The sequence below is a fragment of the Cupriavidus sp. FW305-46 genome, assembly GCF_058787075.1.
This window is the reverse complement of sequence record NZ_JBYSZI010000035.1, coordinates 7,838-63,966: the sequence shown is the minus strand read 5'-3', so window position 1 is coordinate 63,966 and position 56,129 is coordinate 7,838. Positions and strand designations below refer to the sequence as shown.

Genomic DNA, 56,129 nt, shown 5'->3' with positions numbered 1-56,129 from the left:
GCTGCTGGTCGACGCAGACCTGCGCCGCGGCCGCGTGGCGGACTGGTTCGACCTGCCTGCCGAGCCCGGGCTGGCAGAAGTGCTTGCTGGCCGCAGCGCAATCGCAGACGCGGTCAAGCCGAGCGTGGTCAACGGCCTGTTCCTGCTTAGTCGCGGCGCGGTGCCGGCCAATCCGTCCGAGCTGCTGATGCTGCCCGCGCTGGCGGAATCCCTGCGGCTGTGCGCGGGCCGCTTCGACCTGGTGCTGGTGGACACGCCGCCAGTGCTGGCGGTGGCCGATGCCACGCTGGTGGCCAACCTGGCCGGTTCCACGCTGGTGGTGGTGCGCGCCGATGTCACGGCGACGGCGCAGGTTGATGAAGCCCTCAAGCGCCTGGCGCACGCCAATGCCAGGCTGGCCGGTGGCATCCTCAACGGTGTCATGCCCCGGCGCAGCAACCGGGCGGACTTCAATACCATCAATCCTTATCTGGGGATGCCGTTGCCCCGAGCGGTAGCGAAGCCTCCCGCATTGGCCGGTCAAGCCGATCGGGTAGGGAAAGACTGACGCACGCCAAAGCACGCCAGAAACCGCACCGCCATTTGTGTGGGCGTACCCGTTTCTGCGAGCGTTTGGCGGACGTTCTGAGCACGCGCATTGGTGTGAAAACGCACTGATGCGCGTGCGACGTTCAGGCCCAATAGGTCACCAAGGCGTTGTACCTCAACCTGGAGCCCGGCATGCGAGCAGCGATACGCACCATACTTTTAGAAGTGGCCCGACTTGACGTACCAGTTGAATCGCTGGACGACCAGGCCGATCTATACGAAGCGGGACTGTCATCACTGGCAACGGTGCAAGTCATGCTCGCGATCGAGAATACCTTCGGCATCGAGATACCTGACCGCATGCTGACCCGCCAGCTGTTCCGCAGCATCAGCACACTGGCTGCGGCGACCGAGCAGATCAAACAAGAGCAGGAGGCGGCATGAGCCCGGTCCTCGCCAGCGTCGAGCAGGCCTTTCCGCGCGCAGAGACTGCTGACGCCGCACACTTGCTGGCCGGAGCGCGCCTGGCTGCGGCAGAAGCAGCCAGGCATGCAGACCAGGTCGACGCCGATGCGTGTTTTCCGCACCAGGCGTTTGCAGTCTTGCGTGAGCAGCGGTTGCTGGGCGCCATGGTGCCGCCAGCCTGTGGCGGTGATGGCGCGTCGCTGGAAACGATCGCAGCGGTCTGCCGCGTGCTGGGCGGTGCCTGTGCCTCGACGGGAATGATCTACGCCATGCACCAGATACAGGTGGCATGCCTGGTCAATCATGCGAGCACCAGCTCGTGGCACGCACAGCTATTGCAGCGCCTGGCCAGCGACCAATTGCTGCTGGCTTCGGCCACGTCCGAAGAGGCGATTGGCGGTGCCCTGCGCAGCAGCGGCTGCGCGGTTAACGCCGATGGCGGCAACCTGCACTTGCTCAAGATGGCTCCGACCATTTCCTATGGCGCCCACGCCGACGGGATCCTCGTCACGGCACGCCGCCATCCCGATGCCTCGCCATCGGACCAGGTCATGGTAAGCGTGCTCAAGCCAGACTACGTACTGGAAAGTCTCTCCACCTGGGATACCCTGGGCATGCGCGGCACCTGCAGCAATGGATTCCGGCTGGAAGCCCGCGGGCATACCGATCAGATCCTGCCCGTGTCGTTCGGCGAGATTGCCGACGTCACCATGACCCCCGTGTCGCACATCTTGTGGTCTGCCCTGTGGACCGGCATCGCCGCGGATGCGGTTCAGCGCGCCAAGGTGCTGTTCCAGGGCCAGGCGCGCGCCCGGCCTGGCACGCTTCCGCCCTCGGCTACGCGCGTGGCCGAAGCGGTTGCCATTATCCAGATGCTGGAGGGGAGGCTGGAACTGGCGTTGGCTCACCAACGCCAGCGTCATGCAAGCCAGAGTGTGTCGGCAATTTTCAACCTGGCGGCGGAAATGAACGGGCTCAAGACCAGCGTGTCGTCGCTGGCGCTCGAAGCGGTGCAAATCGCGATGCTGGTCTGCGGCATGGCGGGCTACAAGCATGGCACGCCGTTCAGCCTGGGACGCCACCTGCGGGATCTGTGGTCCGCCCCCTTGATGATCAACAACGATCGCATTCTGACCAATACCGCCAATCTGCTACTGGCGGACCGGTCTGCCTGAGGAGCCGTCCATGGACGATACCAGCAACGCTTACGTGCCAAGCGACGACTCATCCGTTGCCCCGGGTGACCATCATGCCGTGGCCACGCCGGCGCAGGATCCTGACACGGGCCGCCGGGCTTACCGGCAGGCGCTGATTGACGCCCGGGTGCTCTTCCCCACCACGGTCGACGGCATTTATGGTCGTAGCGGACTGTTCGAGAGTATTGCCGACGGCTTGAACTACGCGATCAGCAAACTGGGCGCCGACCAGGACGCGGAGGTGATGCGATTTCCTCCTGCCATGCCGCGCAAGGACTTTGAAGCGAGTGAATATCTCAAGAGCTTTCCCCAGCTGGCTGGGACGGTGCATTGCTTCTGTGGTGGCGATCGCGAGCATCACCGTCTGCTGGCGCGCCTGGAGCACGGTGAGGAATGGGCCGATCAGCAGCAGCCCACCGATGTGGTGCTGGCCCCTGCGGCGTGCTATCCCGTCTACCCGGTGCTGGCCAGCCGCGGTCTGATGCCTCGGGAGGGGCTGGTGGTTGACGTGTTGACGTATTGCTTCCGCCATGAGCCTTCGATCGACCCTGCACGCATGCAGATGTTCCGCCAGCGCGAATATGTCCGGCTCGGCACGGCCGGGCAGATCGTGGAATTCCGTCAACGATGGATGGAACGTGGTACGCAACTGGCCAGCCTGCTTGGCTTGCCGCACGAGGTTGACGTGGCGAACGATCCGTTCTTTGGCCGTGGCGGCAAGATCGTGGCCGACAGCCAGCGCGAGCTCAAGCTGAAGTTCGAGTTGCTGGTGCCGATCAATGATGGCGCGCCACCCACGGCTTGCATGAGTTTCAACTACCACATGGACCATTTCGCGCACGCGTGGCCGTTGCGTACCGCGGACGGCGCGCCGGCGCACACCGGCTGCGTGGGCTTTGGCATCGAGCGCCTGACGCTGGCACTGCTGCGTCATCACGGCTTCAAGCTGGCGAACTGGCCCCAGCGGGTGCGTGATGTGCTCGGAGGCATCTAGTACGTGCCAGCACGGCGCGACTGGACGACTTTACGTGCCGCATCCGTTCGGCCAATGAGGTGCCGTGACGGCGGATGCGGCCGGGGCCTCGCCCGGCGCGGCCGTCCCGTGCTGTCACGCGTGCTCCGCCATGCTGGCGTTCCGGTCCTGTCAGGTTTTCTCAGGGAAGGCAGTCCATGAAGGCGCAAACTAACGCGGACACGGGCACTTCGGCGTCCGCTCGGCAGGCATCGCCCGGCAGCCGTCCCGGCGTCGCCATCGGCAGTGCCGCGTTCGGCGGCGAGTGGGCCTGGGTGCAAACGCCCGCCGGCGCCGCCGATAGCCCCGCCGCACTGGATCCCGCCGCAGCCTGGTTGCCAGCACCCGTGCCCGGCACGGTGGCCAGCGCCCTGCGCGCTGCCGGGCGCTGGGACGACTCGGCGCCACCGCCACTGCACCTGCATGATTATTGGTATCGCGTCAGCTTTGCCGGCCGTGGCCGCCGCGTGCTGCGCTTTAACGGGCTCGCCACGGTGGCCGAAGCCTGGCTTAACGGAAAGCTCGTGCTGAGCGCGCAGCATATGTTCGTCGCGCATGAGGTCGAGGCCGACCTGGATGGCGACAACCTGCTGTACCTTTGCTTTCGCGCGCTCTATCCATGGTTGCGCAAGCAGCGCGGCCCCGTGCGCTGGAAGCCGCGAATGATCGTGCCGCCGACGCTGCGCACCGTCCGCACGACGCTGCTTGGCCACATGCCGGGGTGGTGCCCGCCGGTGCATGCGGTGGGTCCCTGGCGCTCGGTGGAATTGCTCGACCCGGCCAGCGACGACATCCTGCATGGGGTGCGCTCTGACCTGTGGGGACAGGTGCAGGGCGATCTCGGTGTCATCACGCTGCGCCTGCATTTTCCGGCCTCCGCGCCGGCTTCGGGATCGATCGAAGCCAGGGACGCGGAGGGTTGCGGCTATCCCGGCTCGCTGTCGCGCGTTGACGATCACACCCTGGTGGGCACGGTGCGCGTGGAACGCCCCAGGCTGTGGTGGCCGCATACGCATGGCGAACCTTGCCTCTACGGCGTCGATGCGAACATCGAGGGGCGCGCCATCGACTGCGGCCGGGTGGGCTTTCGCACGGTATCGTCGGATCGTGCTGGCGAGTCCGGGCACTTCGCACTGTGCATCAACGGCGAGCGGGTGTTTTGCCGCGGGGCCTGCATCTCAAGCCATGACCTGCCCGGCCTGGCAGACACCGATGAAGCATCCAGGCGTTGGTTGACGCTGGCGCGCCAGGGCGGCATGAACATGGTGCGAATCAGCGGCGTCACCTGCTATCCGGGCGAAGCGTTTTACCGGATCTGTGACGAACTTGGCTTGCTGGTCTGGCACGATTTCATGTTCGCCAATTTTGACTATGGCGGCATCGGGCCTGGCATTGGCCTTACCGATGACATCACGCGCGAAGTCAGCGAGTGGCTGACATCAACCCGGGCGCATCCGAGTCTCGCGGTGCTGTGTGGCGGTAGCGAGGCAGAGCAGCAGGCCGCGATGCTGGGCGCGTCGCGCAGCAACTGGAAGCAACCGCTGTTCGATGAACTGATTCCGGGCCTGGTTGCCGCCCATCGGCCGGACGTGGTGTATGTCAGCAATTCGCCGACCGGCGGCAGCTGGCCGTTCCAGCCTGACACGGGCATCAGCCACTACTACGGCGTCGGGGCCTACCAGCGACCGTTGGCCGACGCACGCCTGGCGCAAGTGCGCTTCGCTTCCGAATGCCTGGCTTTTGCCAATGTTCCCGGTGACCGCACGTTGACGGAGCACGGCTTGTCTGCGCCGCTGCACGCGCCGCGCTGGAAGGCCACGGTGCCGCGCGATGCCGGCGCTCCGTGGGACTTCGAGGATGTGCGCGAGCACTACTTGCGCGTGCTGTATGACGTGGATCCGCCGCGCCTGCGGTACGAACAGCCCCGGCGCTACCTGATGCTGTCGCGCGCCGTGGTCGCGGACGTCATGACCGAAGTCTTCAGCGAATGGCGGCGTGTCGGGTCGAGTTGCTCGGGTGGTCTGGTCTGGCAATTGCAGGATCTGATGCCTGGCGCCGGCTGGGGTATCGTCGACGCGTGTGGCCGTCCCAAATCGGCCTGGCATGCCTTGAGGCAAGTCTGGCAGCCGCTGCAGGTACTGATTACCGATGAAGGCCTCAACGGACTGCACTTGCACATGCTCAACGAAACGCCGCAGCCACGTGCATTGCGGCTGGAGCTGGATTGCCTGCGCGATGGCGAGGCGGTCGTGGCGCAGGCTCGGCACAGCCTGTGCCTGCCGGCCCGCAGTGCGCAGCGCGTGGAGGCTGCTGCGTTGCTTGACCGCTTCGTCGACCTGACTTATGCCTACCGCTTCGGCCCGCTGACGCATGATGTCGTGGTGGCGACATTGCTTGCTGCCGACAGTGGCGAGCCACTGAGTCAGGCCGTCTATTTGCCCGACCGCCGTGCCGCGGCGCTCAAGGCGCCAGGCTTGCGGGCACAGCTTGAGCAAGCGGCAGGTGAGTGGTGGCTGACCGTGTCAACCCAGCGCTTCGCTCGCTGGGTGCACATCGAGGATCATGCCTACCATGCCGCCGAGAACTGGTTCCACCTTGCGCCGGGCAGCAGCCGGCGTGTCCGCCTCGTGCATGAGGGCAAGGTGGGGGCGCATGCTGTTCCGCCGCCTTCCGGCGAGATTTACGCTGTCAACGTGGAACATTCGCTTGGCTATGATGGTTGACTTTGGCCGATCGGATCATTGTCGACGCCACCGAAGGCAGCGATCAGTCCTTCCATGGTCCTGTCATGGCAGGTTTCCAGTGTGTCGAGGCAGTCCGTGCAGGGATCGGCGCGGCGGCGTGCCACCGCACGCGCCAGGCGGAACTGCAATACCTTGCTTTCTGTCGCGATGGTCCGTGCGGCGTTGATAGCGGCCATTGGCACCTCGCGTCCCTGCTCGCGCAGCCAGCACAGCCAGTGGTGCAGCATCTCGAAATTGGCGCCGAGCTGACGCGGGAAATTGAAGGTGTACAAGTGGAAGTAAGCCTCATCACGTGCCAGCAGCGCGTCCATATGCTTGCCGAAAACTTGTCGCCAGCGTCCCACCGGGTTGGCCGCAGGGCGCCGGGCCAGGTGGTAGTCCATCAACGCGACCGAGGCGTCGACCAGCGCGGACGACTCGAGCGATGGCCGCACGCGCTTCGCGCATTCGGCATAAGGGAACAGGATATTGCCATTGCCGCTGAGTTCAGGCAAAAGCCGCAGCAGGCCGCGATAGTCTTCATCCTGCGCGCTGTGATAGCCGAGACTGTGGTAGTACCAGAGGCGCTGGGCCTGGCTGTCGATACGGTCGATGGCCACGGTGGTCTTGACGTGCTCGCGCCGGTACGCGGTGGCGTGCGTGTCGGGCAGGTAATAGCTGTCGACCTCAAGCAGTACGGTGTGACCGCGTTCGACCTGGGCCAGGACGTGCGCCTGGAGCGTGTCGTAGACCGCCATTTCCTGCACGACGGTTCCGTACAGCGTCTCCAGATCCATCTGCGGGTACTTGAAGAAGGTGAAGTGATCCCCTTCAAAGTCCTGGGCAACCGTGAACGGAAGTCCCGCGCGCGGATCGAGCCCCCAGCCATGCAGCAGTTCCACCCAGAGGTCGATATAGCAATTGGTTTCCTGCCAGATGGCATCGGCGCCATGCAGCAGGTGGCGATGCGCGATCGCCGCGGGGCTAGCGTCGACTCCGCCGCCACCCTCGCCGCATGCTGTGGTTGCTTTCATTTCGGTTCTCCGGACCTGTCTCGCCCCAAGGCATTGCCTGCTTGCCTGCGCGTCGACGTTCACTCTAGCGGGAGGGCTCCCATCTCTCGGTGCGCTCCCCAACAGAATCGGAGGCTTGCCCCGTACGCCAGTGTATGGTGGCGAGGCGCCAGTGCAACGTGACCGGGGCCTGTAGCACAGGCCACTTGCACCGGCAATTTGCGTTCCGTGCCCGCCATCACATAGCCGCGCAACGCATGCTTGTCACCTTGACTATATTGAGCCAGTGGAGGCGTGCAGTCAGCGCTCGCGTGCGTGGCCGAAAACCAGGCCAAGGCGCAGGCGCAGGCGCAGGCGCGGGATGCGGCCTCTGCCTGCAATGTTCACACCTTCCCCGGGCATTCCTCCATGCGGCGACGCGGTGCCCACCTCCATCGCCTGAGGCCGGATTTCAACGGCAGGATGAACCATCATGAAGCGCATCTTTGACGTCTGCCTGGCCTCGCTGGGTCTCCTGGTGCTTGCCGTTCCGCTGCTGCTCCTGGCTTGCGCGATCCGGCTGAAGCTGGGCAAGCCGGTCTTCTTCCGGCAAGTGCGGCCAGGGCTTCACGGCGAGCCATTCGAGCTCCTCAAGTTCCGCACCATGACTGACGCCCGCGGCGAGGATGGCGAGCTGCTGTCTGATCCCGAACGGCTGACGAAATTCGGCGCATTCCTGCGCGCCACGAGCCTTGACGAGCTGCCGGAGCTCTGGAACGTCCTCAAGGGCGACATGAGCCTGGTGGGCCCGCGTCCGCTGTTGGTGGAATACCTGCCGCTCTACTCGGCCGAGCAGGCGCGCCGGCATGACGTTCGTCCTGGCATCACGGGGCTGGCGCAGATCAGCGGACGCAACGCCATCAGCTGGGAGGAGAAATTCAGGCTGGACGTATGGTACGTCGACCACGTATCGGTGTGGCTGGACGTGGTGATCCTGTGGAAGACGGTCATCAAAGTGCTGGCACGCGACGGTATCAGCGCCGCGGGAGAATTCTCCGCCCCCCGGTTCCGGGGCAGCAAGCGCAGCATGCCGGATGTCGATGTCGCCTGACATCGCGGTAACGGGGGCGACATGCCTGGAGGCGCAAGAGAGATCGGCGATTCCATGAGCAGGGCCGACGGTGCATAAGCCCTGGTGCAAATGCTGCTTGCCTGCTGGCCTACCGCAGCTTACCGGAGCTTACCGGGACTCTTCCGAGCGTCCCTGCGTCAAGTCCCGGTAATCTTATATCACTGGTCGCGAATGCGGCGTGAGGTAATCTGGTGAGTCCCGGTAGTGATGAACTGCCGGTCTTTGGCGTTGGCCGAAACGCCGGTGTGTGAGTCCACCACGCATTCCGCACCGATTCTTATGCCGGGGTAGAGCGTCGCACGTGTGCCGAGGAAGCACCCCGGTCCGACCGCGGTGTTGCCATTGAGCACGGCGTGCGGCGAAAGCACCGAGCACGCGCCCACGCAAGCACCGTGGCCAATCCCCGAGAAGACATTGGCAACCACGCCGTCTTCCACCACCGCGCCCCGGCTGACGACGGTGAAAGGAAAGATCAGGGCCCCGATGCCCAAACGGGAGGAAGGCGAGATCAGGGCTTTGTCATGCACGTACAGCGGGACCGTGATCCCGTTCTGCAAGAGCCACGACAGTACCTCCTGACGCGCTTGCGGGGAGCCGATCGCGACCAGCACTGCCTGTCCCGGTGCGGGGCGGAACTGGCGAACTGACCCCAGATTGGGCGCATCGACCCCATCGGGAACCTTGCCTGGCGTGTCGTCAAGGAAGCCAGCCACGGTTGGCCCGCCGCGCAATGCCTCTTCGTACAGATAATCATAGAGCTCTATCCCAAGGCCGCCGGCGCCGGCGATCACTACGGAAGAGACGGCAGGCGCATTAAGAAGTGGCATGGCTGGTTGAACGCCGAAGAAACGAAACTGAGGCCGACGGTGGCTGAAAGGCAACGGTGGCGCCCGTACCGGCCGCCACCGTTTATCTAAGCCTGCTTGGTCGGTGCATTGCCGTACTCGGCGAGATAGCGATACTTGCCGAAGTAATTGTGGGCCCGATACCAGCGTCCCTCGATCACGAGCCCGTTGAACAGCACGCCCTTGACCTCTGCGCCAGCCTGGCGGATGGTTCGCTGCGCCGCGACCAGCTCGCCGGCGGTGGTCTTCTCGGCGCGCGCCACGAGGAATACGGCGCCTGCCTTGCCGGCCAGGATGCCGGCGTCAGCGGCCGCGAGCACTGGCGGCGTATCGATCAGCACGAGGTCATAGCGCGATTTGAGTTGCGCCAGCAGAGAATCCATGCCCGGGCTCAGCAGCAGATCCGCCGTGTGCGGAGGCTTGGTGCCGGTCGAGATGAAATCCAGGCCGGGCGCCACCTGCCGCTGTATGACGTGCTCCAGCGGCGCACCCATCAGCAGCTCAGTCAGGCCGGGACCCCGCTTGGCCTCGAAGAGGCCATGCAAGCCGCCGCGGCGCAGGTCGGCATCGATGAGCACCACACGGTGCCCGGCTGCGGCAATCGCGGCGAAGTTGGCGCAGATGAAGGACTTGCCGACGCCTGGCGCGGGGCCGCTGATCACCACCGTCCGGCTGTTGTTGCCTGCAAGGGCGAACCGCAACGCGGTGCGGAAGCTGCGCAGACTCTCCATGGCGGGGTCGTCCGGCTTTTGGAGCGCCAGTAGCCCGCCTCCGGATGGTAGCAGCGACTGCTGCCTGCTGAAGGGGATGGTCGAGTAGACGGTCATGCCTGTCTGCCGCTCGATTTCATCCGCATCGGCGATGCCGCCATCGAGAGCGTGGCGCACAAAGATCACCAGAAGGCCGGCAAACAAGCCCATGGCCAATGACATTCCGGCAATCATCACCCGGTTAGGGCGCACTGGCTTGAGCGGTACATCTGCCGGGTCGACCATCCGCGCGGTGCCCACCTTGCTCGCCTTGATTAGCCTGAGCTGTTGGGCATCGTTTAGCAGCGACTGGAGCGACTCGGTGCTGACCTTGACGTCGCGCATCAGGCGCAGCACGTTCTGCTCTACATCCGGCAGCTTCTGGATGCGCCCGGATACGCCATTCAACTGAGCGTTCAGGCCGGCAATCTGATTATCGATCAGTGCAATGGCCGGGTGGTTTGCAGTAAAGCGCGCAGCCAGTTCCTGCCGCCTCTGCTGCAATTCCTGCAGCCTGGTCTGGATTTGCACCGATTGTCCCAGGATCAGCTTGGACTCTTCGCTGAGATCGATCGTGCCGCGCTGATTGCGCATCGCGTTGTAACGGGTCTCGGCCGCGTCGACCTGCTGCCTGAGCACCGGTAGCTGTTGCTCGAGAAAGGCCAGCGACTTTTCCGCTTCCGCAGCTTTGCGGCGGATGTTCTGGTCGACATAGGCGTTGCCGATCTCGTTGAGGACCGCTGCCGTCATGCTCGCCGAGATGCCTTCCAGCGACACGCCAAGCACGCCGCTTTGCTTGCCACGCTCGCCGATCATCAGCCGCTCCTGCAGCCGCGTGATGGCCGCGCTGCGAGGCAGTCGACGGAGCACGAACTGGCTGCCGGGGCGCCCATCGAGCTGGCTGACCAGCATGGTGACCGTGCCGGTGGCGGTGGTGATTGCCAACGGCGTTCCAACTGTGCCCGTAGCCTCGGCATTGTCGCTGGCGAACCGCACCCGATACTGGTTGTCACCCAGCGCTGTCAGCATGATCTTGCGCTCCTCCATCGGCGCAGGCACGTCGAGCTGGGGCACGGTGATCGACTCATGTCCCCAGGCAAAGCCGCCCCATCCAAACAGCCCCGGGCGCGACAGCTCCGGGTTGAAATTGGAGATGGCCGGACCAATCAGGGGGAAATAGCGCGGCGCGGCCTCGATATACAGGCGCAGGTTGTCGACCGCCTTGCCGACCACCATTCGTGAACGCAGGAGTTCGATCTCGGCAGAAGCGGCGGGCTTGACGTCAAACACCGGCGAGACGCCGGCCGCGAGCCTGTTGGAGGCATTGCCGCTCAATTCCTCCACCTGCACCGTCATGTCGGCGCGGTAGATCGGCTTGGCAACAAGGGCATAGACAAGGCCTACGCCGATGACCAGCCCGGCTACGGACAGGAAGGTCCGGCGATAGCGAACCAGCAAATCGAGATAGGCGGTCAGATCCACTGCTGTGCCGCAATCGTCCGCACCAGCGGGGACATTGTCCCGCGTACTGACCGTTTTCATGATGCCTCTCCTTGACCATCGGCCGGTACGACTTCCTCCAGCCGCATAGACCATGATGCGATGCCCTGCTTGATCAGTTCCAGCACGATAACGAACATGCCCGGCGAACATCCGTATGGATATGGCCTGCCACCGCCACGAGCGCTTCATCGGCAGCGCAGGCGCGATGACCGGCGAGATCGTATCCCTCGCTCGCACGCAACCTGACAGCGCTCGGGTCGGCGGGTGCACCAACTGGCGGGGCGAGCCCGGCAGAAACCACATCGCATGCGGGCAGGACACGGCTCAGCAGGCAAGCCGCCATCGGGCTGCGGCAGACGTTGCCGACGCAAATGACCAGGATTGAGCGAACCATCTCTCGCGTCCCGTTATCGCAGTGCGCTTGTGGCACTGAACACCGGCTGCGTACTCGGTATCAGCTGGTTGATCACGCGACTCCAGCGGACGACCTGGCGTGCGTCCACATACACCACGTCCTTCGGTTCCAACTCGAAACCCTCGGCGATGGCCAGCGCTGCTGGCGAATTGCCGTCCAGGTGGAATATATTGGGTTCGCCATCGGCCGCCTTGCGGATCACGTAGATCTGCTCCGCATTGGCCGAACTCGGATTGACCCCACCGGCATCGCCAAGCGCCTCGTTCAGTGTCATCCGCCCATTGCGCATCAGCAGGGAGGCCGGGCGCACCACTTCGCCGGTGACGAAGATCTTGTTGTCCTCGCGCTGTTCCACGCGGACAATATCGCCGGAGCGCAGCATGATGCGGGCCGGATCGACACCCTTGGCCAACAGCGCGGGGATGTTGACATACCAACTGCGCTCGCCGCGGGTAACACGAATGCGGCTGTTGTCACCGGTCAGGTTCAGCACACCGCCGGCGCGGTTGAGCGCTTCCACCAGCGTCATCGGCGCATCGTCGATGGCCTGCATGCCAGGCGTCTTGACCTCGCCGTCGACATAGACGCGCTGGCTGCGGAAGCCGAGCACGCGAACCGTCATCTGCGGATCCCTGACCACTCGCGACAGCACGCGCGCCATCTGGTTGCGAACATCGTTTGCCGTTCTGCCGGCCACCTTCATGACGCCGGCGTAGGGGAACTGAATATCGCCCTGCGCGCTGACCACATAGCCAGGCACGTTGGAGCCACCGGTCGACGTGGGGGGCTCAAAGGCGGCTCCGATGCTGTAGGTCTGGGTGGGAAAGACCAGTTCCGGATGGTCCCACACCACGACCGAGATGATGTCGCCAGGGCCGATCCGATAAGGCTGCGGAGTCGCGAACAGTTCCTCGACCCGCTCGTTGTCCGTACGAGCCTTACTGCGTTGAGCTTTCACCAGATCGAGGGTGATCGGTGTCACCTTGGGTACGACATCGGGCCCGATTGCACTCACTACCGCCTTGTTGTCGAAGTACATGCCCGGCGACGCGGCGCAAGCCGCGAGCAGACCTGTAGCAATAACTATCGCCAGACTGGAAAGGACATTATGGCGATCGGTAGCGAAGGTCCGGGAATGAATGCGCCAATTGACTGGTCTCACGGCGATCTCCTTGCTGATAGCAGTGGACATCGCACCGTATATGCCATGCCCCCCGACGATTGCATCGTAGGAGGGGCTGCTCCCCGATTCGGTGCGTTGTCGCACACTGAATGCGACGTCTGCGAAGCCCGCTGCTAGATGGTCGCAAGCACATCATGCCTGCGCGCGCTGCGGCTTTTTTGGCTATTACGCAGGCCGAAGTCTCCGGTGACCTTCCAGATGCCGGGGCACGGGGGATGCAAAGCTGCCGCAGCATCAAGATAGGCGGTCAGGCCAATCGGCTTGGCATAGGCACCCTGACCGTTGGACACGGCTTCGCGTGTACCGGCTGTCTTCATGATGCGTCTCCATCGGTGTGTGCGGATGTTGCAGCCTCAATCTGTGCCGACCACGTCTCGATGCCTTGCTTGATCAGCCCCAGTACGATGTTGAACATACTGAGGGAGCCGCCGTACGGATCCGGCACATCCGCAGGCACAAATTCGCAAAGGCGGTATGTCTTTCCCCGGGCTTGCGGAAAGAGCAACTCCAGTTCCGTGCGCTGTTCGTTGTCCATCACCAGGACCAGCTCGGCAGCTGCCACCATGATCGCGTCGACGGCGCGCGCGCGATGGCTGGCGAGATCACAGCCCTCATCTGCCAGCAGCCTGATCGCACGCGGATCGGCATTCGCGCCAATCGGAGGCGCGAGTCCTGCCGAGGCGATCTCGCAGCCCGGCAAGGCGCGCCGGAGCAGGCACGCTGCCATCGGGCTGCGGCAAACGTTGCCGACGCAGATGACAAGGATGGACCTGATCATGCTGTCGCGCCTGTCAGACAACACTGATGGTACTGAACATGGGCTGGGTGACGGGGAGCGGCAGGTTGATCATGTGGCCCCACCGTACCATGTCAGTCACGTCTGGCACAGCGTCGGGTCCGATTGCCGCAACTTTTGTCTTCAACCCGGAATACGTGCCTGGCGACGCGGCGCGTGCGGCCAGCACCAATACAGAGCCAAGCAAGACGAAGCATGATGTGATGGCATGGCAGAGCCATCCTAGTCCCACCCCACCTGAGTCCTTCCCGGCCGGGATCGGTCTCATAGCAGTCTCCTTTATGGATACGAGCGGACATGGTGCCCCATGCATGTCTCAGCTATTGCATCGTAGGGAGGCACAAGCAATTACTCGGTGCGCTCTCGCACACTGGTCGGGTTCGCCGCCATGGGTGGAAAGCGGGCAGGCTGCATTTGGGCGTCTGATCGGAGGACTCATCCCTGAGGATGAGAGCGCAGTGGGCGAGGCACCGTCCATGCGCTTTTCCTCGGGCGCGCAGCATCGCATTCAGCCTTTAGAACGACAGCCATAGCGCGGCGTCGTTGCCAGACCCCAGCGGTCGGCTGCGGCCGAGTTTGGCAGCTTCGTCTCAAGTTGTGCTGCCGGCCAATTGTCCTTGCTGCCCGGCCCGGGAATGTGCGGGCGGCAACGGTGCTGAAGAAGAACCCTGGGCCAGTATTTCCCCAATCCACTGAAACAGCCCGAGCTGCGCAATGTATCCACAGATTTCCGATTCGCCCGGTCCGATTGAAGGCGCGGCGCGCCCGCTATCCATCCGGTCTTCTGTACGCCAAGGCACGAAGCCCCGCGCACAGAGCGCTGCCCGCCCCGGATAATCCTTCAAAAGTCCGCTCTTCCATGCCGGCCCCGTCAGGCTCACTCACCCAGGAGATCACGGCCATGGACCTCAGTAATGCACAAATCGCCATCATAGGCCTGGGTTACGTCGGCCTGCCGCTCGCGGTGGAGTTCGGCAAGCAGCGGCCCGTCGTGGGCTTCGACATCAATGCCGCGCGCATCGATGAGCTGCGCAGCGGCCGGGATGCCACGCTGGAGGTCAGCCCGGATGACCTGCGCAGCGCACGCCACCTGAGTTACAGCAGCGACCCCGCGGCCCTGAGGGACTGCAAGGTCTTTGTCGTTACCGTACCCACGCCGGTGGACAAGGCCAAGCGTCCGGACCTGACACCGCTGATCCTGGCGAGCGAGACAGTGGGCCGCGCAATGGCGCCAGGCGCCGTAGTGATCTACGAATCGACCGTCTACCCAGGCGCCACCGAGGAGATCTGCGTGCCGGTGCTGGAACGGCATAGCGGCCTGAAATTCAACGCGGACTTCTTCTGCGGATACAGCCCGGAACGCATCAACCCGGGCGACAGGGAGCACCGGCTGCCGGATATCCGTAAGGTTACCAGCGGCAGTACGTCCGAGGTCAGCGAGGCCATCGACGAGCTCTACCGGAAGATCATTGTGGCCGGCACGCACCGCGCGAGCAGCATTCGTGTGGCCGAGGCCGCGAAGGTCATCGAGAACACCCAGCGGGACGTGAACATTGCGCTGATGAACGAACTCAGCCTGCTCTTCCATAAATTGGGAATCGACACGCTCGAAGTGCTGAGGGCTGCCGGCACGAAGTGGAACTTCCTGCCATTCCGCCCGGGCCTGGTTGGCGGGCACTGCATCGGCGTCGATCCCTACTATCTCACGCATAAGGCGCAGGAGGTCGGCTATCACCCGCAGGTGATCCTGGCCGGAAGGCGCATCAACGACAAGATGGCCTTCCACGTTGCCGACGAGGTGGTGAAGCTCATGTTGCGTCGGGGTATTCCCGTGCTCGGCAGCCGCATCCTCGTGCTTGGCCTGACCTTCAAGGAGAACTGTCCGGACGTGCGCAATACCAAGGCCGTGGACATCGTGACGACGCTGCGGGGCTACAACGCCGAGATCGACGTCTATGACCCCTGGATCAACGTCGAGGAAGCCGAGGAGGAATATGGCCTGGCGTGCCTGCGCGAGCCTCCGCGGTGCGATCAGTACGACGCGATCGTGCTGGCCGTGCCCCATCACCAGTTCGTCACCATGGGCGTGAGAGCAATCAAGGCCTTCGGCAAGCCCCATGCGGTGCTGTTCGACGTGAAAGGAATCTTGCCGAGGAGCGAAGTTGACGCACGCCTGTAGGAATGCCCGGAAAGCAGCCGGAACCGGCACGGCACAAGAGCAAGCCATGGAAGCCAACAGCTACGCGCCTCTCAAGGTCCGCCTGGCCGCTACGCCATGCACGTGGCTTGTCACCGGCGTCGCCGGATTCATCGGCAGCAATCTGCTGGAAACATTGTTGCGGCTAGACCAGCGCGTTGTAGGCCTGGACAACTTCTCCACTGGCCATCGCCGCAATCTCTGCGAGGTCGAGGCGCTGGTGTCGCCCAGGCAGTGGGCCAATTTCCAGTTCATCGAAGGGGATATCCGCAACTTCGAGCATTGCCGCAGCGCCATGGTATTTCGCGAGCCCCAGGCCAAGGGAGCCGCCGCCGACGTGTATCCGGTGGATTTCGTGCTGCATCAGGCGGCTCTCGGCTCCGTGCCCCGCAGCCTGGAAGACCCCATCTCGACTCACAGTGTCAACATCAGCGGCTTCCTGAACATGCTGGTCGCCGCCCGCGACGCCCAGGTCAAAACCTTCGTCTATGCGGCAAGCAGCAGCACCTACGGCGACCACCCGGGCCTGCCGAAGGTGGAAGAAAACATTGGCAAGCCCTTGAGCCCATATGCGGTCACCAAGTACGCGAACGAGCTGTACGCAGACGTCTTCGCCCGCTGCTACGGCGTGCATGCCGTCGGACTGCGCTACTTCAATGTGTTCGGACCGCGCCAGGACCCCAACGGCGCCTATGCGGCCGTGATCCCGAGATGGATCGCGGCGCTGTTGCGACGTGAAACTGTCTACATCAATGGCGACGGGGAAACGAGCCGCGACTTCTGCTACGTCGCGAACGCCGTGCAGGCCAACCTGCTGGCCGCCGCCAGCGAAAGCCAGGAGGGCGACAGCCAGGTCTACAACATCGCCGTCGGCGACCGCACCACGCTGAGCACGCTGTTCCAGCTTCTTCGCGATGGGCTCGGCCCCTACGGCATCGCCGCCGACACCGAACCGGTCCATCGCGCCTTCCGGGCGGGCGATGTGCGCCACAGCCAGGCGGACATCGGCAAGGCGAAACGGCTGCTGGGATACCGGCCCACTCACCGCATTCGCGACGGCTTGGCCGAGGCGATGCATTGGTATGTGCAGATGCATCAGGCGCTGGACGTCTGATCGTAACCGGAAGATAGGGGAAGACAACGATGTGCGGATTCGCAGGATTTCTTGGCGGCTTGCCTGCCGCTCCGCCCGACCGTGCGGCCATGCTGTCCGAGATGGCACGCCGGATCCGCCACCGTGGGCCGGACCACGGCGATCTCTGGTGCGATCCGCACGCGCCGTTCGGCTTCGCGCACCGGCGCCTGGCGATTGTCGATCTCACCCCCGCCGGCCAGCAGCCGATGATGGCGGCCAGTGGCCGATACGTCATTGTGTTCAACGGCGAGATCTACAACCATCTCGAAATCCGCGCCGAGCTCGAAGGCGTCGGCGCCGCGCCTCAGTGGCGAGGGCATTCGGACACGGAGACGCTGCTCGCCAGTATCGATGCCTGGGGCGCCGATGCCACCGTCCGGCGCGCCATAGGGATGTTCGCCTTTGCATTGTGGGACCGGCAGACGCGCACGCTGACGCTGGCGCGCGACCGGATCGGAGAAAAGCCGCTCTACTACGGCTGGCAAGGGGCAGGCAGAGGCCGTACCTTTCTCTTCGGGTCGGAACTCAAGGCACTGCGCCCGCATCCGGCATTCGAGGGCCGCATCGACCGCGACGCGTTGAGCCTGTACATGCGCTACAACAACGTGAGCGGTGCCCATTCTATCTACCACGGCATTGCCAAACTGCCACCGGCGCACCTGTTGACCGTCTCCATGCAGGCGCCCGATCCTGTGCCGCGCGCCTACTGGTCTGGCGCCGCGGCGGCGCTGAATGGCAAGCAAGACCCCTTCTCAGGTGACCCCGAACAAGCGGTGGACAGGCTGGAGGCGCTGTTGCGCGAGGCGGTGCGCCGCCAGATGATGTCGGACGTGCCACTGGGCGCCTTTCTTTCCGGCGGCGTCGACTCCTCGACCGTAGTGGCGCTGATGCAGTCCCAGTCGTCCCAGCCGATCCGCACATTCTCCATCGGCTTCCATGACTCGGACTACAACGAAGCCGCGCACGCGAAGGCCGTCGCCCGGCATCTGGGCACGAGCCATACCGAGCTGTACGTCACGCCGGAGCATGCGATGGCGGTCATCCCGGAGCTGCCCGAAATCTACGACGAGCCGTTCTCCGACTCCTCGCAGATCCCGACGCTGCTTGTCAGCGAACTGGCCAGGCAGCACGTTAAGGTGTCGCTCTCGGGCGACGCGGGCGATGAGTTGTTCGGCGGGTATAACCGCTACCAGATCACGGCCGAACTGTGGCATCGACTTGCTCACATTCCCCGCCCAGTGCGCGCCGCAGCGGCATGGGGGCTGACCCGCCTCTCTCCGCGCCGGATCAATCAGATCGCAGCATCGCTTCCCATGGCTTCGCGCTGGGCCAACGTGGGCGAAAAGGTCCACAAAGGTGCCGGCGTCATGGCCGCGCGCTCTGCAAACGAGCTCTACCTTGGCATGGTTTCCCAGTGGCAATTCCCGAAGGCAATCGTCGTGGGTGGGGCGGAGCTGGCCTCTGTGCTGGACAGCGCCATGGGTTCGCTCGAGACGCTGAGCGACGTAGAACGCATGATGGCGTCCGATATGCTGACCTATCTGCCCGACGACATCCTCACCAAAGTCGACCGCGCGGCTATGGCGCGAAGCCTGGAGACGCGCGTGCCGTTCCTCGATCACCACGTGGTCGAGTTTGCCTGGCGCCTGCCCCTGGCTTACAAGATCCGCCGGGAAGGCGTCGGCTACACCACCAAGTGGGCGCTCAGACGCGTGCTTGACCGCTACGTGCCCAGTGAACTGATCGAGCGGCCGAAGATGGGTTTTGGCGTCCCGATCGACGCCTGGTTGCGAGGGCCGCTGCGTGACTGGGCTGAGGATCTTCTTGACGCGCAGCGCTTGCGACGCGAGGGCTATCTGAATCCGGAACCAATTCGCAGGCGGTGGGCAGAACATCTTTCCGGGCAGCGCAATTGGCAGCATCCGCTGTGGTGTGTGCTCATGTTCCAGGCTTGGTTAGCACACGAAACCGCACAGCAGACTTCCCCCGAACAGGCCTGCCGGGTTGAATTCAATTGGAGGCCGGCATGCGCTTTCTGATGATCGCGAGCTTTGCCGAGTCGCTGATCGCGTTTCGCGGCCCGCTCATGGAGGCATTGCAGGAAAAGGGACTGGAGATGCATGTCGCCGCGCCGGACATGCCGGTGGGACACTCCATCCGCACCGCGCTGGAGTCGCGCGGCGTGGTCGTGCATCACGTTCCCCTCGAACGTAACGGCAAGAACCCGCTGGCCGACGCGCGCACGCTGCTCGCTTTGCATCGCCTGATGCGGCGGGTCAGGCCTGACTGCGTAATGTGCTATACGATCAAGCCCGTCATCTACGGCATGCTGGCGGCCTGGCTGGCCCGTGTGCCACGCCGCTTCGCGTTGATCACGGGGCTGGGCTACGCCTTTGGCGAGGACAGGGGCAGGAACGGCCTGCGTGCCGTGGTGCAGCGGCTGTATGCGCTGGCACTCAGCCGGACAGATACCACCTTTTTCCAGAATCCGGATGACGAGGCGCTGTTCCGCCGGTCCGAGATCCTGCCACCCGACAGGCGTTCGTGTATCGTCAACGGCTCCGGCGTCGACGTCGCCAGCTTCCAAGTCGCGCCCTTGCCGGACGACAGCCCCCGCTTCCTGCTGATCGCCCGCCTGCTGGGCGACAAAGGCGTGCGCGAGTATGCCGAGGCGGCTCGGCGCATCCGGGCGCGGGGCGCCAGAGCGCGCTTCAGCCTGGTCGGCTGGATCGACAACGGCCCCGACGCCATCGCGCAGCAGGAACTTGACGCATGGGTGGCCGATGGAACCATCGACTACCTCGGTCGCCTGTCCGACGTCCGCCCGGCTATTGCTGGCTGCAACATCTACGTGCTGCCTTCCTACGGAGAGGGCACACCGCGTTCCGTGCTCGAAGCCATGGCGATGGGGCGCCCCATCATCACCACCGATGCACCGGGCTGCCGCGAGACGGTGGTTGATGGAGACAACGGCCTGCTGGTGCCGGTCAGGTCAGTCGGCGCGCTGGAGCAGGCCATGATGCAGCTGATAGAGGACTGGGAAAAGGTCGTAAACATGGGCCAGCGCTCGCGCCAGATCGCCGAAAGCAAGTACGACGTGCGCAAGGTCAACGCGGCGATGCTGCGCGAGATGGGGTTCGAGTAGGCGCCGGCAGACGCAGGGCGCGTGGAGCATCGCTTGCCCGGATCGCACATCCATGGATTGGGCCTTGAGTCGTCCGGCCTGACGTGCAGAGGATCATGAGGTCCGCTGCCCGTGACGTCGTTGCCGGAAATCTGGATACCCACAGGGTGGAGCCCGTCTAACCATGAGCGAACCGAGGCGCAGTTTCCTGGCGGGGCTAGCCGTCTTCCCTTTCGTATCCGGCCGGAGTGTCAGGTTTGAGTTTGGATGTCATCGTGTTGATGTTGCGGCCTGCGAGAACATGGTCGCCATTTTCGGGGCTATCTTTTGCACGCAGTAGAGGTTTTCGACGAGCCCGCGTCCAGCTCTCCCCATGGTGTCTCGAAGCTCGGCGCTAGTGAGCAATAGCGACAGTCTCGAGATCCAGTCCGCCTCGCCCCGCGCCAGAAAGCCATTAAAGGTATCCCGCACAATCTCCTGGTTGACCCCTATTGGCGAGGCGATCACTGGCAGGCCGCATGCCATGTACTGGATCAGCTTGTACCCGCATTTGCCTCGTTCCCATGGAGAATCGACGAGCGGCATGATACCGACGTCGCAATCCGCAATGGAGGCAGCCTCCGTGTCTTCGGTCCAGGGGATGCATTCCACGTCCACGCCCGGGGCGCTGAACTGGCTGCCTATCACGCGCAGGGTGAATTCATGGTGGTCGGCCAGGGAAGCTAGGGCTGATTTCAGAACACCCAGGTACTTGACAGTGGAGGGCGAGCCGATCCAGACAATACGCAAAGGCGTGGCAGGATTCTCGCTCAGTCGACGCTGGACGGTGTAGCGGCCCAGTTCGACGACTGTCGGGACAATCTCGACCCAACTCGCGCCTGCGCGCCTTGCGCGCTCCGCCAGGTACTCGTTCCCGGCGATGACCAGGCGGGCGCCCGACATCAGGGTGTCCAAACGACGACCGTACAAGGATCGCACCAGTGCGGAACGATGGAGATCATAGACATGGAACTGCGCGTCATCGTAGTCCAGAATATATGGCACCCCCTTCAACAGGCCACTTTCCAGCCAGACCGGGAACCAAGGGAGCGCCTCTTTCTCGATCCAGATGAGGTCAAAGTCTCGCCGCCTGACCAGCGCGAGCAAACGTCGCGCATAGGACTGAAGCAGCGACGTGATGACGTAACCGGCACGGCTGTAGCGCTGTCTGAGAACCGCATCAGATAGCAGCGGCTGCACCGTCACCGACAGGCCGGCGCGTTCCAGCCATGGCAGAAATTGCAGGCCGCGCAGACGAGACGATGCGCCAAGCCGTCCGTACCTTGTAAGCACCAGGATGCGAGGTCCTTTCATTGCCGATTCCCCTTGGCAGGGAACTGCCGGTTCACGAGATGGGCCACGGGAAGGATGTAAATCCATTGGAAGGTGACAGCTTCGATATAGCGTCCGGCGTTATCCGTCTTCAACGCCGGTTCGTGGGTCAGGGCACATCGCCACGACTCACGGCACTTGCCGGTTTGAGCTCATCCGGACTGTCGCCAAGCAGGCCACGTGCCGTGATTTTCCGGATCGTCGCGTGTAACGGCTCGCGGGCCTCTTCCGCTGATTTCGGCCTTCGTTCGCCAGAGCGGGTTGCATCCAGCGAGCTGTAGGGAGCGTATTCCGGCACGATCAACTGCACCGCCGTCTGGATCGCGATTTCGTCGCGCATTTCGCAGGCGGCGAATAGCCGGTCCAGCCTGCTGTGCAGATCGGCCTCTTCCAAGCATGGCTCATGCGAGCACATGATGCGTTCGTGCACACTGGGCGTGACGTCACCGCCGATCAGCAGTTCCTCGTAGAGCTTTTCGCCCGGTCGCAGCCCGACGAACTTGATCTCAATGTCGCCACTTGGATTCTTGCGTGTACGCTCGACCAGCCCGGACATCTCGATCATCGTGCGCGCCAGATCAACAATGCGTACCGGCTTGCCCATGTCCAGCACGAAAACCTCACCGCCCTTGGCGATGGCGCCGGCCTGGATGACGAGCTGGGCCGCCTCCGGGATCAGCATGAAGAAGCGGATCACATCCGGATGCGTGATCGTGATGGGCCCGCCCTCGCGGATCTGCTTGCGGAACAGCGGTACCACGGAGCCGGATGAGCCCAGCACATTGCCGAAGCGAACCATCGAGAAGGTAGTGCGCGTGCTCGGGCGCGCGGCCGCGGCCTGGAACACGAGCTCGGCAATGCGCTTGCTGGCCCCCATCACGTTGGTGGGCCGTACAGCCTTGTCGGTGGACACCAGCACGCAGGTTTGCACGCCGAAATGGTCCGAAAGATTGGCGACTGTGCACGACCCTAGCACGTTGTTGCGTATGCCTTCCGGCATGTTCGCTTCCACCAGCGGCACATGCTTGTAGGCCGCGGCGTGGTAGATCGTGTCCACACGCTGGCCGCGCAGCGCGGCGGAGACTGCCGTGGCATCGCAGACGGAGCCGATCCGTGCGGTGATCTCCAACTCGGGGTAACGCAGCCTGAGTTCTTGCTCGATCGCGTAGAGCGCGTACTCCGAGTGTTCGAACAGGATCAGGCGCTGGGGATCCTGGGTCGCGATCTGGCGGCACAGCTCCTTGCCGATGGACCCGCCTGCGCCGGTGACCATGACCGTCTTGCGATGGATGCATTTGGCGAACAGTTCTTCGCGAGGTCGGACACTGTCGCGGCCCAGCAGGTCCTCGATGCTGACGTCGCGGATGGACTGCACGCTGATTTTTCGATCTACCAGTTCCAACAGGCTGGGCAGCGTGCGCACGCTGACTGAATAGCGGTGCAGTCTGTCGATAATCTGCCGGCGGCGCTCGACAGACAGTGATGGCACCGCCAGTACGACCTCATGGATGCCGTGCTGCTGAATCTGCTCGCGCATTTGGTTGCTGTGATAGACCGGCAGGTCGGCGAAGATATTGCGGTTGAGCGTAATATCGTCGTCGAAGAAGCATACCGCCTTGTGGCCAACGCTTGATCGCATGGCAATGGCTAACTGGAATCCTGCTTCGCCAGCACCGAAGATGCCAACACGCAACGCCGAGCGATCGCGCTGAGCCTGGCGATTTTTTTCTTGGGAGAACGTCAGCAACGAGCGTGCGACGAAGCGTGACGTCACAAGATAGGCAAATGCAATGAACCAGTAGATGAGCAGACCGCTACGAGGCAGCCGGTCGAGATGCACAAGGAACGAGAGTGCATAGGTGAGTCCGACCAGGCAGGCCAGGCTGATGCCGGTGGTCCAGAGAACCTTCAGATCAAAATATCTGATCACAGTCCGATACAGCCCGCTCAGCGAGAAGACGGGGATCGTACATGCGGCAATGATGAGCGGCGGCGCCATGCCGTACTGCACCAGCAGTTCGGGATTGCCCGCGCGCAGGAACAACGCCAGCGCGAAGCACAGGGGCAACGCCAGCAGGTCCGCCGACAACATGAGTGCCACCTTATGGCGTCTTGGTAGCGCTATAAGCCACTGCGACAGGAGATTTTTCATTTGCCAAGGCCTCACGTCATCACAGCTGAGGTCCGGCTGCGACCAGACCATGACCCAGGTGCGCCCAATGGCGGGACACACAACAGCGGTTTCGCGGCGTTCTCCATTGTTTTGAGTTTTCTTAGGGAAAGGCTGTGGCGGCAACCGGCATCTTGCTGCCGGCATTGACGCCCGACTTGCCTTTAATGCCGTCCGGGCGACGGAATGCCTTCGACACTGGTGCAGATGGAAGCCATTATGGGTTTTGCCCGGCGACGCGTAATGTCGCAAGGTGCGTTCGCGTACGAAAGTGCATAAGTCCGGGAGAGCGCACATGAGTCTCAACTGTGCGAACTAGTCCATCTGGCCGGCTTCACGCCCGAGGTCAGGTCTGATTAGATAAACGCAGCTTCCATGAGCAAAGCGGGCGGCATCGTGCAACGAGTCCCCCATATGTTTGTTCGGCTTTGTGGCGGATGCCATGGAGCCTGCGACGCCCGTGCCGACTTCGATTGCTGAGGTGGATGACCATGTTAGACAGCGGTTTTTCTCCCTGGCCGAGCTTTACTACCGAGGAGGCAGCCGCCGTGCAGCGGGTACTGCTTTCGAACCGGGTGAACTATTGGACCGGCGCCGAATGCAGGGCGTTCGAGAAGGAGTTTGCCGAGTGGACCGGCTCGTCCTACGCGGTCGCGCTGGCAAACGGTACGCTCGCGCTGGACCTTGCCCTCAAGGCGCTGGACGTCGGCCCCGGGGATGAGGTGGTGGTCACGCCGCGGACATTCATCGCCAGCATTTCGTGCGTGGTCAATGCCGGTGCGATTCCGGTGTTTGCCGATGTCGATGCCGATAGCGGCAATCTGACGGCGAATACCATTGCGCGCGTGCTGACGCCAAGAACGCGTGCGATCATCTGCGTGCATCTCGCGGGCTATCCGTGCGACATGGACCCGATCATGGAACTGGCGCGATCGAGAGGGTTGAAGGTCATCGAAGATTGTGCGCAGGCGCATGGGGCTCGTTATCGCGGGCGTGCTGTTGGCACAGTCGGACATGTCGGTGCCTGGTCTTTCTGTCAGGACAAGATCATGACCACCGGCGGCGAAGGTGGCATGGTGACCACCAACGACGAGGCGCTTTGGTCGCGCATGTGGTCTTACAAGGATCACGGAAAGAGCTGGGAGGCCGTGTACCAGCGCCCCCATCCGCCTGGATTCCGTTGGCTGCACGAGTCTTTCGGCACCAACTGGCGCATGCTGGAGCTGCAGGCCACGATCGGCCGCCTGCAGCTCAGGCGCATGGAGCATTGGACTCGCCAGCGCACTGCCAACGCGATGGCGCTGATCCAGGCGCTCGCTTGCTGTCCTGCGTTGCACGTGCCGCTGCCACCTGCCGACTGCCAGCACGCCTGGTACAAGCTTTACGCCTACGTCCGGCCGCATGCGCTGAACGCTGGCTGGGACCGCGACCGCATCATGGCCGAAATCAACGCCGGCGGCGTGCCCTGCTACGCGGGAACGTGCTCAGAGGTCTACTTGGAGAAGGCCTTCGAGGATACCGGCTGGCGCCCGGCTGAGCGGCTGTCTGTGGCGCGCATGCTGGGTGCGACCAGCCTGATGTTTCTGGTGCACCCGACCCTGACCGCGGCCGAGATCGAGAAGACTGGCGCGATGGCGTGTGCTGTGATGCGGTCTGCCACGCGAGCGGTTGCATGATCGGATGGATATGTCATAGCCGCGCCGGCCGGCGGCGGGGGCAACGATGAGTCCCTGGATGCCACTAATCCTGCTTGGGGACAGCAGGTTGGTTTTGCCGCTGGCGGCCGCTATTGCGCTATGGCTGACCGGCGCTGGGCAATGGCGCCACGCCTTGCGTTGGCTGGTCTGGTTCGGATCGGGGGCGGCCCTGGTTGCCGCGGACAAGCTCGCGTTCGCGTCCAGTGGCTGGTCCTGGCCCGCGATTGACTTGTACGTTGTCAGCGGCCATGCCATGCTGACAACAGCGACCTACCCGGTATTGCTGATGTTGATGGGCGCGCGAATCAGCGTACGTGGGGCGCGCTGTGGGTGGTTGGCGGGGCTTGGGATGTCGGCCCTGATGTGCGTCGTGCTGGTGGCGGGACACTACCATACCATTGCGGAGACCCTGACAGGTGCCGTCATCGGGCTGGCAATTTGCACGTTCAATGCCGGTATGCCGACGCGCCTGCAAAGCAGGTGCACTCCGATAATGTTGGCATTGCTATTTTTTTTGGCCTGTGCGGCCGCGATTCCGGCCGGGCGCAAGACAGCCAGGCACGCTGTCCAGTTGCTCGGTACGGAGCGGCAGGGCATATCACTGCAGTACTTGCGGCACATTCATGTGAACCCTGATACGGGAAAGACCGTAGTGACCGTCTTGCGGTGCTGGGGGTAATGCGACGTGACGGTCGACCAAAATAATGACTCTTTGGGAAGACCTGGTGCATGCCAATCTGTTTAGATCGGATGATGCCGAATGGCGCGATCTTCTGAAGCGTTGCTGGCACGACTGCCACCAAAAGCCGGGCTGGCTGCGAGCCGCTGAGCATGCTGATGGCGGGATTGCACTGGCGGTGCATGTGAGTGATGGCAAACACGAGTTGCTGGTGCCGATCTTGCGTCGTGAGCTCGGTGCAGGCATCTGGGATGCAACGTCGCCCTATGGCTATGCCGGCCCTGTTGTTACCGGGGCGGCGCGGGATGGCTTTGCCGACGAGGCCATGCAGGCTGCAGTTTCATTCCTGCGCGAGCAAGGCTGCGTGTCATGGTTTATCCGGCTGCATCCGATCCTCAACGCGGACTGGCGGAGCAGACTTGGCCTGGTGGTAGTGCACGGTCCAACGGTTTCGATCGATCTCTGCAAAACGCCGGAGGAACACTGGCGCGAAACCCAGTCTCGTCATAGGCGCGGCATCGACCGTGCTCGGCGCGCCGGTGTCACCGTACGGCTGGACACGAAATTCGAGAGCATTCCGTGTTTTGTCGATGTCTACAACCGCGCCATGGACAGGCTTGGTGCATCGAGTTACTACTATTTCGGGCAGTCCTACTATGAGGCCCTGATCGAGCAACTCGGCGACGAGTTGCTACTGTTCGTCGCCGAGGAAGAAGGGCGCATCATCGGTGGCGCGACGTTCACAGTGGCACCACAGGCTGGCATTATGCAATATCACCTGTCCGCGGCCGAAGACAAATTCCGCCACCGTCAGCCGGCCAAGCTGATTATCCACACGGCCCGAGAATGGGGGCGCCAGAATGGTTACAAGCGCCTTCATTTGGGTGGAGGCCTGGGCTCGCAGCAGGATTCGCTGTTCGAGTTCAAGGCCGGCTTTTCAGCTGATACCCATGTGTTTCGCACCCAACGGGTGGTGGTCGATCCGCAACGGTATGTGGCGCTGGCGGGCAATACGGCATCGGTACTGGACGACCTGAGTGGCTTCTTCCCCGCCTACCGGAGCGATGCGCAGAGGCCCACCCGCCCGCCTGCTGACCAGCCTGACACGAAGGCTCGTCTCTAGGGGCAGCTTCGGTTCGGCGTTGCCAATGCCTTCGCCGCATGGAGTGAAAAGCCACCATGATGCGGACATACGTTGTTCACCACGGTTCGCAGAAACGGGTACGCGATAGCGCTATTCGCGCGGCACAGGCGTGCGCAGGCCAGCAGCGGGCCCAGTTCCCAAGCGCTCATCGGCATAACGGTTGCGCAGCAGCCACCACAGGTAGCTCGCTGTAGCGTAGAAGAGGCGGATTCCGTGCGGACCTGCTGCGCGCAGATTGCGCCCAAGGTCATGAGGAAGCGCCATCAGCAGGAACAGGGCTTTGGACGGACGTTGCCTGCCGTGGCCATTGCGACGGCACGCCACAAACAGGCGAGAGGCTTCACTGGCGGGGCAAGACCGGCCTCCAGACAGCGACGGCAAGCGTTGGTTGACAGCAGTCGCGACCATCTCGATGCGGTAGCCGTGTTCCTGTACTGCGCAGCCAGACAGTTCGAGCTCGTCATATCCTCCGGCCAATTGCTCGTCAAACACCACACTCGCGAACAGTTCCCGCGGGAACACGGCGCTGCGCAGCAGCACTGTGCACAACCGCTCGCCATGGCGATAGTTCTGCGTCGGATACCCGAGGAAGGCCGGCTTGCGTGGATCGCAGCGCTGCCCCTGGCAGAGTTCGGCCCCGGTCAGGATGAGCGGCGTCGCACAGCCGGCGGTGGCCCGGCGGATATGGTCGTCGGCAATACACTCGGCCATCTGCTGCAGAAAGGTCGCACCCAGCAGCGTCTGATCATCCAGGAACAGCACATGCGAGCCGGTGGCCGCGCACAGAGCGCGGTTGCGGTTGGCCGCCGGGGTACGGCGCGGGCCTTCCAGGTAGGTGATGTCCGGATAGTCCCGGCGCATCATCTCGCGCGTGTCGTAGCCGCTGCTGTCGTCGGTGACGATGAGCTGGTGCGGCGGCATGGTGGAATCAGCGACCGATTGCAGCGTGTGCCGCAGCTGCTCGGGATGGTCGCACGTGTAGATGCACACCGAAACGGTGGGCAGGAACGAGCTTGCCGGCATGGTGACCCCTCCAATGTTCGGCAGATGGCAGACACCTGCGCCGGCCCGTCTGGTGCGGGCGCGGCGCAAGGTCCTGAACTACAGCACCGGGCTGGCGGCCTGGAACGCGGCTTCGCCGGTGCGGGACGCAACCACAGGGCGCGCGGTGCTGCCGCGCGTGAAGCGTTCATCGCCGCTGACCCACTCGAGCGTCGCGCCACGTTGCAGCGCGGCATAGACGGCCTCGCCCTTGTTGCGTACCTTCAGGCGCTGGTACAGCGTGCAGGCGTGACTCTTGACCGTTGCCACCGAGATATTGAGCATGCGGCTGACGGTCTTGATCGGGTAGCCGCGTGCCAGCAGCACCAGCACCTCGTACTGGCGCGGCGTGATCTTCAGCATTTCGGCTTCGTCGTAGCTGGGCTCTTCCTCGACCAGCGGCGCTGCATTGGTGGCAGCCGGGGCCGACAGCGGCTGCCCCGGCCGCAGGCCGGTGAGGTCGCGCACCGCCACGGTGGTGCGTGCGGCACCGGGCGTGCCGGCGCATGCCACCAGCGACAGTTGCTCGCCTGTGAGCGCGTGCGCAGGGTTCAGCGGAAGCGGCGCGGCCGAGGCCAGCGACTGCACGGCCGGCATGGCCGAACGCGACGCCGACGGCATCGAGCCGGTTTCGGCCGAGAACAGCAGCCCCTGCACGCCTGACACCGCCAGCCGGATGGCCGCCTCGATCACCGCCAGCGAAGCGGATTTCGGCAGGCAGCCGCAGACGCCGCGGGCGCTGTCCGCGTTGGGCACATGCAATGGCAAGATGTCTGCCAGGATCAGGATGCGTTGCGGCGACAGTGCTTCGCGGGCCTGTTCGAGCTGCGGCCAGCCAGACCCCACATCGGCGGGCATGCCGAATACCAGCAGGTCTGCGTTGTGGTGCCGGGTGTCCAGCCTGGCGATGTCCGCGGGCGCAATGGCGGCAACCTGGGCAGACTCCTGGATGTTCTCGAGCATCTGCAACAGCCCGAGCCGGAGCAGTGGATGCTCCTCGATCAGCAACGCGTTCATTGACTTCACTCCCCGTTACTCGGGGGCGGAATGCGGGGCGCTTTGCGTATGGAGGGCATTGCAGGACAGCAGTCACCTGCGGCGACTGGCTGCTTGTCTGACCCCCATGCTTCCATGCTCCGGCAGTCCCGTTCTTCTGGATGGAACTTGTCGGTGGCTGGAAGGTTGACCCGAACCCGAACCCGAAAGATTCTCGCTCCTAAATCGGCTTAAATTCATCTTATGGGCTGGTTGAATGGAATGCAAGCGGGCCGGTCTGGGACGAGTGGGGGTGGGAATGAAAGGACATACATAATCCTTTCAAAAATCATCCGAACGCACCGGTCCAGGTTCCGCAAACGCCGCGCTGACGCGGGGTCCAGGAGGTTTCACGGATGTGACATCCGGATTTAATTTGGTTGCAGCATTGAAACAGATAGCATTATCTACACCCCCTGTAAGTAGTGTTCTTAACCCCATGGTGGGGTATCGGTAATATATCTGCGGCGGATTGCTCCAATCATGAAACGCCGCTTTCATATGTGTTTTCGAAATAGGCCTGCCTGATTTTCAGGCAGGTCGGGCGCATGGCCTAGTGCTTCTGGATGAGAGACGTCTCCCACCTCGGGATGAGCGCTGCGGCGCCGGCTGCGCCGGCCTGCACCGGACTTGCCACCGCCTGCCGGGAGGACAGCGTGGCGGGCCCGGGGCCGGCCGGCAGGTCCGCCCGCGGCGGCGTCAGCGGGCCCAGTGGCCGGGGCGCATGACCCAGCCGTGCGGGCCGCGCACCCAGCGCTCGGGCACATAACGGTAGCCTGGACGCTGCGCCTTCCAGTAGCCGGCGCGCCAGTCGTAGCGCCCGCCGCTGGCGGTCCAGTGGCCCGGCACCCAGACCTGGCCGCGGCGCGCGGCGGGGTGCGGTTCATAGCGCGGCGGCGGGGGCGGATGGCCATAGCCGTGGGCGACCGCCACCGCATGGGCCTCGGCGGGGGCGGTCAGTCCGAAGGCGCCGCCCGTGGCGAGGACGGCTGCGGCAAGCAGGAGCTGGCGTTTCATGTGGATTCTCCTTGGGCGGTTGGAAGCGGTTGGAAGCGGCTGGATCGGTCAATAGCGGTCGTAGTGGTGGTGGCGCGGCGGCGGGCCGCCGCGCGGTGGCACGACGATGCAGGCGGACAGCAGTGCGGCCGTGGTGGACAGCAGCACCAGCAGCGAGAGGGCGCGTTTCATATGGGCTCCTGGCGGGTTCGCGTTGGACATGGCTTCAATGTAGCGAGCCGACCCCGCAGCGCGTGCTTGCACTTGTAAGGCTGTCTCACAAGGGCTTGTGCTGCTGGCGCAGGCCCGCCCCGGGCGCGCGGCATCCCGGAAGCCCTTGCGTATCAAGGCGTTGCGCGCATGGCGGCAGGCCCATGGCGTGGCCTGCGCGTGCCGGGGCGGAGGTAATGTGACGTTACACGGGAAATAATTCTCGCAACGCAACGGGCCCCGGAGCGGGCGCCGCACCCTTTGTGGGCGGCCTGGCCGGGCACGCAGAAACGGGTACGCCGCGATGGTGCGCGATGCCTCGGCATGGCCCGGCGGGGGGGCACTGGCAGCGTCACGGCGCCATCACGGTGCGTTCAGTCGCGCAAATCGGTGGGGCGGAAATGGCATGAAGCTTGCGCCATGGGCTATACCAGTCGGAAGTGGCCTCGTGTGCTTGAAGGAGGCGTCATGCCGGTCATGCTCATCGTGCTTGCCCTGCAATGGCTGCAGGGGCTGTCGCCGCCCGCCGCGGCGTTGTTCGCGCTGCCGCAGGAGATGGCGCCTGCGGATGCCGCGGCCATCGTCGAACCCGCGCTGACACGCTGACATGGGCTGACGCCGGGGTGGTATGACTACCCTGCCGCCGCGGCAGTCCGAGTGGCTCCATCCAACCTACCACTGTCATGGAGTCAGCATGAACCGCAGCGACGTCACCGACCTCATCATCGAAGCCAAGGTCACCCGCGGCATTGCCTGGGCGCAGGTGGCCGAACGCGTCGGCCGCAGCAAGGAATGGACAACCGCGGCGTGCCTGGGCCAGATGGCATTCGACGCCGCCGGCGCGCGCGCGGTGATGGAGCTGTTCGGGCTGCCGCCCGAGGCCGAACCCTGGCTGCGCGAGGTGCCGTACAAGGGCTCGCTGCCGACGCAGGTGCCGGCCGATCCGCTGATCTACCGCTTCTACGAACTCATCAGCGTGTACGGCACCACGTTCAAGGCGCTGATCCATGAAGAGTTTGGCGACGGCATCATGAGCGCGATCGACTTCCGCATGGACCTGCAGCGCGAGCCCGATCCCAACGGGGACCGGGTGCGCATCGAGATGTCGGGCAAGTTCCTGCCCTACAAGACCTACTGAGCAGCGACTGCGCGCATCGGCGGCAGCGCAAGCGACACGCCATAGCGCGTCGGGTCCAGGCGCATGGTCAGCACGCCCACCAGCGCGGCGCAGGCCAGGTGGTACCACCAGCCCGCGGCGAAGCCGCCGGTGCGTTCGTGCAGTATGGCGGTGATCCAGGGCGCCAGCGACGCCAGCAGGAAGCCGCCGCCTTGCATCAGGGCGCTCAGCGCGCCGGCGCTGTCGGGGTCCGGCAGGTGGTCCAGTGCCACCACCAGGTACAAGGCAAAGCAGCCACCGAGGCCGGCGCCGCCGATCACGGCCCACGCGTGCGGCGCGGCATCGGGCCACAGCGCCAGTCCGCCGAAGCCCGCCACCTGCATGGCCAGCGCCAGCGCCATCCAGGCGCGGCGGTCCAGGCTGCGCGCGGCCAGCAGCGGCAGCAGCAGCGCCGCGGCGGCCTGCGCCACCGCCATCAGCGCCACCAGCGACCCGCTCGCCGAAGCGCTCCAGCCGTGGTCCTGGTAGAACGGCGCGAGCCACGCCACCAGCGACGCATAGCCGCCGTTCATCACGCCAAAGCAGGCCATCAGCAGCCAGGTGCGCGGACGCCGCAACAGCGCGCGCGTTGCCCTCGCCGGGCGGCTTGCCGGCACCCCGGGGCCGCGCGCCGCGGCGCGCGGCAGTGCCACCCAGGCCAGCGCCAACGCTGCCAGCGCAGGCACGGCCCACAGCGCCAGCGCATCGCGCCAGCTGCCGGCCAGTGCCGTCACGTCGGGCGACAGCTGCGCGCCGAGCGCGCCGCCGCCCATCAGCGCGGCGGAGTACAGCCCCATCACCGGCGCCACGCGCCCCGGGAATTCCTGCTTGACCAGGCCCGGGCAGGCGGCCTGCACCACGGCCACGCCCAGCCCGCACAGCGCGGCCGAGGCGATCAGCCAGGTGCCGTCCGCCACGCCCAGCCGCAGCGCGCAGCCGGCACCGAGCAAGGCCAGCGCGCCAAGCACCGCGGTGCGCGCACCCAGCCGCTCGCGGATGGCCGGCCCGAAGAACGCGCCCACGCCCATCAGCAGCATCGGCAGCAAGGTCAGCCAGGCCATGCCCTGGTAGCTGAGGCCGGTGCCGCTGCGGATGGCCGGGGCCAGCGGCCCCACCGCGGTCAGGAACGGCCGCAGGTTCAGGCCGATGCCGGCGACCGCGGCCAGCACCAGCCAGCGCGGGGTGGCGCCGCGCGCGCCCTCAGCCACGGGGCGCGCGCGGGCCGTAGAGCTGCGCCGCAGAGAGATCGACCGCCACCCGCGTGAGCGGCAGCGGCGGCGGGTTCAGCGACAGGCGCAGCGCCTGGTAGGCGGCCTCGCTCGACATGCCGTAGGGCGCGGCATCGTGGTTGTCGAAGGCGTAGTAGACCGCCTGCACGCCGGCCATGGTCATCGCCGCCAGGCACATCGGGCAGGGGTGGCCGCTGGCGTAGACCACGCTGCCGCGCAGATCGGGGCGGCCCAGCTTGCGCGCGGCGGCGCGCACCGCCTCCATCTCGGCATGGGTGGTGGGGTCGTGGCTGTGGACGATGTCGTTGACGCCGGTGGCGACGGCCTCGCCGTCGAGCACCAGCACGGCGCCGAAGGGGCGCGCGCCACGGTCACGGTTGGCCGCGGCAAGGCGAACCGCCTCGCGCATGAATTCCTGGTGAGTGGTCATGGTTGGCAAAAAAAGTGAGTGCATGCTCGCGAGCAGGGCGGCATGGGTCTTTTGAGGGGCGTTCCCGGTGGCCGCAGGGCGCGGGCCGGGGCAGCGTGCCAACTGTACGCCGGGGCTTGGTAATTGGGAAATTAAATGATGAAATCGCCGGCAGTGGAAAAACCAATGGATAACCGGCCATGCAGGACCCTCGCCTCGATCCCGTGCTGCTGCAGAGCTTTGTCGCCGTGGCGGAAAGCGGCAGCTTTACCCGCGCCGCGCAGCGCGTGCACCTGACCCAGTCAACGGTCAGCCAGCAGGTGCGCCGGCTGGAAGACCAGCTCGGCTGCGTGCTGCTGGACCGCGGCGGCCGCTACGTCACCACCACGCCCGAGGGCGAGCGCCTGCTGGGCTACGCGCGCCGCCTGCAGCAGCTGATGGCCGAGGCGGTGGGGCAGCTGCGCCAGAGCGCCGGCCAGGGCGAGATCCGCATCGGCGTGCCCGAGGACTTTGCCGCGCGGCCGCTGACGCCGGTGCTGGCCGGGTTTGCCGATGACTGGCCTGGCATGCGGCTGGAGGTGACCAGTGGCATGAGCCATGAGCTGTGGCAGCGCTTCCAGGACCGGGAACTGGACCTGGTGCTGGTCAAGCAGCGGGTCGGGCAGGCGCCGGGGCTGGCCAGCTGGCCCGAGCCGCTGTGCTGGATCGACAGCCGCAGCCGTCCGGCGGTGGCGCGCGACCCGGTGCCGCTAGTGGCGTTTCCGGTGGGCGGGCTGTACCGCGGCGAGATGACGCACGCGCTCGACGCCGGCGGACGGCGCTGGCGTGTGGCCTTTGTCAGTGCCAGCCTGGCCAGCATCCTGGCCGCGGTGGCCGACGGCCTGGGCGTTACCCTGCTGCCGCGGCGCCTGGCCACGGCTCAGCACCAGGTGCTGGAGGACGGCGGCTGGCCCGCCGCGGTGCCCGACGTCGAGCTCAGCCTGCACGCGCAGCCGGACCTGCCGGCCGCGGCGCGCGACATGGCCGCGCGGCTGGCCGCGCTATGCGAGACCGTGATGGGGTCGGGCGCGCCGCCCGCGGATCAGCCGAAGAACTCGTTGTAGTAGCGGGTGCAGGTGCCGGCCGGGCGGAAGGTGTAGGGCAGCTCGGCCATCGCCGCGGCTTCCAGTGAGCCGAACGGGATGTCGGGCGCGGCCAGGGGGCCGGCTTCGGGGGCGGACTGGTGGTCGGAGCGCGCAAGCTCGGCGCGGGTGTTGGATGGCGAAGTCATGTCAGGCTCATTCTCAAGGGCCGGGCACTGCACCCGGCAACTGCGGATCGGCGTTGTCAACGCGTGCAGCCATCCTAATGCTGCAGCGCGGCGCAGTCAGCCGCCCCAGCCTGAACACACTGTTGCGCAATCGCGCCCAATCGGGGCGACTTGCCCGGCGTTGCGCGCGCCCGGCTGCCGCCGGCGACTTGCGCCAACGCCGTCCGCGGCAGGGTCTATATTGGCTGAGGGTTGCCTGCGCCGCTTGCTTTGCGGGCAGTGCGGGCCTGAGTGCCGCTGACCTTCCGGAGCGTGCCATGTCGTTGCCTCCATGCTTTACCGATCGCCGCGAGGCTGGCCAGTACCTGGGCCGCCGCCTGGCCGAACTGGGTTTTGGCGCCGCACAACTGGGCCAGCCCGCGCTGGTGCTGGCGCTGCCGCGCGGCGGGGTGCCGGTGGCGTTCGAGGTGGCGCGCGCGCTCGACGCGCAGCTGGACGTGCTGCTGGTGCGCAAGATCGGCGCTGCCGGCTATCCCGAGCTGGCGCTGGGCGCGGTGGTGGAGGGCGATGCCGGCGGCGGCGGCCCGCACACCGTGGTCAATGACGATCCCTGGGCGCGCCGCGCCGTGGAAAGCGGCAGCTTCGATGCCGAGCGCGGCCGCCAGCTCGACGAGATCGCGCGGCGCCAGCGGCGCTATCGCGGCGGTGCGCCGGTGCCAGAGCGCGCCGGGCGCACGGTGATCGTGGTCGATGACGGCGTGGCCACCGGCGCCACCATGCGCGCCGCGCTTGAAGGCGTGCGCATGGCCGGGGCGGCGCGGGTGGTGGCGGCCACGCCGGTGGGGTCGGAGCAGGGGCTGGCCAGCCTGTCGGCCGCGGCCGACGAGGTGATCTGCCTGAACACGCCCCCCAGCTTCGGCGCGGTTGGCGCCTTCTACCTGGATTTCTCCCAGACCAGCGATGAAGAGGCGCTGGCCCTGCTGCGCGCGGCGGCGCCGCCGCCTGCGCGCTGAGGTTCGCTCAGCCCTTGCCCAGGCGCGCCTTCAGGTGCGGCACCAGCCCGCCGGCGGCCAGGATCGCCCGCAGGAAGTCGGGGATGGGCTCGCACGCGACCAGGCTGCCGTCGTCCAGGCGCAGCTGTGCCGTCGCCAGGTCCAGCACCGCGTGCGCGCCGTCGGCCAGGCGGCTGGTGTCGGCGCAGACCAGCACCGGCAGGCCCAGGTTGATGGCATTGCGATAGAACAGCCCGCCGAAGGACTGCGCCACCACGGCGCCCACGCCCAGCGCGCGCAGCGCCTGCGGCGCCTGCTCGCGCGAGGAGCCGATGCCGAAGTTGGCACCCGCCACCAGCACGTCGCCGGCTTGCACGCTGCCGGGGAACTCCGGGCGCAGCGAGGCCAGGCAATGCCGGGCCAGCACGGGCAGCGGCGATTTCATCAGCACGGCGGGGGCCATGGCATCGGTGTCGATGTTGTCGCCGAAGCGCCAGAGGCGGCCAGTGGGATCGGGGGCGATAGCAGAGGTCATGCAAGAAGTCTGTCCCGCCAGGCGGGTACGAAGTCAGGCCCGCAGCGTTACTCCAGCAGGGTGCGCGGATCGGTAATGCGGCCGGTGACGGCGCTGGCGGCCACGGTCATCGGCGAGCCCAGCCACACCGCGCTGCCGGCGTCGCCCATGCGCCCGGAGAAGTTGCGCGCCGTCGACGCAATCGCGCGGCTGCCGTCCGGGAAGCGCGCCGCGCCATAGCCGGCGCAGGCGCCGCAGGCGTTGGGCAGCAGCGTGGCGCCGGCGTCGGTCAGGATGCCAAGCGTGCCCTCCTGCTCGGCCAGCAGCTGGTCGCGGCGCGAGGCCGGCGCCACCTGCAGTGTCACGCCCGCCGCCACGCGGCGCCCGCGCAGCACGCGCGCGGCCATGCGCAGGTCTTCCAGCTTGGCGCCGGTGCAGGCACCCAGGTAGGCGATCTGCACGGGCTCGCCGGCGGCCTGGTCTACCGGCGCGCTGTTGGCCGGAGAGTGCGGCGCCGCCACCTGCGGCACCAGTGCCGCGGCGTCGAAGCGGTGGGTGGCCAGCACCGGCGCATCGGGGTCCGTGCGCCAGTGGGCCAGGTCGATCGCGGCCAGCGTCTGCGCCGGCACGCCGGCCTCGGCCAGCCAGCCGAGCGTGACCGCGTCGGGCGCCACCAGGCCGGTCTGCGCGCCCAGCTCGGCGCTCATGTTGGCCAGCGTCATGCGCTCCTGCATCGGCAGCGCGGCGACGGCGCTGCCGGTGTACTCCAGCGCCTCATAGCGGCCGCCGCCCATGCCGAGCGTGGCGCACAGGAACAGCATCATGTCCTTGGCGCAGACGCCCGCTGCAAGCTGGCCGTCCCATTGCAGCCGGATGGTATGGGGCACGCGCAGCCAGATCTCGCCGGTGGCCAGCACGCCGGCCATCTCGGTCGCGCCCACGCCGAACATATAGGCGCCGAAGGCGCCGCCGGTGGGGCTGTGGCTGTCGCCGCCGACAATCAGGCGGCCCGGCAGCACATGGCCGCGCTCCGGCAGCACCACATGGCAGATGCCTTCGGCGTCGATGAAATGGGCGCCGGACTGGCGCGTCCAGTCGCGCGTGAAGCGCAGGATCGACTCGGCCTGGGCATCGCCGCCCGGCACGAAATGGTCGGTCACCACCACGTAGCGCGACGGGTCCCAGACCCCGGTGCCAAGCTCTTCCAATAGCGGGGCCACGCGGCGCGGGCCGCTGGAGTCGTGCGACATCGCCAGGTCGACCCGGCAGATCACGATCGTGCCGATCTCCGCATGCGCCAGCCCGGCGGCGCGCGCCACCAGCTTCTGCGCCAGCGTGGCGGGGGTGTGGCTCATTCCGGCGAGGCTCCCGAATACTTGACCACGGCGGCCCAGCGCCTGACGTCCTGCTTCACGAACGCGGCGAAGGCGTCGGGCGGCGTGCCCATCGGCTGCGCGCCGTCGTTCTCCAGGCGCTTGCGCACCGCGGGCGTTTCCAGCCCCTTGCGCGCGGCGTGATACAGCGCCTGCGTGACTTCGTGCGGCATGCCGGCCGGACCGAACAGGCCGAACCATGCGCTCGACTCGAAGCCCTTCACGGTGGCGCCGATCGGCGCCGCGCCCGGGAACTGCGGCAGCGGCGCGGGGCTGGTCACGCCCAGCACCTTGAGCTTGCCCGCGCGCACATGCGGCAGCACGTTGATGGTGCTGGCGAACATCAGGTCGCACTGGCCCGCCAGCACGTCGGTGAGCGCGGGCGAGGTGCCCTTGTACGGAATGTTGACGATGTAGGTGCCGGTCATCATCTTGAACATGTCGCCGGCCATGTGCAGCGACGAGCCCACCGAGCCGATGGCAAAGTTCAGCTTGCCCGGTTCGGAACGCGCCAGGCGGATCAGCTCGGGCACATTGCTGGCCGACAGCTTTGGCGTGGCCACCAGCACGCTCGGCACGGTGGCCACCAGCGTGATCGGGGTGAAGTCCTGCACCGGGTCGAACGGCAGCTTCTTGTACAGGGTGGCGTTGATGGTGTGGCTGGTGAAGCTCATCAGCAGCGTGCTGCCGTCCGGCGAACTCTTGGCGACCAGGTCGGCGGCGATATTGCCGCCGGCGCCAGGGCGGTTCTCGACCACCACCGGCTGGCCGAGCTCCTGGGACATTTCCTGGGCGATGGTGCGCGCCAGCGTGTCGGTGGTGCCGCCGGCGGGCGCGCCCACCAGGATCCGGATCGGCTTGCCGCCGGCCACCTGGGGTTGCCCCTGGGCCGCGGCGGACAGCGGCAGGGCCAGCGCGCACGCGGCCAGGCTGGCCATGGCCAGGCGCTGCACCGCGGCGCGGCGGGGGATCGAAGGCAGACGGGTCGGGCTGGACGGGACCAGGCGGAACACTGGCATGGCGACGGCTCCTCGCTTGATGTGATCAGAGATGCGCAGTATCGCTCGGAACGTTACCTGGCGCATCCCTTGTAGCGCCGCCTGCGGGAAGTCGGCGGCGGTCCGCGGGGTCAGTCGCGCAGGCCCGGGCGGGTTTCGCTTTCCACCCAGACGTTGGCGCTGTCGACGCCGGCCGGCGACAACTCCATGCGGTACTCATAGCGGTCCGGTCGGTACTGGCCGAGCAGCAACTGGACCGGGCGCCCGGCCGCGTCCTTGACCACGCGGCGCACCGCCAGCAGCGCGCCGCCTACCGGCACGTCCAGCAGCGGCGCCACCACCACGTCGGCCAGGCGCGCGGACAGCACCTGGCTGGCACGGCCCAGCTTCACGCCGCCGGCCTCCAGCAGCCGCAGCACCGGCTGCTCTTCCAGGGACTGGCGCGTGATCGGCCGGCCCAGGTCGGCGGGCAGGTAGACCGTGATATGCGACAGCGGGCGGTTGCGGTAGTGGCGCACGCGCACGATCTTCACCACCGGATCGCCCGGCTCGATCTGCAGCGATTCGGCCACATCGGGCGTGGCATGGACTTCGTCGATCGAGATCACCTTCACCGACGTCTTCTGGCCCATGTCGATGATGTTGTCGAGCAGGCTGGTGCCGCGTTCCTCGCCGGCCGCCGTCGCCGGGCGCACCGGATGCGGATTGACGAAGGTGCCAAGCCCGCGGTGGCGGCGCACCAGGCCTTCTTGCACCAGGCGGTCGAATACGCGCCGCATGGTCACGCGCGAGGCATGGAACTGCTTGGCCAGGTCGATCTCGCCCGGCAAGGGGCCCTGGCCGAAGCGGCCTTCCACGATCTGCTGGCGCAATACCACGTAAATCTGGTGATACAGGGGAACGACGGCTTCACTCATGGTTTCCCTTGCGGAGAGATGACAAGTCTGTAATGCCTCTAATGTACTTTAAATCAGACATAGAGCCTAGCATGGATAGCCGCAGTGGCGCTTGCGGGACAACTGCGCCGGCGCAGTGTTGCAGCGATGCATCTCGTCTGCGCCGAGACCCCTTGGCGGGTTGCGCCAGCACGGGTGAAGTCGGTCCGGCGCCGCTGCATGCCTTGCCGGGAAGGACAACGCCGGTGCGGTGGAGCGGGTTGTGCCGTGCGGCGAGAACAGGACATCGGGGCGCCGCCGCGGCAATGGGGAGATGCCTCACACGGGCGGCGACGACGGCACCCTCGATGCCGTGTTTCAGTCCCGATACGTAAGGCCGCGCCTCGGGCAAATCCTGGCTGCCTGCATAAGACCCTGAAAAGTAAGGCGTTTTCCGACCACCCCGGAGCCCCCTCAGGTAGGCCGGGAGTGGCCGTGTCACAGCGGTGTGACATGTCGTCTGCCGTGCACAGGGGCGAGGCCGGCAGGCGTCGCGCAAAGCCGCGGAAAGTTCCCGCCAGAGTGCCGGGCAGGCCTTGTAATACAAGGAGTTGGCACCGCAGGTGGCGCAGCTGGCACCGATTATGCGCAGGGGGAGTCTGGTTTGGCTGGGTGCCGGACCTGAACCTCCAGCCGTCGTTCCTCGCAAGAGCGCCGGCCGGAGGCTGAGCCGCTGTGACACTGTGCAATTCTCCTGGGAGCTTCGTATGAAAAAGACCTTACTGGCGTCGGCTATCGCCATGGCATTTGCGGGACAGGCCTGGGCAAATCCGACCAATAACAACGACGTGGTAAGAGGTGGCGGCGACAACACGCAAACCGCCACAGCGACCTCGACGCAGGGTGGCAGCGGCGCGGCGGCAAACGAATATTCGACCGCAGTCCAGGCCAATGACAGCAGCACCAACACCAGGACCACCACGGTTGGCGTCAACAAGACCAAGACCACGACCAACTCGAACAACAGGAGCAGGATCGACTTTGACCATGGCGTAGGCAACGCGGGCTCCAACGGTGGCAGCGCAACCTCCAGCGTCAGCAACGCCTTCAACACCAGCAAGGCACTGGCGATCAGCAAGCTGAATGGGACGGTTTCCAACAACAGCATTGGCCCGATCGGCAATTACGCCACCAACTGGGGTAACGCGAATGGTGCAGCCGGTGGCCGGGGCGGCAATGGCTTTGGCGGTACCGGCGAAGGCGGGCGCGGCGGCAATGGCGGCAACGGCGGTAACGGCGGCAGCGGCGGCTCCGGTGGCAGCGCTACCAACGGTAGCGCCACCAATGGCGACGCCACCAACGGCAGCGCCACGGCTGGTAATGGCGGTGCCGGCGGCAAGGCGATTGGCTGGGCCGGCAGTGGCGGTGACGGCAAGGCATATGGCGGCAGCGCGCTCTCCGCAGCGGGCAGCAAGGGCGGCAGCGGCGGCGATGCTTATGGCAAGGGCGGCGGCGCTCTGAGCGCATCGCTCGGCGCCGGCGGCCGCGGCGGCAGTGCCGGCGCGATCGGCGGTGGTGGCCTGGGTGCCAGCGGCGCCCTGGGCGGCTTGGCAGGTTCGGCCGGCGGCTCGGGTGGCAGCAGCGGCAATGCCAATGGTGCGGGTGGCGACACTACCACTGGCGGCGCGGGCGGCGCAGGCGGCGCAGCGGCCGGTACCAACACGGCTGGCGCAGGCACCGGTTCGGGCGGCGCAGGTACCGCGAGTGGCGGTGCGGGCGGTGCCGGAACGGCAGCTGCAGGCGCGAACGGCGGTGCCGGCAGCGGCACCGGCGGTGCCGGTGGCGCCGGCGGCGCGGCGACCTCGACGGCAACGGCGGGCGCGGCAAGCGGCACCGGCGGCGCGGGCGGCACGCAAGCCAGCGTTGGCGGCGCGGGCGGTGCTGGCGGTTCGGCTACGAACGGCAGCGCAACGAGCTCGGCCTCCAATGGCAGCTCCACGGCTGGCAACGGTGCGGTGGGTGCTACCGGCGGCGCCGGCGGCGCGGGCGGCACTGGCAATGGCGGCACTGGCGGCACCGGCAACGGCGCAGTCGGCGGCGCTGGCGGTAATGGCGGCTACAACATTGTTGACGCGGGCACCTTCAATATGTCCAACACCATGACCAGCGTTGGTCAGACGGCGGCGGGCATCATGATGGCCAACCAGAACAGCGGCGCTGCCTCGCTCGTGCAGCAAAGCGTGAACGTTCAGGCCAACCTGCAGGTCGGCGGCAACCGGTAAGGCGTGCAGCCACGGTCCGGCCCGGGACTTGTGCCCGGGCCAGGCCGGCAGCTCGCACTCATGCCGGCAGGACCGGCGCCCGCATCCTGTGTGCGGGCGCGCGGGCCCTGTCATGCCCCAAGCAAGCCTGATTGCCTTGCAGCCGCCCGGATGGGGGCGGCCGGCAGGCAAGGGGAGACGACATCATGCAATCGGTCCGCTTCGCCGTCGGCGCATTCGCGACGGTCTTACTCGCCTGGCCAGTGCTGCAGGCGCACGCTGAGCCGCCAGGGCTGGACGCCGCCATGGCCGCGGCGCGCGCTGCCTCTGGCACAGCCCCGGACACGGCTGCAACCACCGCGCAGCCGGCGGCCGCAACTTCCTTGTTCGGAGGGGTGGCGAAAGCCGTACCCGTGTCTAAACTGGATGACATTCGTGGCGGCGCCGAAGTCACGGTCAACGATATGCGCCTGCACGGTACCGTGGCCGACAACGCCGCGGTCAATATTCTGTCCGGCACCAACAACATCGCGGACGGGGCCTTCTCGAATGCGGCAGGGATTCCCACCGCGATCCAGAACTCGGGCTCCAACGTACTGATCCAGAACGCCACTATCGTCAACGTCCAGTTCAAGCAATGAAGCCGCTGCGAAACCTGTTGGCGTCTGTACCGTTCTTGCTGGCCGCGGGGGGCGTTCCATGTGCCCAGGCTGCCGACACCCTGATATACGGGCCGGTCGGCGAGCCCTACAGCGTCCGGGTCACGAGCGTGCGCGAGGCGCGCTTCAAGTCCACGATCCGGCAGCAGTTCGACTTCAGCTGCGGCTCGGCCGCCGTGGCCACGCTGCTGAGCTACCAGTACGGCCATCCGATGAACGAGGCCACGGTCTTCCAGAACATGTACCTCAACGGCGACCAGCAGAAGATCCGCGCCGAGGGGTTCTCGCTGCTCGACATGAAGCGCTTCCTGGCCGCGCTCGGCTATGAGGCTGACGGCTACGAGCTGCCACTGTCCAAGCTGGAAGAGACGCAGGTGCCGGCCATCGTGCTGATTGTGGAGAACGGCTACCACCATTTCGTGGTGGTCAAGGGCGTGAAGGGCGACCGCGTGCTGATCGGCGATCCCGCACGCGGCACGCGCGCGATGTCACGCGAGCATTTCGAGCAGATCTGGGACAGCCAGCTGCTGTTCGTGATCCATAACCGCACCGAACGGGCGCGGTTCAACCTTGCAGCCGACTGGCGCGTTGCGCCCAGCGGTCCTTACTGGATGGGAGTCAACCGGGATAGCCTGTTCTTCACCGTCATGCCCAAGCATGGCGCGGGCGATTTTTGAGGAACGCATCATGTTGCAGACTTCCTTCCCGACCCCAGCAGCCCCTCGCAGCGCCGGTCATGCGGCCGCGGCGATGCTGCTCGGCGCCGGTTTGGCCTGTGCCGGCACGGCACAGGCCACCATGCTGCCACAGCCCGACGCCGTCGACGCGTCGGCGCTTCCATCGCAGGGCGCCATGCCCGCGAGCGACGGGCAGGACCAAAACCCTCTGGCTGCCGCACGCGGCAGCATGGCCGGCTGGAAACCGGTTGCACACGAAAAGCTCGACGACATGCGGGGCGGCTTCGAGATGCCGGGCCTGCAGGTTTCGTTCGGTATCGAACGCGCGGTGTACATCAACGGCGCCCTGGTGGTTGCCACCAGCATTAACATCCCCGATGTCAGCCGCATCACTGCCGACCAGGCCGCGCGGCTTGCCTCGACGCTGGGCCCGGCCATCGTTGCCAGCACCAATACGGCGGTCGCCAACGCGCTGGCGGCGGCGGGCGCGGCCGGTTCGGATGGGAGCGCCACCTCGGCGGCCAATGGCGCCTCGGCCAGCAGCACCGGCACGCCCGGGGCCGGTTCGGGCGCCAGCGGTGCGGCCGGCTTGCCGGCGGCGGTGGTGAATACGGCCACCGGTCAGGTCGTGAGCAACGGGCTGCTGAACGTGATCCAGAACGGCCCGGGCAATGCGGCATCGGTGGGATCGCTGGCGGGGACGCCAACGACCGTGATCCAGAACACCTTGAACAACCAGAGCATCCGGAGCCTGATGACAATCGACGCAAGCGTAAATACGCTGCAGGCATTCCGGTCGCAGTTGGCCAACACCACGCTGAACAACGCGCTGATGCGGGCCGCAAGCATGAGGTAGTCGTAGCGAGGCATCGGGCAGTACAGGTCGCAGGCTCCTGCAAGAACAGTCTGCCGTCCCGGGGGAGGAAGACGTCATGAAGAAGCGGTCGATGCAGGGCATTCGCAATGCGGGATGCTCGACGTTACTGTTGCTCGGCGGCCTGGCGCAGGCCCAGACGCCGCCGGATGCGGGACCACCCGCAGCCGGACTGGAAGCACTGCAGAAGGAGCTTGCCGAACAGGCCAGCCAGCTCGACGCCATGAAGCGGGCTCTGGCCGAACAGGAGGCGGTGATCCGCGAACTGCGCAACGTGATCGGCACCGAGGTGCTGGCCAACAAGCGCGGCGGCCAGCGCGCGGGGCCCGGCGTGTCGCCGTCCGACAACGCCACCAACGCCGCCACCGCGGCGGCCGCTGCCAGCGCCACCCAGCCAGCGCCCAACGCGGTCAACAACCCGCAGCAGATCATTCTCCAGCCACCGCAGGACATGGCCCAGGGTCCGCAGGCGGGCGAGTCCGCCGACCGGCAGACCGTGGCCCTGGAAGAACCCGTGGGCCGCCCGCCGGAGGAAGACCGCCGTCCGCCCGAGATCGCGCCGATCATCGACCAGCCCGGTGTGCTGACCGCCCAGGGCAAGCTGGTGATCGAGCCCGGCTTCCAGTACGGCTATTCGTCCAATAACCGCGTCGCGCTGGTCGGCTACACGGTCATCCCGGCCATCCTGATCGGCCTGGTCGATGTGCGCGAGGTCAAGACCTCGACCTACATTCCGTCGGTCGCGTTTCGCTACGGCCTGACCAAGCGGCTGGAAATCGAAGCCAAGGTGCCTTACGTGCACTCATCGGGCCAGACCGTCAGCCGCGAGGTCTTCACCGGCACGGCCGTCGACCGCGTGTTCAATGCGAGCGGCAGCGGCATCGGCGACGTCGAGGCGACGGTGCGCTACCAGCTCAACTACGGCAACGAGAAGATTCCGTACTTCGTCGGCTGGCTGCGCTACAAGTCCAATACCGGCAAGGACCCGTTCGAAGTCGTGACCGATTGCGTGACGCGCTGCGTGGGCAATGCCACCGGCACCGGCCTGCCGCTCGGGCTGCCCACCGGCACCGGCTTCCAGGCGCTCCAGCCCGGCATCACCTGGCTGCTGCCGACCGACCCGGCGGTGTTCTTCGGCACCTTCAGCTACCTGCACAACTTTGCGCGCGACAATGTGAGCCGTACCGTGCTGAACGGCGAGAAGGAGAATCTCGGCAAGATCGCCCCGGGCGACATCTTCGAGTTCAGCTTCGGCATGGGCCTGTCGCTCAATGAGAAGGCGTCGTTCAGCATCGGCTATGACCAGGCCATCATCTGGCCGACCAAGCAAAACGGCCAGACCGTGCCGGGCTCGGTGCGCGTGACCCAGGGCACCTTGCTGGTGGGCTATTCGTACCGCTTCAACAACCGCTACACGGTGAACCTCTCAGTGGGTGCGGGGCTGACGCGCGACACCCCCGACCTGCAGGTGAACCTGCGCCTGCCGATCACTTTCTGACGCGCTTTTCTGCGCTTTTCTGCGCATTTCCGCCTGACGTGACGCGTGCCCCGCATGTGCGGGGGCACGTGCGCATCACATCCGCGGCGAGGGTGCGCAGGCACGGAAACGCGCCTTGCGCTGGCCCCTTGAACGGCGTACAAAGAAATAACCCCGCGCCGCCAGCGGTACTTTCTGACCAGGTTCAAACTCACCGGCGGTGCGGCCTGAAAAAGGAGAGAGACATGCGCAAACGCATCTTCTGGTTGTTGCCCGACCTGGCGAGTGCCCGTCGCACCATGGACGACCTGCTGCTTGCCCGGCTCGAGAACCGCCACATCCACTTCGTGGCGCGCGACGGCTCCGACATGACCGGCCTGCATGAAGCCAACCTGTTCCAGACCTCCGACATCGTGCATGCCGCCGAGATGGGCCTGATGGTCGGCGGCGGCGTGGGCGTGGTGGCCGGCGTGGTGGTGGCGATGTTCCCGATCGTCAGCGACACCCCGCAGTGGGGCCTCGTCGGCGTGCTGGCGGTGCTGGGCGCGGTGTTTGGCGCGTGGGCTTCGAGCATGATCGGCAGCTCGGCACCCAACAGCCGCCTGCGTGCGTTCGAAAAGGACATCGAGGCCGGCAAGATCCTGCTGATGGTCGACGTGCCGCGCGGCCGTGTCGAGGAAATCGAAACCCTGCTCGCGAACGCGCATCCGGAAGCCAGCTTTGCGGGGTTGGACCCGGCTGTACCGGCTTTCCCCTAAGCCACCGGCTTATCGCCGCTGGTTGTCGTCCAGCGCTGTCGCATCTCTTTGCGCGCGCCCTTGCGGCGCGCCTTGACGCGCATCCTTTGGCGCGCCCCGGCTCGCACCGGAACTGCCTGCGCGGTTCCGGTGTGAGGCTGCTGCAACACCCCGAACTTTCCCGGTTTGCCCCCATGAGACGCATGCGGTAACTTGCGTGACGGCGCACGGCCGTCCATGCCGTGCCGCAATAAAACGATGAAGCCAGCCGGACAGGCGCAAGGGGTCGAGACAATGAAAGCGAAATGGATCGCGTGCGGCATGCTGGCCGCCACGCTGGGATGGGCCGCGCAGACGGCCCTGGCGGAACCGGGCGTGACCCGCAACACCATCCGCATCGGCCAGTCGGCCGGCGTCACCGGTCCGGTGGCCGGTTCGGTCAAGGAGCAGATCGCCGGCGCGCAGGTGTACCTGCGCACCATCAACGCCAGCGGCGGCGTGGCCGGGCGGCGCATCGAGCTGGTGACCCACGATGACGGCTTCGATGCCAAGCGCACCCCCGACAATGTGCGCAAGCTGATCGACGAGGACAAGGTGTTCGCGCTCTTCATGGTGCGCGGCACGCCGCAGAACGAAAGCATCCTGCCCATCATCGCCGCGCAGAAGGTGCCGCTGGTGGCGCCGCTGACAGGCGCCATCACGCTGCACCGGCCGGTCAACCGCTACGTGTTCAATGTGCGCGCCAAGTACCAGGACGAGGTGGCGCGCGCGATCAACCACCTGGCCACCTCGGGCATGAGCCGCATCGGCATCTTCTACGCCAACGACGGCTTTGGCCGGGACGTGCTCGAAGGCTACAGCGCCGCGTTGCAGGCGCGTGGGGTGCAGCCGGCGGCGACGGCGAGCTTTGCCCGGCCCATGGGCGATATCACCCAGAGCGTGGCCGCCATGAACAAGGCCAACCCTCAGGCGGTACTGGTGATCGGCTCGGGCTCCGAGGCGGCGCGCATCATCCGCGAACTGCGCCGCGCGGGCAGCGAGGCACAGTTCGTCACGCTGTCCAACAACGCGGCCGATTCCTTTATCCGTGAACTGGGCGACGATGCACGCGGGCTGATCATCACGCAGGTGGTGCCGGGCACCAACTCCAGCCAGATGACGCTGGCCAGCGAATACCGCAGCCTGGCCAAGCAGCAGGGCGTGGAGCCGTCCAACGCCGGCATGGAGGGCTTCATGTCGGCCAAGGTGCTGGTCGAAGGGCTGCGCCGCGCCGGCCCCGACCTGACGCGCGAGCGCCTGGTCACGGCGCTGGAAGGCATGCGCGACTACGACCTTGGCGGCATCCTGATCAGCTACAGCGCCGAGCGCCATACCGGCTCGTCGTTCGTGGAAATGTCGATCGTCTCGTCCACCGGCAAGCTGATCCGCTGAAAGCCGCGGGCAGGGGGGCTGCGGTATAGTCCCCCGCATGGCTACTCCTACCCCCTCCCCCGATTCCCGTACCCCGTTCTCGCTGCACGGCCGCGTGGCGCTGGTGACCGGCGGCGCGCAGGGCCTGGGCCTGGCGATTGCCGCCGGGCTGGCCGACGCCGGCGCCCATGTGCTGGTGGTGGCGCGCAATGCGCAGCGCGTGCAAGCGGCCGTCGCCGCGCTGGCCGCGCGCGGCGGCAGCGCCGAGGCGCTGGTGCTCGATATCACCGATGAAGCCGCCGTGGCGGCCGCGTTCGACCGCATCGACGCCGCCCATGGCCGGCTCGACATCCTCGTCAACAACGCCGGCGCGCGCAACCGCAGCACCATGGCGCAGCTCGATGCCGGCGACCTGCGCGCCATGCTCGAGACCAACCTGGTGGCGCCCTACGCGCTGTGCCGGCTCGCCGCGCAGCGCATGCGCGGCGGCGATTACGGGCGCATCGTCAATGTGAGCTCGATCGCGGGCCAGGTCGCGCGTGCCGGCGACGTGCTCTACCCCGCCACCAAGGGCGGCCTGGATGCGCTCACGCGCGCCATGGCGGCCGACCTGGGGCGGCACGGCGTCACCGTCAATGCGATCGCCCCGGGCTACTTCGCTACCGAGCCCAACCAGCCCATGGTCGAGGACGAGAGCGTGGCCGAGTGGCTGCGCCAGCGCACCTCGCTGGGCCGCTGGGGCCAGCCGGAGGAAGTGGCGGGGGCGGTGGTGTTCCTGGCGTCGCCGGCCGCATCCTATGTCACCGGGCAGGTGCTGGCCGTGGACGGCGGCTATCTCGGGCACTTCTGAGGCGCCATCGGCAGCAAAGCGTACCCAATTCTGCGTGCCGCTCCTGCCGGGTTTTCAGCGCCGCGCGGGCGGCTTGCCGCCGCGGTAGAACGCCTGCAGGCAGTCGATCATCGCGGCTGCCGCGGCCGAGTCGCCGCGGTCCTTGAGCCGCACCAGGCAGATATCGCGCACCAGCGACGGCAGCTGCAGCGGCCGGATCGCCAGCCCCTCGCGCCGGAACTGAAACAGCGCCAGCGACGGCACCGCGCTCACGCCCAGCCCCGCCTGCACCAGCGCCGCCACCGTTGCCAGGTGCTCCACCTCCATCACGCTGGTCAGGCGCAACGGATGCAGCGCGGCGTCCAGGTGCTGGCGCACGCTGGTCGTGCGCGACAGCTGGATAAACGGCAGGCCCGCCAGCATCTGCGGCGTGATGCGGCGCTTGCGCGCCAGCGCATGGTCCGCCGGGCACACCAGGTGGAAGGTGTCGCGCACCAGCGGCTCCACGCGCAGGTCTTCGTCCTCGGCCGGTGCCGGGGCCAGTGCAAAGTCGGCGCGGCCCTGGCGGACCAGTTCGATGCAGCCGTCGGCGAGCTGGTCGAACAGCTCCAGCGCGATGCCCGGATAAAGCGCGCGGAACTGCGCCAGCAGCGGCGGCAAGTCGCCGCCGGCCAGCGACGGCAGCGCCGCGATCGACACCCGCCCCTTGCGCCGCTCGGCGTGCGCGCGCAGGTCCTCGAACGCGGTTTCGAAATCAGCCAGCAGCCGGCGCGCGGTCTGCTCGAAGCGCACGCCGTCGCTGCTCAGCTCCACATGCCGCGTGGTGCGTTCGAACAGCCGGCTGCCGGCCTGTTCCTCCAGCGTCTGCACCAGCGCGCTGAAGGCCGATTGCGACAGGTGGCAGGCGCGCGCCGCGCGCGTGAAGTTGCGGTAGGTGGCCAGCGCCACGAAGGCGCGCAGGTGCTTGACCGAGAGGTTCATGGGCCGGGCGGATTTATCCACTAAATCGATAGATTAATCCAAATAATCCGTTTTTTGGCTGAACGTACCCGCCCTAGAATGGGATCGACCCCACCAACAACCTGCCCCCGACCATGACTGCTCCCTTGCTGATCGGCTCCGGCGCCGGCTTCTCCGGCGACCGCACCGATGCCGCGCTGCCGGTGGTGCGCACGCTGATTGCCTCCGGCCAGCCGGCCGCGCTGATCTTCGAGACCCTGGCCGAGCGCACGCTGGCGCTGGCGCAGCTGGCGCGGCGCAACGATCCCGCACAGGGCTACGAGCCGCTGCTCGATGCGCTGCTGGAGCCGGTGCTGGGCCTGTGCCTGCAACACCGCATTCCCATCGTCGGCAATTTCGGCGCCGCCAATCCGCGCGCCGCGGCGCGGCGCGTGCTGCAGCTGGCGCAGGAACTGGGCCTGCCCGCGCCGCGCGTTGCAGTCGTGGAGGGCGATGACTTGTCCGACGATACGGGGCGCGCGCGCTTGCAGGGCATTCTTGGCGATGCATTTGACGCCGATCGCTTCGTCTGCGCCAACGCCTATATCGGAGCACAGGGCATCGCCGAGGCGATCACTGCCGGCGCCCAGGTGGTGGTGTGCGGACGCGTGGCCGATCCGGCGCTGGCCGTGGGGCCGGCGATGGCGCACTTCGGCTGGTCGTGGGACGACTGGGACCGGCTGGCCGCCGCGACCATGGCCGGCCACCTGCTCGAATGCGGGGCGCAGGTCAGCGGCGGCTACTTTGCCGATCCCGGCATGAAGGACGTACCCGATGTGCATGCGGTGGGCTTCCCGATCGCGCAGCTGGCCGAGGACGGCGGCATCGAGATCTTCAAGGCCGCCAGCACCGGCGGCTGCGTCGACCTGCGCACGGTCAAGGAGCAGCTGCTGTACGAGGTCCACGATCCGGCCGCGTACCTGACGCCCGACGTGGTCGCAGATATTGGTACGGTCACGGTCACGCAACTGGCCCCCGACCGCGTGGCGGTGCGCAATGTGCGCGGCCATCCCCGACCGGCGCAGCTCAAGGCCAATGTGTTCAGCCACGGCGGCTGGCTGGCCGAGGGCGAGATCTCGTACGCCGGCCCCAATGCCGCCGCCCGCGCGCGGCTGGCCGCCGACATCCTGCGCCGGCGCATGCAGTTGCTGGGCCATGACGCACCCATCCGCTTCGACCTGATCGGCGTGCTCAGCGTGCTGGCCGACGATGGCGGCGCCATGTTCGCCCAGCGCCAGCCGCATGAGCAAGCGGCGCAGGACGTGCGCCTGCGCGCCGCGCTGGCGCATCACGACCTGGCGGTGGCGCAGGCCCTGCAGCGCGAGGTCAATGCGCTCTATACCTGCGGCCCGGCCGGCGGCGGCGGCGTGCGCACCGCGCAGCGCGCGCGCCTGAATGCGGTGTCGTGCCTGGTGCCGCGCGAGGCCGTGGCGGCCACGCATTCCTTCATTGCCTGAAGAGGTCCGACCATGACTGACACTGCCGCGCTCTACCAGTTCGCCCACGGCCGCACCGGCGACAAGGGCAACCGTTCCAACATCAGCGTGATCGCCTACGACGCGCGCGACTACGACCACCTGGTCGAGCACGTGACCGAGGACGCCGTGCGCGCGCTGTTCCGCGAGCGCCGGCCCACGGCCGTCACGCGCTACCTGGTGCCGTCGCTGCAGGCGATGAACTTCGTCCTCGACGGTGTGCTCGATGGCGGCGTCAACGACGCGCTCAACCTCGACACGCACGGCAAGGCGCTGTCGTTCCGCCTGCTGCAGCTTGAGATCCCGGTGCCGCCGCGGCTCGCGTCCGGCACCGCGGCTAGCCACTGATCCATCGCTTCACACCAACAACGATTTCACCAGGAGACCACGATGTACCCATTTCTCAAGCCACTGGCCGTTGCCGCGGTTGCGCTGGTCCTGCCCGCGGGGCAGGCCTGGGCCGAGTTCCCGGACAAGCCGATCCGCTTCGTGGTGCCGTTCGCCGCCGGCAGCGCCACCGACCAGCTGGCGCGTGCCATCGGCCAGGCCATTACCGTGGACAGCAAGGTCACCGTGGTGGTCGACAACAAGCCGGGCGCCAATGGCTTCATCGCCGCGTCGGACGTGGCCAAGGCCGCGCCGGACGGCTACACCGTGCTGATCAGCACCAACACCACGCATGCGGCCAACGAGCACCTGTTCAAGAAGCTGCCCTACGACCCGGTCAAGGACTACGCGCCGATCACCGCGCTGGGCCGCGGCGGCCAGATCATGGTGGTCAACCCGCAGGTCCCGGCCAAGACCGTGGGCGAGTTCATCGCGCTGGCAAAACAGCAGCCGGGCAAGCTCAGCTTCGGCAGCGGCAGCTCGTCGTCGCGCATTGCCGGCGAGCTGTTCCAGCAGATGGCGCATGTGGAGTTGCTGCACGTGCCGTACAAGAGCAACCCGCTGGCCATCACCGACCTGCTCGGCAACCAGATCCAGATGATGATCACGGACACGGCCACCGGCCTGCCGCAGGTCAAGAGCGGCAAGCTGCGCGCGCTGGGGGTGTCGGGCAAGGCGCGCTCGCCGCTGGCGCCGGACTTGCCCACCATCGACGAGGCCGGCGTCAAGGGCTACGAGATGAGCTACTGGTTCGCGGCCTATGCGCCCGCCGGCACGCCGCAGCCGGTGGTGGCGAAGCTCAATGCGATGATGGTCAAGGCCGCGCGCGGCGATACCGCGGCCGGCTTCTACAAGTCGACCGGCACTGAGGTGTTCACCAGCACGCCCGCGGAGCTGGCGAAGTTCCAGTTGCAAGAGTCCGGCAAGTGGGGGCGCATCATCAAGGCGGCGAATATCCAGCCGGAGTGAACGCAGGGCAGCGCAAGCTCCCATGCATGAAAAACGGGGCCAAACGGCCAGGGCCAAACGGCCCCGTTTTTTACGCAGAAGTAGGTACGCTTTGGTGCTTGCGGCCTTGATGGGCAAGGGCCGGCTAAGATATGCCTGGCCGCGCGGCCTTGCCGCTCCGGCCTACTCCTCGACAATACCAACCAGAACAGGAACAGGATATGAAGCAGCAGTCCGTGGTGTGCCATGCAACCTTACAGCCGGGCCGTCGCCCGGGGCTGCGCCAGGCCGTATTGCGTGCCGCCATCGCCGTCACCATGGGGGCCGCCGTGCTTCCCGCCATCGCCACTGCGCAGACCGCCACGCCGCCGGCGCAGCAGAAGACCCAGGTGCCGGGCTACTACCGCATGATGGTCGGCCAGCTCGAGGTCACGGCGCTCTATGACGGCTACATCGACCTGGACCCGAAGATCCTCAAGTACACCAGCGCGCGCGAGGTGCAGAGCCTGCTGGCGCGGATGTTCGTCGAATCGACGCCGGGCATGCAGACCGCGGTCAACGCCTACCTGATCCATACCGGCAGCCACCTGGTGCTGGTCGATACGGGCGCGGCTGCCTGCTTCGGGCCCACGCTCGGGCGCATCGGCGAAAACCTGCGCGCGGCGGGCTACGCGCCGGAACAGATCGACACCGTGCTGCTGACCCACCTGCACGGCGACCACGCCTGCGGCCTGGCCGCCAACGGCAAGGCGGCGTTCCCGAACGCAACCGTCTATGTCGACAAGGCCGATGCCGACTACTGGCTCAGCGAAGCCAATGCCGCCGCCGCGCCGAAGGAGGCGCAGGGCCTGTTCGCCATGGCGCGCGCCGCGGTCGCGCCGTATCAGGCGGCGCAGCGCTTCCGGCCCTTCAACGGCGGCGCTGGTGTCGAGCCCGTTCCCGGTGTGCGCGCGGTGCCGGCCAATGGCCATACTCCGGGCCACAGTGGCTACCTGTTCACCTCGGGCAAGGACAGCCTGCTGCTGTGGGGCGACATCGTGCACAGCCATGCGGTGCAGTTCCGCCGCCCGCAAGTGGCGATCGAGTTTGACGTGGACAGCAAACAGGCCGTGATCACGCGCCAGCGCATCCTGGCCGATGCCGCCAAGGGCCGGCTGTGGGTGGGGGGCGCGCATATGCCCTTCCCGGGCCTTGGCCATGTGCGCCGCGATGCGGCCGGGTATGCATGGGTGCCGGCCGAATTCGGTCCGATCCGCAACGACCGCTAGCCGTCCACGCACGGCCATCGCTTTTCGCCTAGAGTCATCCCAGCGGCCCGTATGACGTACGGGACGGATGGTCGTGTCCACTGCGGAGGATTTGCGATGAACGCCAAGGCATCCCGCTTCGATCCTGCCCGCCGCCGCTGGCTTGGCGCCGGCGCCGCGGCCCTGGTGCTGGCCGTGCCCCTGCCGCGCGCCGCGCGCGCCCAGCCTGGCCCGGCGGCCAGCCGCGAGGCCGCCGCGCAGCGTATCGGCGTGATCGGCTCGGGCCGCATCGGCGGCACCGTGGGCGGGCTGTGGGTCAAGGCCGGACACCCGGTCCTGTTCTCGTCGCGGCACCCGGAGGCACTCAAGCCGCTGGTCGAAGAATTGGGTACGCTGGCGCGCGCCGGCACCGTGGCCGAGGCCATTGCGTTCTCTGACGTACTGTTCCTGGCCACGCCCTACGGCGCGTTGCCGCAGCTCAGCCGCGACCATGCCGATGCCTGGCGCGGCAAGATCGTGCTCGATGCCACCAACGCCTATGAGCACCGCGATGGCCCGATCACCGAAGAGGTCAGGCGTGACGGCATCGGCATCACCACCGCGCGCTACCTGCGGGGCGCGCGCGTGGTGCGGGCCTTTAACTTCATGGGGGCGGCACAGTTTGCCAGCGAGCACCACCGGGCGGGCGGCCTGGTGGCGGTGCCCATCGCCGGCGACGACAAGGCCGCGCTCGATGTGGCCGCGCAGCTGGTGCGCGATGCGGGATTCGAACCGGTGGTGGTGGGGCCGCTGGCCAGCGCGGATCGCTTCGCTCCGGGCGGGCCGCTGTTCCGGCAGGTGGGTACGGCCGAGGAGTTCCGGCGCAAGATGGGCGCCCGCTGACGCTGCGCCGGGCGCGCTGGCGGATCAGGGCCTGCGCCGCTCCATTGCCACCATCGACGGCGTAAAGCCGAGCTGGCCGAAGAATGCGGCTTCGGAGGAACGCGCCGCGCGCAGCATCCAGGTGATGTCGGGGTCGTTGCCCACGATGTGCCGCACCAGGGCGCGGCCGATGCCGCGCCGGCGGTGGCTGGGCGCGACCGCAACCATCGACAGGAAGCCGTCGCAGACGTCGTCGCACAGCGCGCGGGCAAAGCCGACGATCTCGCCGTGCTCCACCGCGACGACCACGCGTTGGGAGTTGGCCACCAGCCGTGCGAATTTCTCCGGGCCGCCAACCCGGTGGGCCCAGCCGTTGGCGATCAGTAGTTGTCTGGCTGCCTCGATGTCGTCGGGCAACAGGTTACGGATTTCCATCGGCGGCTCTCCCAGTAAAGCGTGTACGGCCCCTCGCCGCCCCTTGCCACCAGGGGCGCCGCGAGTCGAGAACGGCACGGGAACCCGTGCCGCGCAATTGGCGGAGTGTAGCGAGCGGGCGCGGGCGCGTCAATTTGGCTTCCGGCGGGGTCGGGTGCTGCTCACGCCGGCGCGCCGGCGCGGTATCATGGCCTCCATGAACGCCCCCGTCTTTTCCTCCGCACATCCGGCCGACCAGCTTGCCGAGTTCACCGACGCGGATGCGGCGATCGCGCGCATCCGCGACATCTACGAAGCTTCTGTCGGCGCCGTGCGCGCGCGCTTCGATGCCTTCGCCAGCGGCAAGCCGCTGCCCTCGGCCGCGCATGCGTGCTATCCGTACCTGGGCATCTCGGTCAACATCGAGACCATGGTCACCGACAGCCGGCCGTCCTGGGGCACGGTGGCCTACCCGGGCGTTTATGGCACCACCGTGACTCGCCCCGACCTGCTGGCGGACTACTACCGCGACCAGATCGAGCGGCTGATGCGCTATCACCGCGTGCCGGTGGTGGTGGGGCTGAGCCGGCGCCCGATCCCGCTGCCGTTCGTGATCGAGGCTTCGACCACCGACATCAGCTACACCCAGGCGCGCGAGCTGGAGGCATCGTTCGTGCTGCCCGAGCTGAGCCGCATCGACGACGGCATCGCCAACGGCACCTATGAGCCGATCCCGGGCGAGGCCTGGCCGCTGTCGCTGTTCCCGGCCGAGCGCGTGGACCTGGCCCTGCAGCGGCTGTACCACTACACCGGCACGGCACCGCAGCATTTCCAGCGCTTCGTGCTGTTCACCAACTACCAGCGCTATGTCGACGAGTTTGTCGAGCTGGGCCGGGGCCTGATGGCCAGCAGCGACGGCGGCGGCTACACCCGCTTTGTCGAACCCGGCGACGTGATGCAGGAACTGGGCGGCGCGGAACCCGACGACGCCTCGCGCCCGCGCGCGCTGCCGCAGATGCCGGCCTATCACCTGGTGCGCGAAGACAAGCTGGGGGTGACGCTGGTCAATATCGGCGTGGGACCGTCCAACGCCAAGACCATGACCGACCACCTGGCCGTGCTGCGCCCGCATTGCTGGCTGATGGTGGGCCACTGCGGCGGCCTGCGCCGCTCGCAGCAGCTCGGCGACTACGTGCTGGCGCACGCCTATGTGCGCGACGACCACGTGCTCGACCACGACTTGCCGCCGTGGGTGCCGGTGCCGCCAATCGCCGAGATCCAGGTGGCCCTGCAGGAGGCCGTTGCGCGCGTGACCGGGCTGTCCGGCAACGAGATGAAGACCCGCATGCGCACCGGCACGGTGGTCTCGACCGATGACCGCAACTGGGAGCTGAAGTCCAAGTCGCTGTATGCGCGCTTCAACCAGTCGCGCGCGATTGCCATCGATATGGAAAGCGCGGCGGTGGCGGCCAACGGCTTCCGGCTGCGCGTGCCCTATGGCACCTTGCTGTGCGTGTCGGACAAGCCGCTGCATGGCGAGCTCAAGCTGCGCGGCATGGCCAACGCCTTCTATCGCCAGCGTGTCAGCCAGCATATGACCATCGGGCTGGAGGCGATCCGCATCCTGCGTGAGAACGGAGTCGAGCAGCTGCATTCGCGCAAGCTGCGCAGCTTTGATGAGCCGGCGTTCCGGTAGGTCGGCACCCGCGCTCATCCGGAAAAGCAGAAGGGGGGGGGCGGG

At 66.5% G+C, this 56,129-nt stretch carries 53 protein-coding genes (1 of these 53 cut by a window edge); 31 read left to right on the top strand and 22 right to left on the bottom strand.

All coding sequences use genetic code 11. The features are described 5' to 3' along the window. The 5 genes from AC3WON_RS18065 to AC3WON_RS18045 form a co-directional block, all read left to right on the top strand. Positions 1–547: the end of a polysaccharide biosynthesis tyrosine autokinase gene (locus AC3WON_RS18065; RefSeq protein ID WP_492352410.1), read on the top strand. 1,892 nt of this gene lie to the left of the window's left edge; 547 of the gene's 2,439 nt are visible here — the last part of the coding sequence; the start codon falls outside the window, past its left edge; it ends in the stop codon at positions 545–547. A 173-nt stretch (positions 548–720) separates the two neighbouring features. Continuing rightward, entirely contained in the window at positions 721–972 is a 252-nt protein-coding gene (locus tag AC3WON_RS18060; protein WP_010811137.1) for an acyl carrier protein, read from the top strand. Further along, a complete protein-coding gene (locus AC3WON_RS18055) occupies positions 969–2,168 on the top strand; it encodes an acyl-CoA dehydrogenase family protein (protein WP_492319370.1) in 1,200 nt (399 codons plus the stop codon). The genes AC3WON_RS18060 and AC3WON_RS18055 overlap by 4 nt, the downstream gene beginning before the upstream one ends. A gap of 10 nt (positions 2,169–2,178) precedes the next feature. Beyond that, complete coding sequence (locus AC3WON_RS18050) at positions 2,179–3,183, top strand: amino acid--[acyl-carrier-protein] ligase (RefSeq protein WP_492319369.1); 1,005 nt, start codon at positions 2,179–2,181, stop codon at positions 3,181–3,183. 176 nt (positions 3,184–3,359) lie between these two features. Further along, positions 3,360–5,924, top strand: coding sequence for a beta-mannosidase (locus AC3WON_RS18045; RefSeq protein ID WP_492352409.1), 2,565 nt, complete (start codon positions 3,360–3,362; stop codon positions 5,922–5,924). Here AC3WON_RS18045 and AC3WON_RS18040 read toward each other — a convergent pair. Beyond that, the gene (locus AC3WON_RS18040) at positions 5,912–6,958 is read right to left on the bottom strand and encodes a DUF1839 family protein (RefSeq protein ID WP_492319367.1); all 1,047 of its coding nucleotides are present in this window, start codon (positions 6,956–6,958) and stop codon (positions 5,912–5,914) included. The two genes, AC3WON_RS18045 and AC3WON_RS18040, sit on opposite strands and share 13 nt — an antisense overlap. 451 nt (positions 6,959–7,409) lie before the next feature. On the opposite strand from AC3WON_RS18040, the gene AC3WON_RS18035 reads away from it, so the two are divergent. Further along, the gene (locus AC3WON_RS18035) at positions 7,410–8,027 is read left to right on the top strand and encodes a sugar transferase (protein WP_492319366.1); all 618 of its coding nucleotides are present in this window, start codon (positions 7,410–7,412) and stop codon (positions 8,025–8,027) included. Positions 8,028–8,206: 179 nt separating this feature from the next. Here AC3WON_RS18035 and AC3WON_RS18030 read toward each other — a convergent pair whose 3' ends face one another. From AC3WON_RS18030 to AC3WON_RS18005, 6 genes are all read right to left on the bottom strand, one after another. Next, the gene (locus AC3WON_RS18030) at positions 8,207–8,875 is read right to left on the bottom strand and encodes an acetyltransferase (protein ID WP_492319365.1); all 669 of its coding nucleotides are present in this window, start codon (positions 8,873–8,875) and stop codon (positions 8,207–8,209) included. Positions 8,876–8,961: 86 nt separating this feature from the next. After that, entirely contained in the window at positions 8,962–11,184 is a 2,223-nt protein-coding gene (locus tag AC3WON_RS18025) for a polysaccharide biosynthesis tyrosine autokinase (RefSeq protein WP_492319364.1), read from the bottom strand. A gap of 73 nt (positions 11,185–11,257) precedes the next feature. Next, positions 11,258–11,488 (bottom strand): hypothetical protein, encoded by a 231-nt coding sequence (locus AC3WON_RS18020; protein WP_492319451.1) that lies wholly within the window; start codon positions 11,486–11,488, stop codon positions 11,258–11,260. A gap of 64 nt (positions 11,489–11,552) precedes the next feature. Further along, a complete protein-coding gene (locus tag AC3WON_RS18015; protein ID WP_492319450.1) occupies positions 11,553–12,764 on the bottom strand; it encodes a polysaccharide biosynthesis/export family protein in 1,212 nt (403 codons plus the stop codon). Positions 12,765–12,856: 92 nt separating this feature from the next. After that, positions 12,857–13,060 (bottom strand): hypothetical protein, encoded by a 204-nt coding sequence (locus AC3WON_RS18010; RefSeq protein WP_492352408.1) that lies wholly within the window; start codon positions 13,058–13,060, stop codon positions 12,857–12,859. After that, positions 13,057–13,521, bottom strand: coding sequence for a low molecular weight protein-tyrosine-phosphatase (locus AC3WON_RS18005; protein WP_492319362.1), 465 nt, complete (start codon positions 13,519–13,521; stop codon positions 13,057–13,059). The genes AC3WON_RS18010 and AC3WON_RS18005 overlap by 4 nt, the downstream gene beginning before the upstream one ends. A gap of 919 nt (positions 13,522–14,440) precedes the next feature. Here AC3WON_RS18005 and tviB point away from each other — a divergent pair. Genes tviB through AC3WON_RS17985 form a run of 4 tightly spaced genes read left to right on the top strand, consistent with a single transcriptional unit; the run spans position 14,441 to position 20,016 of the window. Continuing rightward, positions 14,441–15,718: a Vi polysaccharide biosynthesis UDP-N-acetylglucosamine C-6 dehydrogenase TviB gene (gene tviB, locus AC3WON_RS18000; RefSeq protein ID WP_492319361.1), complete on the top strand. Its 1,278-nt coding sequence runs from the start codon at positions 14,441–14,443 to the stop codon at positions 15,716–15,718. A 46-nt stretch (positions 15,719–15,764) separates the two neighbouring features. Beyond that, complete coding sequence (locus AC3WON_RS17995; RefSeq protein ID WP_492352407.1) at positions 15,765–16,850, top strand: NAD-dependent epimerase/dehydratase family protein; 1,086 nt, start codon at positions 15,765–15,767, stop codon at positions 16,848–16,850. Positions 16,851–16,879: 29 nt separating this feature from the next. After that, positions 16,880–18,910 (top strand): asparagine synthase (glutamine-hydrolyzing), encoded by a 2,031-nt coding sequence (asnB, locus tag AC3WON_RS17990; RefSeq protein WP_492352406.1) that lies wholly within the window; start codon positions 16,880–16,882, stop codon positions 18,908–18,910. After that, complete coding sequence (locus AC3WON_RS17985; protein WP_492319358.1) at positions 18,898–20,016, top strand: glycosyltransferase family 4 protein; 1,119 nt, start codon at positions 18,898–18,900, stop codon at positions 20,014–20,016. Before asnB ends, AC3WON_RS17985 begins: the two co-directional genes overlap by 13 nt. Positions 20,017–20,265: 249 nt before the next feature. Here AC3WON_RS17985 and AC3WON_RS17980 read toward each other — a convergent pair whose 3' ends face one another. Both AC3WON_RS17980 and AC3WON_RS17975 read right to left on the bottom strand, forming a co-directional pair. After that, positions 20,266–21,348, bottom strand: a complete 1,083-nt coding sequence (locus tag AC3WON_RS17980; RefSeq protein WP_492319357.1) for a glycosyltransferase family 4 protein — start codon at positions 21,346–21,348, stop codon at positions 20,266–20,268. 127 nt (positions 21,349–21,475) lie between these two features. Further along, positions 21,476–23,518, bottom strand: a complete 2,043-nt coding sequence (locus tag AC3WON_RS17975) for a polysaccharide biosynthesis protein (protein ID WP_492319356.1) — start codon at positions 23,516–23,518, stop codon at positions 21,476–21,478. A gap of 509 nt (positions 23,519–24,027) precedes the next feature. Here AC3WON_RS17975 and AC3WON_RS17970 point away from each other — a divergent pair. From AC3WON_RS17970 to AC3WON_RS17960, 3 genes are read left to right on the top strand one after another with little or no spacing between them, the layout of a single operon-like run. Then, positions 24,028–25,212, top strand: a complete 1,185-nt coding sequence (locus AC3WON_RS17970; RefSeq protein ID WP_492319449.1) for a DegT/DnrJ/EryC1/StrS family aminotransferase — start codon at positions 24,028–24,030, stop codon at positions 25,210–25,212. Positions 25,213–25,270: 58 nt separating this feature from the next. Next, on the top strand, positions 25,271–25,912 hold the full coding sequence (locus AC3WON_RS17965; RefSeq protein ID WP_492352405.1) for a hypothetical protein: 642 nt from the start codon (positions 25,271–25,273) through the stop codon (positions 25,910–25,912). A gap of 25 nt (positions 25,913–25,937) precedes the next feature. Further along, a complete protein-coding gene (locus tag AC3WON_RS17960) occupies positions 25,938–27,035 on the top strand; it encodes a lipid II:glycine glycyltransferase FemX (protein ID WP_492319354.1) in 1,098 nt (365 codons plus the stop codon). Between the two features lie 111 nt (positions 27,036–27,146). Here AC3WON_RS17960 and AC3WON_RS17955 read toward each other — a convergent pair whose 3' ends face one another. The 4 genes from AC3WON_RS17955 to AC3WON_RS17940 all read right to left on the bottom strand — a co-directional run bounded on the left by AC3WON_RS17955 (position 27,147) and on the right by AC3WON_RS17940 (position 30,320). Continuing rightward, a complete protein-coding gene (locus AC3WON_RS17955; RefSeq protein ID WP_492319353.1) occupies positions 27,147–28,079 on the bottom strand; it encodes a glycosyltransferase family 2 protein in 933 nt (310 codons plus the stop codon). 78 nt (positions 28,080–28,157) lie between these two features. Next, positions 28,158–29,114, bottom strand: coding sequence for a response regulator transcription factor (locus tag AC3WON_RS17950; protein ID WP_492319352.1), 957 nt, complete (start codon positions 29,112–29,114; stop codon positions 28,158–28,160). Between the two features lie 717 nt (positions 29,115–29,831). Further along, on the bottom strand, positions 29,832–30,149 hold the full coding sequence (locus AC3WON_RS17945; RefSeq protein WP_492319351.1) for a hypothetical protein: 318 nt from the start codon (positions 30,147–30,149) through the stop codon (positions 29,832–29,834). A gap of 48 nt (positions 30,150–30,197) precedes the next feature. Beyond that, positions 30,198–30,320: a hypothetical protein gene (locus AC3WON_RS17940; RefSeq protein ID WP_010811106.1), complete on the bottom strand. Its 123-nt coding sequence runs from the start codon at positions 30,318–30,320 to the stop codon at positions 30,198–30,200. Positions 30,321–30,806: 486 nt separating this feature from the next. Between AC3WON_RS17940 and AC3WON_RS17935 the strand changes: the two genes are divergently transcribed. Next, complete coding sequence (locus AC3WON_RS17935) at positions 30,807–30,944, top strand: hypothetical protein (RefSeq protein ID WP_010811105.1); 138 nt, start codon at positions 30,807–30,809, stop codon at positions 30,942–30,944. An 88-nt stretch (positions 30,945–31,032) separates the two neighbouring features. Continuing rightward, positions 31,033–31,476 carry a cyanase gene (gene cynS, locus AC3WON_RS17930; protein WP_010811104.1) on the top strand — a complete coding sequence of 148 codons (444 nt, stop codon included), beginning with the start codon at positions 31,033–31,035 and terminating at the stop codon, positions 31,474–31,476. Here the strand turns inward: cynS and AC3WON_RS17925 are convergent. Continuing rightward, on the bottom strand, positions 31,470–32,702 hold the full coding sequence (locus tag AC3WON_RS17925) for a cyanate transporter (protein WP_492319350.1): 1,233 nt from the start codon (positions 32,700–32,702) through the stop codon (positions 31,470–31,472). The two genes, cynS and AC3WON_RS17925, sit on opposite strands and share 7 nt — an antisense overlap. After that, complete coding sequence (locus AC3WON_RS17920; protein WP_081225744.1) at positions 32,695–33,153, bottom strand: nucleoside deaminase; 459 nt, start codon at positions 33,151–33,153, stop codon at positions 32,695–32,697. Before AC3WON_RS17920 ends, AC3WON_RS17925 begins: the two co-directional genes overlap by 8 nt. Before the next feature lie 179 nt (positions 33,154–33,332). Between AC3WON_RS17920 and AC3WON_RS17915 the strand changes: the two genes are divergently transcribed. Then, positions 33,333–34,235, top strand: a complete 903-nt coding sequence (locus tag AC3WON_RS17915) for a LysR family transcriptional regulator (RefSeq protein ID WP_010811101.1) — start codon at positions 33,333–33,335, stop codon at positions 34,233–34,235. On the opposite strand, the gene AC3WON_RS17910 is transcribed toward AC3WON_RS17915, so the two are convergent. Continuing rightward, a complete protein-coding gene (locus AC3WON_RS17910; RefSeq protein WP_492319349.1) occupies positions 34,214–34,402 on the bottom strand; it encodes a hypothetical protein in 189 nt (62 codons plus the stop codon). The genes AC3WON_RS17915 and AC3WON_RS17910 overlap by 22 nt on opposite strands. 296 nt (positions 34,403–34,698) lie before the next feature. On the opposite strand from AC3WON_RS17910, the gene AC3WON_RS17905 reads away from it, so the two are divergent. Continuing rightward, the gene (locus AC3WON_RS17905; RefSeq protein WP_011616326.1) at positions 34,699–35,394 is read left to right on the top strand and encodes a phosphoribosyltransferase; all 696 of its coding nucleotides are present in this window, start codon (positions 34,699–34,701) and stop codon (positions 35,392–35,394) included. 7 nt (positions 35,395–35,401) lie between these two features. Here the strand turns inward: AC3WON_RS17905 and AC3WON_RS17900 are convergent, their stop codons facing one another. From AC3WON_RS17900 to AC3WON_RS17885, 4 genes are all read right to left on the bottom strand, one after another. Further along, positions 35,402–35,908 (bottom strand): LeuD/DmdB family oxidoreductase small subunit, encoded by a 507-nt coding sequence (locus AC3WON_RS17900; RefSeq protein WP_492319348.1) that lies wholly within the window; start codon positions 35,906–35,908, stop codon positions 35,402–35,404. A gap of 47 nt (positions 35,909–35,955) precedes the next feature. After that, positions 35,956–37,242, bottom strand: a complete 1,287-nt coding sequence (locus AC3WON_RS17895) for a 3-isopropylmalate dehydratase large subunit (protein ID WP_492319347.1) — start codon at positions 37,240–37,242, stop codon at positions 35,956–35,958. Further along, the gene (locus AC3WON_RS17890; RefSeq protein WP_492352404.1) at positions 37,239–38,279 is read right to left on the bottom strand and encodes a tripartite tricarboxylate transporter substrate binding protein; all 1,041 of its coding nucleotides are present in this window, start codon (positions 38,277–38,279) and stop codon (positions 37,239–37,241) included. The genes AC3WON_RS17895 and AC3WON_RS17890 overlap by 4 nt, the downstream gene beginning before the upstream one ends. 110 nt (positions 38,280–38,389) lie before the next feature. Beyond that, the gene (locus tag AC3WON_RS17885; RefSeq protein WP_492319345.1) at positions 38,390–39,175 is read right to left on the bottom strand and encodes a GntR family transcriptional regulator; all 786 of its coding nucleotides are present in this window, start codon (positions 39,173–39,175) and stop codon (positions 38,390–38,392) included. Between the two features lie 725 nt (positions 39,176–39,900). Here AC3WON_RS17885 and AC3WON_RS17880 point away from each other — a divergent pair. From AC3WON_RS17880 to AC3WON_RS17845, 8 genes are all read left to right on the top strand, one after another. Further along, positions 39,901–41,415: a hypothetical protein gene (locus AC3WON_RS17880; RefSeq protein ID WP_492319448.1), complete on the top strand. Its 1,515-nt coding sequence runs from the start codon at positions 39,901–39,903 to the stop codon at positions 41,413–41,415. Between the two features lie 185 nt (positions 41,416–41,600). After that, the gene (locus AC3WON_RS17875) at positions 41,601–42,035 is read left to right on the top strand and encodes a hypothetical protein (RefSeq protein ID WP_492319344.1); all 435 of its coding nucleotides are present in this window, start codon (positions 41,601–41,603) and stop codon (positions 42,033–42,035) included. Continuing rightward, positions 42,032–42,730 (top strand): C39 family peptidase, encoded by a 699-nt coding sequence (locus AC3WON_RS17870; RefSeq protein ID WP_492319343.1) that lies wholly within the window; start codon positions 42,032–42,034, stop codon positions 42,728–42,730. Before AC3WON_RS17875 ends, AC3WON_RS17870 begins: the two co-directional genes overlap by 4 nt. Before the next feature lie 10 nt (positions 42,731–42,740). Next, positions 42,741–43,586, top strand: a complete 846-nt coding sequence (locus tag AC3WON_RS17865) for a flagellin (protein WP_492352403.1) — start codon at positions 42,741–42,743, stop codon at positions 43,584–43,586. A 76-nt stretch (positions 43,587–43,662) separates the two neighbouring features. Further along, positions 43,663–45,102, top strand: a complete 1,440-nt coding sequence (locus tag AC3WON_RS17860; RefSeq protein ID WP_492319341.1) for an acetate kinase — start codon at positions 43,663–43,665, stop codon at positions 45,100–45,102. Between the two features lie 224 nt (positions 45,103–45,326). Beyond that, positions 45,327–45,839, top strand: a complete 513-nt coding sequence (locus AC3WON_RS17855) for a hypothetical protein (RefSeq protein WP_018309709.1) — start codon at positions 45,327–45,329, stop codon at positions 45,837–45,839. A gap of 273 nt (positions 45,840–46,112) precedes the next feature. After that, on the top strand, positions 46,113–47,249 hold the full coding sequence (locus AC3WON_RS17850) for an ABC transporter substrate-binding protein (RefSeq protein WP_010810450.1): 1,137 nt from the start codon (positions 46,113–46,115) through the stop codon (positions 47,247–47,249). Between the two features lie 37 nt (positions 47,250–47,286). Next, on the top strand, positions 47,287–48,078 hold the full coding sequence (locus AC3WON_RS17845) for an SDR family oxidoreductase (RefSeq protein ID WP_492319339.1): 792 nt from the start codon (positions 47,287–47,289) through the stop codon (positions 48,076–48,078). Positions 48,079–48,132: 54 nt separating this feature from the next. On the opposite strand, the gene AC3WON_RS17840 is transcribed toward AC3WON_RS17845, so the two are convergent. Next, positions 48,133–49,038 (bottom strand): LysR family transcriptional regulator, encoded by a 906-nt coding sequence (locus tag AC3WON_RS17840; RefSeq protein WP_492319338.1) that lies wholly within the window; start codon positions 49,036–49,038, stop codon positions 48,133–48,135. A 113-nt stretch (positions 49,039–49,151) separates the two neighbouring features. On the opposite strand from AC3WON_RS17840, the gene AC3WON_RS17835 reads away from it, so the two are divergent. The 5 genes from AC3WON_RS17835 to AC3WON_RS17815 all read left to right on the top strand — a co-directional run bounded on the left by AC3WON_RS17835 (position 49,152) and on the right by AC3WON_RS17815 (position 53,995). Beyond that, positions 49,152–50,513: an acyclic terpene utilization AtuA family protein gene (locus tag AC3WON_RS17835; RefSeq protein WP_492352402.1), complete on the top strand. Its 1,362-nt coding sequence runs from the start codon at positions 49,152–49,154 to the stop codon at positions 50,511–50,513. 12 nt (positions 50,514–50,525) lie between these two features. Continuing rightward, complete coding sequence (locus AC3WON_RS17830) at positions 50,526–50,879, top strand: AtuA-related protein (RefSeq protein ID WP_492352401.1); 354 nt, start codon at positions 50,526–50,528, stop codon at positions 50,877–50,879. Positions 50,880–50,921: 42 nt separating this feature from the next. Beyond that, positions 50,922–51,887, top strand: coding sequence for a Bug family tripartite tricarboxylate transporter substrate binding protein (locus AC3WON_RS17825; protein ID WP_492352400.1), 966 nt, complete (start codon positions 50,922–50,924; stop codon positions 51,885–51,887). A gap of 200 nt (positions 51,888–52,087) precedes the next feature. Further along, positions 52,088–53,134, top strand: coding sequence for an MBL fold metallo-hydrolase (locus AC3WON_RS17820; protein WP_492319335.1), 1,047 nt, complete (start codon positions 52,088–52,090; stop codon positions 53,132–53,134). Positions 53,135–53,230: 96 nt separating this feature from the next. Further along, positions 53,231–53,995, top strand: a complete 765-nt coding sequence (locus AC3WON_RS17815) for an NADPH-dependent F420 reductase (RefSeq protein ID WP_492352399.1) — start codon at positions 53,231–53,233, stop codon at positions 53,993–53,995. Between the two features lie 24 nt (positions 53,996–54,019). On the opposite strand, the gene AC3WON_RS17810 is transcribed toward AC3WON_RS17815, so the two are convergent. Beyond that, positions 54,020–54,409 carry a GNAT family N-acetyltransferase gene (locus AC3WON_RS17810; RefSeq protein WP_010814084.1) on the bottom strand — a complete coding sequence of 130 codons (390 nt, stop codon included), beginning with the start codon at positions 54,407–54,409 and terminating at the stop codon, positions 54,020–54,022. A 187-nt stretch (positions 54,410–54,596) separates the two neighbouring features. On the opposite strand from AC3WON_RS17810, the gene AC3WON_RS17805 reads away from it, so the two are divergent. Continuing rightward, positions 54,597–56,084, top strand: coding sequence for an AMP nucleosidase (locus tag AC3WON_RS17805; protein WP_011616336.1), 1,488 nt, complete (start codon positions 54,597–54,599; stop codon positions 56,082–56,084). Positions 56,085–56,129: the final 45 nt, after the last annotated feature.

Coding starts and splice junctions, on each gene's coding strand:
- AC3WON_RS17820 (WP_492319335.1), top strand. CDS start 52,088: ATGAAGCAGCAGTCCGTGGTGTGCCATGCAACCTTACAGCCGGGCCGT.
- tviB (WP_492319361.1), top strand. CDS start 14,441: ATGGACCTCAGTAATGCACAAATCGCCATCATAGGCCTGGGTTACGTC.
- AC3WON_RS17810 (WP_010814084.1), bottom strand. CDS start 54,409: ATGGAAATCCGTAACCTGTTGCCCGACGACATCGAGGCAGCCAGACAA.
- AC3WON_RS17845 (WP_492319339.1), top strand. CDS start 47,287: ATGGCTACTCCTACCCCCTCCCCCGATTCCCGTACCCCGTTCTCGCTG.
- AC3WON_RS17975 (WP_492319356.1), bottom strand. CDS start 23,518: ATGAAAAATCTCCTGTCGCAGTGGCTTATAGCGCTACCAAGACGCCAT.
- AC3WON_RS17955 (WP_492319353.1), bottom strand. CDS start 28,079: ATGCCGGCAAGCTCGTTCCTGCCCACCGTTTCGGTGTGCATCTACACG.
- AC3WON_RS17885 (WP_492319345.1), bottom strand. CDS start 39,175: ATGAGTGAAGCCGTCGTTCCCCTGTATCACCAGATTTACGTGGTATTG.
- AC3WON_RS17950 (WP_492319352.1), bottom strand. CDS start 29,114: ATGAACGCGTTGCTGATCGAGGAGCATCCACTGCTCCGGCTCGGGCTG.
- AC3WON_RS17805 (WP_011616336.1), top strand. CDS start 54,597: ATGGCCTCCATGAACGCCCCCGTCTTTTCCTCCGCACATCCGGCCGAC.
- AC3WON_RS17875 (WP_492319344.1), top strand. CDS start 41,601: ATGCAATCGGTCCGCTTCGCCGTCGGCGCATTCGCGACGGTCTTACTC.
- AC3WON_RS17965 (WP_492352405.1), top strand. CDS start 25,271: ATGCCACTAATCCTGCTTGGGGACAGCAGGTTGGTTTTGCCGCTGGCG.
- AC3WON_RS17835 (WP_492352402.1), top strand. CDS start 49,152: ATGACTGCTCCCTTGCTGATCGGCTCCGGCGCCGGCTTCTCCGGCGAC.
- AC3WON_RS17890 (WP_492352404.1), bottom strand. CDS start 38,279: ATGCCAGTGTTCCGCCTGGTCCCGTCCAGCCCGACCCGTCTGCCTTCG.
- AC3WON_RS17985 (WP_492319358.1), top strand. CDS start 18,898: ATGCGCTTTCTGATGATCGCGAGCTTTGCCGAGTCGCTGATCGCGTTT.
- AC3WON_RS17945 (WP_492319351.1), bottom strand. CDS start 30,149: ATGAAACGCCAGCTCCTGCTTGCCGCAGCCGTCCTCGCCACGGGCGGC.
- AC3WON_RS17865 (WP_492352403.1), top strand. CDS start 42,741: ATGTTGCAGACTTCCTTCCCGACCCCAGCAGCCCCTCGCAGCGCCGGT.
- AC3WON_RS18045 (WP_492352409.1), top strand. CDS start 3,360: ATGAAGGCGCAAACTAACGCGGACACGGGCACTTCGGCGTCCGCTCGG.
- AC3WON_RS17880 (WP_492319448.1), top strand. CDS start 39,901: ATGAAAAAGACCTTACTGGCGTCGGCTATCGCCATGGCATTTGCGGGA.
- AC3WON_RS17840 (WP_492319338.1), bottom strand. CDS start 49,038: ATGAACCTCTCGGTCAAGCACCTGCGCGCCTTCGTGGCGCTGGCCACC.
- AC3WON_RS17935 (WP_010811105.1), top strand. CDS start 30,807: ATGCCGGTCATGCTCATCGTGCTTGCCCTGCAATGGCTGCAGGGGCTG.
- AC3WON_RS18060 (WP_010811137.1), top strand. CDS start 721: ATGCGAGCAGCGATACGCACCATACTTTTAGAAGTGGCCCGACTTGAC.
- AC3WON_RS17940 (WP_010811106.1), bottom strand. CDS start 30,320: ATGAAACGCGCCCTCTCGCTGCTGGTGCTGCTGTCCACCACGGCCGCA.
- AC3WON_RS17980 (WP_492319357.1), bottom strand. CDS start 21,348: ATGAAAGGACCTCGCATCCTGGTGCTTACAAGGTACGGACGGCTTGGC.
- AC3WON_RS17895 (WP_492319347.1), bottom strand. CDS start 37,242: ATGAGCCACACCCCCGCCACGCTGGCGCAGAAGCTGGTGGCGCGCGCC.
- AC3WON_RS18010 (WP_492352408.1), bottom strand. CDS start 13,060: ATGAAGACAGCCGGTACACGCGAAGCCGTGTCCAACGGTCAGGGTGCC.
- AC3WON_RS17870 (WP_492319343.1), top strand. CDS start 42,032: ATGAAGCCGCTGCGAAACCTGTTGGCGTCTGTACCGTTCTTGCTGGCC.
- AC3WON_RS17850 (WP_010810450.1), top strand. CDS start 46,113: ATGAAAGCGAAATGGATCGCGTGCGGCATGCTGGCCGCCACGCTGGGA.
- AC3WON_RS17970 (WP_492319449.1), top strand. CDS start 24,028: ATGTTAGACAGCGGTTTTTCTCCCTGGCCGAGCTTTACTACCGAGGAG.
- AC3WON_RS17995 (WP_492352407.1), top strand. CDS start 15,765: ATGGAAGCCAACAGCTACGCGCCTCTCAAGGTCCGCCTGGCCGCTACG.
- AC3WON_RS17860 (WP_492319341.1), top strand. CDS start 43,663: ATGAAGAAGCGGTCGATGCAGGGCATTCGCAATGCGGGATGCTCGACG.
- cynS (WP_010811104.1), top strand. CDS start 31,033: ATGAACCGCAGCGACGTCACCGACCTCATCATCGAAGCCAAGGTCACC.
- AC3WON_RS18055 (WP_492319370.1), top strand. CDS start 969: ATGAGCCCGGTCCTCGCCAGCGTCGAGCAGGCCTTTCCGCGCGCAGAG.
- AC3WON_RS17910 (WP_492319349.1), bottom strand. CDS start 34,402: ATGACTTCGCCATCCAACACCCGCGCCGAGCTTGCGCGCTCCGACCAC.
- AC3WON_RS18040 (WP_492319367.1), bottom strand. CDS start 6,958: ATGAAAGCAACCACAGCATGCGGCGAGGGTGGCGGCGGAGTCGACGCT.
- AC3WON_RS18030 (WP_492319365.1), bottom strand. CDS start 8,875: ATGCCACTTCTTAATGCGCCTGCCGTCTCTTCCGTAGTGATCGCCGGC.
- asnB (WP_492352406.1), top strand. CDS start 16,880: ATGTGCGGATTCGCAGGATTTCTTGGCGGCTTGCCTGCCGCTCCGCCC.
- AC3WON_RS17920 (WP_081225744.1), bottom strand. CDS start 33,153: ATGACCACTCACCAGGAATTCATGCGCGAGGCGGTTCGCCTTGCCGCG.
- AC3WON_RS18050 (WP_492319369.1), top strand. CDS start 2,179: ATGGACGATACCAGCAACGCTTACGTGCCAAGCGACGACTCATCCGTT.
- AC3WON_RS17825 (WP_492352400.1), top strand. CDS start 50,922: ATGTACCCATTTCTCAAGCCACTGGCCGTTGCCGCGGTTGCGCTGGTC.
- AC3WON_RS17915 (WP_010811101.1), top strand. CDS start 33,333: ATGCAGGACCCTCGCCTCGATCCCGTGCTGCTGCAGAGCTTTGTCGCC.
- AC3WON_RS17830 (WP_492352401.1), top strand. CDS start 50,526: ATGACTGACACTGCCGCGCTCTACCAGTTCGCCCACGGCCGCACCGGC.
- AC3WON_RS17855 (WP_018309709.1), top strand. CDS start 45,327: ATGCGCAAACGCATCTTCTGGTTGTTGCCCGACCTGGCGAGTGCCCGT.
- AC3WON_RS17905 (WP_011616326.1), top strand. CDS start 34,699: ATGTCGTTGCCTCCATGCTTTACCGATCGCCGCGAGGCTGGCCAGTAC.
- AC3WON_RS18020 (WP_492319451.1), bottom strand. CDS start 11,488: ATGGCGGCTTGCCTGCTGAGCCGTGTCCTGCCCGCATGCGATGTGGTT.
- AC3WON_RS17815 (WP_492352399.1), top strand. CDS start 53,231: ATGAACGCCAAGGCATCCCGCTTCGATCCTGCCCGCCGCCGCTGGCTT.
- AC3WON_RS17900 (WP_492319348.1), bottom strand. CDS start 35,908: ATGACCTCTGCTATCGCCCCCGATCCCACTGGCCGCCTCTGGCGCTTC.
- AC3WON_RS18035 (WP_492319366.1), top strand. CDS start 7,410: ATGAAGCGCATCTTTGACGTCTGCCTGGCCTCGCTGGGTCTCCTGGTG.
- AC3WON_RS18005 (WP_492319362.1), bottom strand. CDS start 13,521: ATGATCAGGTCCATCCTTGTCATCTGCGTCGGCAACGTTTGCCGCAGC.
- AC3WON_RS17960 (WP_492319354.1), top strand. CDS start 25,938: ATGACTCTTTGGGAAGACCTGGTGCATGCCAATCTGTTTAGATCGGAT.
- AC3WON_RS18025 (WP_492319364.1), bottom strand. CDS start 11,184: ATGAAAACGGTCAGTACGCGGGACAATGTCCCCGCTGGTGCGGACGAT.